Raw genomic sequence first — 57,671 nt, 5'->3', positions numbered from 1 at the left:
AACTCTCTCGATATCAATCGATGAAACAGCTCTGGCTTTTCCATCGAACGGTTGTAATTGAAATAGAAGATCTGGTGGCGAAAGCTTGTGGGCTTCCTCATAACTGAGCTATTATTTAAACAGATATTGGAAATATGTCAAACTTAAAGCCTGAAACGGCCATTTCTTTCCCATCAGGTAACAGGAGACCCAAATGAAAGCAGCAGTCATTATGGAACGTGGAGCCACCCCTGTGGTCCAGGACTTCCCCGAACCACAGTCACAAGCCGGAGCGGTGTTGATTGATGTAGACACCACTGGTCTCGGCGGCTGGGATGTTCTAGGCGCCTATCGACTGGGTGTCGAATTTCCCTGTGTAATCCGTGGAGAGGGAGTGGGTCGTGCGCCAGATGGGCGCCGGGTTTACTTTGGAGAACGCTCGATCAGCCCCTGGGGCTCTTGGGGAGAAAAGACATTGGTGCCCAGCGAAGAAGTATGGGATGTCCCAGATCACATCGACGATAAAACCGCTATTGCTATGGGGATCGCCGCAACCGGTGCTTTTGTGCCCCTGGAGCAGGCAAATATCCAAGATGGCGAATCCGTGCTGATACTTGGTGCTACAGGCACTCTCGGGCAGATCGCTCTACAGCTGGCCAAATACATGGGCGCGGGTAAGGTCGTCGCCGCTGCACGTAATCTCTCAGCACTAACACGGCTGCAACAACGAGGTATTGCCGACGCCTGTGTTTGTCTTGACGGCTCTGACGATATCGCGGCGTTGAAAGCCGAAGCTGGCGAAGGTTACGATGTGGTGCTGGACCTGGTCTGCGGCCAACCGTTGCTAAATGCCCTGCAAGCCACACGTTGGGGATCACGTATCATCACCATCGGTACTGGCGCCGGACGCGTGATTGAATTGGATATGGCGCATCTTCTATTTCGTACCCTCTCAACCATCGGCACCGGCCAGCGCCCCGCACCAGAACGTGAAGTGATCTGGCATCGGCTGCTGGACATCGCCACCAAAGAAAGTATCGACATCGATTACAAGGATTACGATTTTGACCAGGCCGGTGAAGCCTGGGAAGCACAAAGCTCCGGTCCCCACGCCAAGATCACGGCAAAGTTACCCCGCTAACCTCGCTGATTCGTTTGACTCGGCGACAAACAACGATTTCGTGTCGCGCTAGCTTGTCGCGAAAGCATTCCAATAGAATGACAGAACTGTCATTCTTAATGAGCATCAAGCGATGAATCAGGCACAAAACCAACAAACCCTTACCGATCCCGTCACCATTGCGTCAACTATGCGTCCATTGCTCGCCAAGCACGCGACGCAATGCGAGGCGGAGGCCAAAATCCACCCTGAAGTCTTTGCGGAACTAAAGCGGACTGGCCTATTTAAGATGATGTTCCCAAAGAGGGCTGGAGGTGTCGGTCTGCCACTGATCTCTCACACGAAAACGGTTGCCGAGATGGCAAAGGCCTGCCCAGGAACAGCCTGGGCCTTTGGCTTACTCTCCAGTGTATCGGCGTCAGTCGCTTCCATGCCGGAACAAATTTCCGCATCTGTTTTTTCCCAGGGAGATGAACTACTCTGTAGCGTGGCCGCCCAAACCGGTACTGCTACTCGCACCGAAAAAGGTTATATCGTCAGCGGGAAATGGGGCTATGCATCGGGCTGTCTTCACGCCGACTACGCGCTAAATGGCATCCGAGTAGTTGACACAGACGGCAATACAGAGGACGTTGGTTTTGCGATTATCCCCCTGCGAAAAACGACCGGCGTAACGATCAAAAACACCTGGCAGGTTGCAGGGGTCTGCGGTTCCGGCAGTAACACCGTAATCGTTGATAACCTGGAGCTACCGCAATCAAGAGTTATCCAATTCGGGAAATTGGCGGCTGACCAATCTCCAGCAGCCAACCGTGAAGCGATGGAACCCCGCGACCACTGGCCCATGGAGCCCCTGTTTCCTCTGGTGGTCCTGGCCCCAATGCTCGGCGCCGCAGAAGGCATTCGCGAGTTGATACAAACCACCATGGACAAACGCCCGGTGGTTGCCTGGAACTATCAGTCCCAAGCTGATTCTCAAGTATTTGTTCAGCAGTTTGGAGAGGCCAGCATGGAGATCGATTCTGCCTGGATGCATGTCAAACGCGCAGCCGCGATGCTGGATGACATCGCCCCCGCTAGACTATTAACTGGTTTTGAAAAAGCCCGTATCCAAGCCGACTGCGGCTACGCGATGAAACAACTTCGGAGCGCCGGAGACCGACTGATGAACATCTCCGGTCCAGGTGGCTTCGCCAATGTAAACCCGCTGCAACGTCTATGGCGGGATCTCAATGTTGGCAGTCGTCACAACTACCTCAACAGCCAATTGTCATTGGAACTCTACGGCCGCGCCCTGCTGCAACAGCCATCCAATATGACCCAATTACCCGATATCAGTTACAGGTGAGCCTTGCCATGACCCAGCGCATCAACAGCGAAACGATGGCCACGTCTCTGGTAGAGGAAGGTGAAGATTTCCGTAGCCAGGTCGCAAAAAACAAACGTGAGCGTATGAAAAAACGCCTATTGTTCGCAGCGCTTGATGTCTTTTGGACCAAAGACCTTACCAATCCGCCCGTTATTGACGACGTGGTCCGAGCAGCAGGTGTATCAAGAGGTACCTTTTACAAGTACTTCGACTCCCTTGAAACCGTGCTCTGTGAACTCGGAAAGCTGATGGCCGATGATATGATCGGCACCTATGAACGGGTGTTCTCCCGATTACAAGTCCCGATTGCGCGTGTCGCCGCGGGTCCTTTATTATCGCTTACACACGCGGCGATGCAACCCAGACGAGTTGCGTTCACATCCCGCGTGGACTATGTCGACTATCTCTCTCGAGAAAACCGATTATGGCAGGTGGTAAACGCCAGTCTGGAAAATGCTCGCGATTCCGGATCATTGTATTTCTCCTCCCTGGAAGTGGCCACCGATCTCGTTATCGGCACCACTCTTGAAGGACTGCGGCGTGTTATGCACAGCGACAGATTCGACCAAGGCTATATAGAGGAATTGGTTGCTCGTATCTTGTTGGGGTGTGGAGCATCACTGCCAGACAGTGAAAAAGCCGTAGCCGGCGCCTGGCGGGAACTTGCCCACCATGCAGAAAGCCTCAATTGGTGGCGTCCGAAGTTCCTCTAATTGTCCCTTCGAAATAGAAACGCAGCGCACTTAGACACAGGAAAAACGATGAACAATACAAAATCATTGGAATTTTTTTTACATCGTCAGGTTGAATGTTGGAATAACAGCGACAAGGCAGGGTTCTTGCAATGTTACAAAGACATTGCTCCCAATGGACTCAGTATCGAGTATGTTGGCCAGCCATCGCAGGATCCCTGGTTGATGTTAGAGGGCATGTGGCGAGAACAGCCCAATGTTCGCATTGACGTAGTTGCCTGCGTAGTCTGTGGCAACGAATCCGCCAGCCACCATAACAACGTTCGCAACAACGATAACCCAGGTACGCGGACACTGGAATTCTATACCCTAAAGGATGGAAAGCTGAGCGCTCGCATATTTATCAGCAACAATTAGAGCTCTCGCAAGTCATCAATTAACACAGCACAAGCATGGACTCAAATGATGAAAAAACCGTATCGAATCATGGTCTGGGGACCTGGCAGAATGGGCGGTATCTGTATATGGGAAATCGTACATTCGGCGGCCTTCGAACTGGTGGGTGTCAGGGCCTACAGCGATAGCAAAAACGGAAAAGATGCCGGTGAAATCATCGGCATTGAACCGGTTGGGGTAATTGCCAGCACTGACGTCGACCAACTGCTTGAGATCGATTGTGACTGCGTCGTCTACACCGCCCATGATGAGGGCACCTATCACACCGACGACGAAATTCTAAGAATACTGGCGTCGGGCAAGAACCTTGTTACCCCGCTGCCCTACCAGAACGCTCACCTTTTTCGCGAAGCGGAGTTCGTCAACAAACTGAGAGCGGCCTGCAACAAGGGTGGTTCGGTGTTCTACGCAGGAGGTATTGACCCCGACTTGATTCCAAACCGGATTTTGTTGGGCCTCACCGGTGGCTGTGCTGATGTTAAATCCATCCGTTTGCAGGAAAACTGGGATTGCAGCGAGGCAGACCCTGGTCCCTTGAAATACATTGGGTTTGGCCTTCCTCCTGAAGAAGCTGAAGGCATTAAGGTTTCTCAGACCATGGCCGCCAACTTCACCCGTGCCATCGTTCACACCGCGGAAAAGGTACTTGGCGTTAAGTATGACCGAGTAATAGAAAGCCATGACTATATCCCCGCCCCAGTTGATATCCACGAACCCTTCCTCATCAAGGCCGGCACGGTAGGTCGGATTACCCACCGTATGGAAGGGTTTGTTGACCGCATCGGCGAAACGCCACTGTTTACCATCGAATACCATTGGTTGGTGGGCGACACCATGCTTCCCGAGGGCACTGAACCCGGCCAATACTACGTCGCCACCATCGAAGGGCGTCCGTCGCTCAAAATGACATTGGATTATTCGGTATCCAACAACTCCGATGAGCGCTTCTTTCACCTCGGAGACATGAAGGTGGAACCCAGTTACCTGGCAACCATTGTCCCCTGTATGCAAGCCATCCCCCATGTGGTGGCAGCTGAACCGGGGCTTCTACCCTCCTTCGACCCCAGTCTGCATTGGATGCAAGACTTGCGTGACAGTGTTCCTCAGTAAAAATTCGTGTGACCAAGAATTTTGCGACACTCTCATCTTATCACGCGGCCGAACGGCAACGCCGTTCAGCCCAGGTTCGTTAGTCCCAAATCACATGCACTGAAGACGCGCCTCGTAGCTGAGCACCTTCGATGACTGGAGCCGGCTTGCTGGGGTCCAAACGAATGTTTGGTAGCAGGTCAAAAATGGCGTTGAGTGCGTTTTTCAGCTCCAGTTTAGCAACAAACTGACCAATGCACATGTGCGGTCCGAAGCCAAAGCCGAATGAAGGTTTCGCCTTGCGGTCTACGTCGAACGTTTCTCCATTTTCAAACGCTTCTTCATCGCGGTTGGCCGACGTCACCATACACTGGACGAAAGAGCCTTTGGGAATACTGACGCCTCGAATTTCAACATCTTTGGCGACTTCGCGTACCTTAAAGGTCGCTACGGGCTCGTAGCGTACGGTCTCGTCAATCAGCTTCGGAATCAGTTCTCGATTGTCACGCACCTTCTCTAACAGGCCCGGAGTAGTAAACATGATGGTCAATACTGAGCTCAACGTTCGAGTCGTTGTTTCACCCGCCGCGGGCAGCAGCATCATTGCGAATGTCACGACTTCGTGGTTGTTTAACATGCGTCCTTCATGCTCTGCGCGCAACAAACGTCCGATCAGGTCGTCTCCCTCACTACCAGCGGCACGGCGAGAAACCACCACTTCATTAATCGCTTGATACAGCGCTTTACTTGCTTGTTTCGCCGTCGTTTTGGCGTCATCTACTTTGTCCGGATCAATTTGATTTCCGCCAACCATCGCCAACGACCAAGCCGCGTATTTTCGGTATTTCTCCGCGTCATCCTCGGGAAAACCCATCAGTGCGTACATAATTCGCAGAGGAAAATCCAATCCAAACGTCATCAAATCCGCCTTCTTATCCGCCACCATCGGTAGGATATAGTCGCGACGGATCACTTCGTCAATACGGTCGTGCCACTTGTTAACCGAAGCGGGCATAAACGCTGGGTGTAATAATTGACGGACGCTTTTGTGCTCGTCTCCGTCCATTGCCAAAATAGTCAAACCGTTAAACGCCTCACCGAATCCTTTAGCAATAAAGCCGTTGGTAAAGGTATCGCCATCGCGTAATACGGACATCACATCATTGTATTTGAAGAGTGCAAAGTTGGGGCGTGTCCCTAGAGCCAAACCCGCGTTTGTAGGAACACCAAACTGGGCAATAAAATCTCCCTCATATACGGGTGTGGTTTCACGCATCTCACGACACGCCTCATGGATATCAATATCCGTACCTTTATAAGTCGCAGAAACGGCTGAATAGGCATTTTCCAGCTTCATATCTTCTATTGTTGATTCGGTCATAGCGTCACCTGTTATCGTTGTCGAAACATCTGTATTGGAAACCGATAACCAGTGTAATAAATTCCAATTCCCCGTGCTGGACTACAGTTTTACCGGTTGTCCAACTGGCTATTAACAGTAATCTAACAACACCGCCCTCAGCATTTATAAGAGGAAACGCGAGGTTGACTCTCGGTAAAACGAAGAATATTGGCCTCAATAGGCAAATCACTTAGCCTAGAGACTGCAAGTAGCCGTTCAAAGAACAAAAGTTCCCTAGCGCTTTGCTGATGGGCACGAATGTAGGTAATAGACGAGGTAACCGATGATAGACATTACCGTGATTGAACACGATGGGACAGTGCACATAGTGAAAACGGAGCATGATCAATCTCTGATGCAGGCCATTACCGGTGCTGCCATTCCCGGAATCTCCGCAGATTGTGGCGGAGCAGGCGCCTGCGCTACCTGCCACACCTATGTAGAGGATGCCTGGAAAAACAGATTTCCACCACCGGAGGACATTGAAAAAGATCTGTTGGAGTGTGCAGCTGAAGTCAATACCAACAGCCGCTTGTCGTGCCAATTGGAGCTCAACCAAAATCTGAATGGATTGGTGGTTCGACTGCCGGAAAATCAATTATGATGCTCAACTTAGCATCATAGCCGCCAGCAATCAGACTACCCCCGATAACCTTGAGACTTCGAACAGGCCTTGCTCCTTTCCCGCTAAAGCCGCGCCAATTCGTCTTTCAGGGTTAAGCGGGTTGAGTCCGATCGCCTGTCTAGAACGTTTGTCCGGCGCAATCATAACGACACGACTGCCTTGCTGACGAAGTGACTCAACTTGACGCTTGAGGCCAATATTGGCTATAGGAGCGATAACGAGTACCGCGTCTTCCCCAGCCGCAAGGTCCGCATTGCAGGCAGAACGCATACCGCCGTCCATATAGATCGATGACTGCACAGGCACCACAGGCCATACACCTGGGACAGCACAGCTTGCCATGACAGCGTCAAGCAAGCTAACTCCACTCGATCTGTTAAAACATTTTTCGTTCCCGTTCTTTGCATCAACTGCGACCAACTGCAATTCTTTATCTGGCCAACGTAACGTCGACAGACGCGAAGCAACTATACTCCGACGCTCATCCAGGCCAGGGGTCCTGGCTGCGGCAGCCATGGCTCCAAGTCGACGTCGAAATTCAAGTGGTTGCCGATAAGTGACGATGGCAGGCATCAAGGAAAACAACAACCTCAGATAATTGAGGCTCGGCATTCTTTCAATAGACTGCAAACCGGGTTCAATTTGTTGCTGAAACAATGCCGACATGGACTGATCGCTGCAGATCTGAGCCCCGACGGTTGCCCCGGCAGAAGTACCAATAATGCGTCCCACGTCCTTTACACGCCATCCGCCGTCGCTTAAACCACAAAGTACGCCGGTCATCCAGCTGATACCCGTAACCCCACCGCCCCCAAGCACAAGGCAGGTGGTGTCAACAATTTCTGTTTTCATGATTAGAGGGACCTTGAGTTAATTAACAGCCAACGGACACGAGATACTATCTCGTGTCCATTTTCTACGCAGCCCAGTTTTAAAAATTGTAGCGTGCTTCAACACCCCACATTCTAGGAGGACCGTAGACAAACGCAGTTACCCCAAGGGCTTCACTTGTCATGGAAGGTGAGCTGGCGTATACCTCATCGGTAACGTTATTAACGTAAACCGCCACGTCCATCCTGGTACCCGCTAGCCCGCGCCAGTCAGCGCGCACATTGGTGAGATGGTAGGCACGAATCGGAACTGCTTTTCGGCCCGTGTCGGCAGTTCGGTAGTGATTGACATTGAGTGAGAACTCATCCGCATAGGCCCCGAACGGGACTGTATAATTCATATTCGCCTGAATCATACTATTGGCAAAATGCAAAAACGGTATAGCGCTATGCTTTCTGGATTCAATAAATTCATTAGACTGAGCGTCAAGTTTCTTAATATCTGCATCCTGAACAGTCGCATTGAGGCTCACCGAAAAATTGTCAGTCAGCATGGCCTGAAACTCAATGTCTACCCCGGACACTGCAGTGTCACCGACGTTCAATACTATCGCACCGCCGGTTGGGTCATCCGCACCGTCACAATCCCCATCCGGCCCAATATTTGTACCGACTGCCAAGTTGCAATTTTGCGGTGTTGTCACACCTCCGGCCAGATCAGCCTGAGCATTTGAGTATTCACCCTCGAAATAGGAAATATTGGTCCGTAGCGGCACACTGCCCAGATTCCAATCTGCACGCAAACCAAACTCATAGTCGTCAACGATCTCGGGATCGAATGTTTGATAGCTGGAAAGATCTCCATCAAAGATAGGACCATTTGCTCCACCTGCCCGGTAACCATGACGGGCAACGATATAGGTAAAAAACTCATCAGAGATTTGCCAATTAAGACCCAATGACCAGGTAGTCGCATTGGACTCTTGTTCAACCACCGCCGCATTGACAATTTTACTGCTGTCTCGCTGACGACAGGCGCGTTCACTAACCTCGGCAGGTCGCTCACCGTTAAACGCTGGAGCTGCACCTGAACCAAGACAGAGCTCAAAGCTGTCCTCAGTAGCCCGCACACCAGCCTCTAACGATAGGTTGTCGGTTAAAGCAAGTTCTCCGTGAAAAAACACCGCCTTGGATGTGTCGTTCAGAAAAAAGTGCTGCGCCCCGCCATTGGTATAGAGCTGCCCCAACTCCTCCGTGCCAACACGAGACTGAAAAACCGTTGTGCCATTAACCTGACCGCTACCATCAGGTTCAGACTTTAGATAGAAAGCCCCCACCAACCACTCAAATCGATCTTCAAATGCAGAACCACGCAACTGTATCTCATTACTCAATTGTACAGTTTGATCAATCAACACTGCTTTTACCAGTGTACTCTCGACTCCTGAAACGGTGAGACCAGCACTCTCGAACCCGCCGCGAACCACCGGGCTATCATAGATGCCCAAACCATCGATATTGGGACCGTACGCTAGATCAGTGGTTTGGTAAGCCGCAATATTAAGAAAACTTAAATTATCTGAGAAATCGTATTCTGTTCGGTTAACAATACTAAATCGTTCATTGGTTTCAAACTGGTCGAATGATGGGCTGTTGACAAAGGGGCCTCGCTCCCTTTGCGTCGCAGCGTCCGACTGCACCTGATCGACGATAGCCAGAGCATTTAGTCCTGAGGGCGTAAAAGTTTCCGAGACTGAGATATTGAATCCATCGTTATCGCTCTTGTACTGATCAACAATAAGAGTATTCCTGAAATTCTGAACGTCTGTCAGCAGTGAAATCCTCCAAGAATTGGTGTCAACGCGATCGAGGTCCCCACCTATGCCAACATTTTTGGTATAGCCATCTCGCTGATTAATATCTCCAGCGATCCGCAGGGCGACCTTATCCTCTATAATCGGTAGGTTGAAGGCCCCACGAACACGTTGATGTTGATAATCACCAAGTACCAGATCGATATAACCCTCAAGCTCGTGCACCGGCGCTTGGGGGTTATACAAAATGGCGCCGCCCGTGGTGTTGCGACCAAACAACGTCCCCTGCGGTCCTTTTAAAACTTGAATGTTCGACATGTCAAACTGCGGTACTGCACTGCCCCATGCCGGTTGCGGGACCTCGGCAAAATAGCTAACTACGGCTGGGGATGTTGTTCCAATCAGCCCCTTGGATTGCCCCCGGACGACGTAGAGTGGATTCTGCGCACCACCGCTTCCGCCGAGATATACGCCAGGAACCGCTCTTTGAAGATCAGAGGTGGTGGTGATATTGGCTTCACGCAAGGCATCGGCATCGAAAGCCACCACAGAAACCGGTACAGACTGCAAACTCTCTTCTTTTCTCCTGGCACTGACGACTATTTCTTCAATACTCGATATCAATTCCATGTGTTCATTCTCATTCGCTTGCGAGATTTGAGCAAACGTCATAAAGCTGCTGAACAAGATAGATCGAGGTAAGTAACTGGAAATTCTTGAAGTAAGCATAGGAAAATGTTCTCTCCGTGTATCGTTATAGTTAAAATTTTCGATCAGATTTGGGCTATAGCTCCGTCATCCGAACCAGACGGTAATACTGGACCTATGCTAATCGCTATAAACGCCATCCGAAAACGTATCGGTGTCTCTTTTGGATTGGTATAAAATGTCGCTACGCGTTTGATTTTTAAGGAATTTCTATGACAGCACTTGGGCCGGTCGCATTTCGCTCGACACCTCCCTCAAGTCTCTCAAATGCGACACAAAACTCGTTGTGAGTCTGTCCTACGAAAGGTAGATTTTTGGGTTGATAATAGATTCCCAAAGGGCATAACCATGGATTACGACTACATTATTGTTGGCGCTGGCTCGGCCGGCTGTGTACTGGCAGAAGCTTTGAGTCGCGACGGCAAACACCAGGTTTTGCTGCTTGAAAGCGGACCCAAGGACAATAATTTTCTGATCAACATGCCTCGAGGTATCGGAAAAATACTCAACCCGGAAAGTCCCTATGTGTGGCAATACCAGATTGACAAGGGTATCAAGGAACTGCCCAAGGACAGCGCTCAAAACCATGAAACCTGGCTCAAGGGTCGTGTCCTGGGAGGATCCAGCAGCATTAACGGAATGATCTATGCTCGAGGTTTCGCTAGAGACTACAATCAGTGGCAATCCCTGGGTTGCGAAGGCTGGGGATGGCGTGATCTTCTACCCCACTTTATCACTCACGAACAGCACGAACTGGGCGCCAGTGATGAACGTGGCTCTAGCGGACCGTTACGGGTCACTACGCATCCGAAGAACAGCAGTGGTCCAGCAGTTCGACGGTTGGGTGATGCGCTACTTAAGGCCATGGCGGATGCCGGCATCGCTACCACCGAAGACACCAATGGACTGAAGCAGGACGGCGCGGGCTATCAACCTCGTACCATCGGCGACGGTAAACGTTGCAGCGCTGCGGCGGCCTTTCTCAGACCCGCCATGGAACGTTCTAACTTGACGGTGATGCATCAATGCCAGGCACAGCGCATTGTGTTTGAAAACAACCGTGCCGTGGCACTTGATGTTCAACATCGCCACAGAAACCGGCGTCTGAAGGCTCACCGAGAAATCATTCTTTCCGCCGGTGCCATCGAATCTCCGAAGTTGCTGCTGTTATCCGGCGTCGGGGACAATAAACAGTTGCAGTCGCTGTCTATTCCGAAAATTCATCACGCACCGCAGGTGGGCAACAATCTTCAGGAGCACTACTACATCCAGACCCAATTTCGAGTCCGTGATGGTAGCTTAAATGCCGCGTTTCAAGGTCTGGGGTTGGCTCGAAGCTTATGGCGTTATCTGATCAAACGCCAGGGCCCAATGGGTCATGCGGCACAGGAAATCATCGCCTATACCCGCAGCCGCCCTCACGTCAATCAACCCGATTGTCAGCTGGGAGTAGGTCTGTACTCGCTCAAACCGAACCAGTTCCCTCCCCTGCCCGACAATCAGCCAGGCATTACGATTGGTGGCTACCCGATGCATCCCACCTCACGAGGCACTCTGCGTCTGCAGTCATCCAACCCTGACACCGCCCCCTTAATCAAAGCCAATTTTCTACAGACTCAAGAGGACCAGGAAACGGCGGTGGCCATGTTGCGACAAATCAGAAATATCGCTCAGCAACCCGCACTCGCCACCCATATCAAAGAGGAGCTGAACCCGGGCGCCGCAGCGGGAAGCGATGAAGAGTTACTGGAGTTTTATATGAAGAATGGCATGACCGCCTTCCATGTTGCCGGTACTTGCCGCATGGGCAATGATCCTGACTCTGTGGTGGATATCCGCACTAGAGTGCGAGGAGTTACAGGATTAAGGGTAGTCGACACCTCTATTTTCCCACGCCTGCCCTCTGGTAACACCAATGCTCCTACCATGGCGGTTGCCCGGCACGCCGCCGGAATGATACTCGAAGACGTGATCACCAGCCGCTAGCAAGATCGAGCTCAGTCGGTTTAATCGATACCGACTGAGCGACCTCCCTTAGCCAGCGTGATAGCTTATGTTTTTGATCTGGCAGAAATCAAGCAAGCCATGCTTTCCCAACTCACGACCAAATCCAGAACGCTTATATCCTCCGAATGGTGCCGCTGACAACATGGTCCCGGCACCACCGTTGATGGCCACACCGCCCGTGCGCATCTGCAACGCCATGCGGTAGGCCTGACCGGCATCACCCGAGTAAATCATGCCACCCAACCCATAGTCTGATTCGTTCGCAAGGCCCAGTGCCTCTTCATCACTGTCAAAACCTATAACCACCCCGACTGGTCCAAATATTTCCTCTTGCGCAATAGACGCATTGTGATCCACGTTGTCAAACAGCGTCGGATTGAGATAGTAACCTTGGTTGAGCGCCGCTGGCCGGTCACCACCAAATACCAGGTTTGCGCCGCTATCGATGCCTGCTGAGATATAGCGCTCCACCCGCTCCCGAGCCGCTGCACGAATTAGAGGCCCCATGGTGACATCTGGCTGACGGGGATTCCCGACGTTCACAAGGCTGGCCATTTGCCGCAATAAATCCACATACTGAGCTCGCACATCGTTGTGCACCAGATGCCGCGTGGTTAGAGCGCAACCTTGTCCTGCTTGCAGCGTAAAACTCATCAGTCCCGCCTGCGCCGCTCTTTGCAAGTCTGCATCACTCCTTACGATCAATGCAGACTTGCCACCGAGCTCCATATGCAACCGCTTCAGAGTTGGTGCAGCCTGTTGCATGATGCTTGAACCTACCACATCCGAGCCGGTAAAACTGACCATGTCCACGCGTATATCGGTTGTCAAACGCTCACCCACTGACAGCTCTCCATTGAGTATATTCAACACCCCCGCTGGCAGGTCACACGCCACCGCCGCTTCCCCCAGTACGAACGCCTGCAACGGTGTATAGGGGGAAGGTTTAAGAATAACCACGTTGCCCGTTGTCAACGCATGAAACAGTTTCACGATGTTTAAGAAGTAGGGAAAGTTATAGGCGGTGATGGCCGCAACCACACCGACCGGCTCATAGACCGATTGCGCCCCACCCAACATCGTTGTGCCGTCCATCGCTGGCGACAGCTCCAGCGCTACCGATTCAGGCTTCAGAGACAATGCCTCTTCAAGCAATTTAGCAGCATGTTTCATACTCATATCAAAATGCATTACCGCTGCTGCCATCTGTGTCGCTCCGCACTCAGCAACAATCAGCTCTATAATACGCTCCCTTTGCGACAAGAGGTAAGTGTGAAAGTCGCGCAAGTGGCTAACCCGCCGCTGATTCGACATCTGCGGCCAGGGCCCCTGATCAAAGGCGCTGCGAGCGGCCACAAGCGCATGCTCCACCTCTTCGTCACCCGCCAGTGGTGCCTCGGTGATGATGCTTTCGTCGGCCGGGTTGATGATGGGTTGGCACTGTAAGTGGGCGCTGTCGAGCCACTGACCATTGACAAACAATTGATTTCGGAGTGATCTTTGCATAGGATATCTTCTTCTCACTTGGGTTATTCGGTAATGATCTGATAACCCATTATTGCTGGAACCACTCGAATACAAACAACTTTCGGGTCGCATTTAAGATTCAACTTCAGCAGGCAACACGGAGCCATTTACATGCTCGAACAACCCCCGCCTCCACAGCCTCGAAAAAAGCCCCAGCAAAGTCGCTCTCAACATATGGTTACGGCAATTTTAGACGCCTGCCTAAAGATACTCTCAGAGCACGGCGAACAAGCTTTGACACTACCATTGCTGGAACACGTTTCCGGCGCAGGGAAAGGCTCCATCTATCAATACTTTCCTAGCCTAGAGGCTATCGTTGCCGCTCTCTATGAACGCGAATGTCAAACAGCGATACGTGACACCCTCGCTCAGCTAACGTCAACCTCGAGTCATCCGGAGATGACTCTGGAATCGCTACTGGAAGACATGATCGAGAGTAGCGTTACCACCCATGAGAGACTCCGGCTCCTGCATTCATCATTTCACAATCGCTATGGCTCCCACTACGACATAGGCAAGATCTATGGCGAGAGCTATGGCGTGCTCAATTTTGTCGAAGATTACTTTGTGCCATTGATACGAAAAGAGTACCCTGACGCGTCGTTTGAAGAGGCCAAGGCAGCGGGGTTTTTCTTACTGCAAGGAATAAAGAGTCAATTTTTTACAGCACTGGAGCTGTATCCTGAAAAGATTTGCGATCCAGACTTTCAGGCCTATCTCATTAAAATCGGTGTTTGGATTCTATGTGAAACACTGAAACCCGGAGTTACAACTCAAGATTAGGCACGATCGGTAAAACTCAAACGTTCCGCTGCTCGTTTTCCGCAGCTGTCTTTTTCTTGCTACTCCATCAGTTACTCAGCGATTGCGTCAACGGCATCGGATAGCCGGCGTTCAGGCCCATCCACATATTGGCTTCCTGGATTTTTCGACTTGACGACGGCGCTTAGCGTAGGCCTATCGATGGTAAACGCTTTAAGACACAGCAGAACAAGTCCACCTTTCTACTGCTCACCGATCACTCCAATCTTCGCCGCCTCCTCCTTGTTCTATGATTTTAGTAAAGCCGTTATAACATCAGCCGATGAGGCGTTTGCCAAACCCTCTCCCAAATACCTCACACCCAAAACGAAATGTAACACCGGGGAACCAGTAGCCAGGGTACAAAGAAGCAGCATAGCTTGACTTAATGATTCCACCTCTTTAAGAGGTCTGGACAAGATCCATTTTTATACCGAGCTCTACGTTGTGCACTGTTAAACTAGCCAAGAATCTGCTCCGAGTCTCAAAACAGAACATAATTTACGGTGCTTTTTTTGGATATCCGCGGGAATCAGTGCGAGCGTTTGATACCGGAGGCCAGAAGTGAAAATCCTTCTGCTTCGTGCCGAATTTTCACTTTGTGTCGCTATTTTGTCGCGCCAAAAGCTCCGTGTTCGTTTAGGTCATTCGGTCATTCGGCCATACTTCAACACGACGAACCCAGTCTGATAAATCTGGATTCCCGGTAAAGAGAACATTTCGGTAACTGGGGCCAGCTCTATCATCAAGAAAATTCCGTTTAATTAAATCCCATTATTCTGATGCTCAATCAGACGTATGTTCGCTTGAGCCTGTGCTTAGCCTTGAATGCGGGATGTAATCAAATTAGTTTCCCCACGCATAAATGTCAATCACGTGGGGTTGAGTTTAGGCCTTAAAGAAGGCCACGTTCTGCAAACGACACTGTGTCGTTTGCGCCAATCACAAAGTGGTCCAGCACTCGAATGTCGATCAGCTCCAACGCTTTCTGCAGGCGTTGAGTGATGCGTTCGTCGGCTCTGCTGGGTTCAGCCACCTGGGAGGGGTGGTTGTGAAACAGCAGGATGGCAGCCGCATTGGCTTCCAGCGCCTGCTGTGCCACTACCCTGGGGTAGACCGAAGCGCCGTCGATGGTGCCTTGGAACAATTCCACCGTGTCGATGACGCGGTGTTGAGTGTCCAAGTACAGGCAGCCAAAGATTTCCACTTTGCGGTCCGCCAACAGTAACCGCAAGAAATTGCGGGTCTGTTGCGGACAGGTTAGGGGTTGGCCGGGTCGATGTCTGGCTTTGAGCACGTCGAACGCCAGATCAATGACCGTTTGTTGTTCACTATCGTTCAGCTGGTTCTGGGTGAACTCCGTAAAACGATTGATTTCTGTTGTCGTGGTTGTAGTTGACGAGTTGTCTTCCATGGTGATTCTCCAGGTTGTTGGCGAGGAGAACCGTCCCATTGGGGAGGATTCCCCGCTGGGTGGAAGGTGACGTGCCAAATTGCTGCATGGCACGTTGAGTGTGTGGATTGGGAGGGTCAGGCCGCCGATTCTTGCTCGGCTGGGTAGAACGGGTGGCCGTCTATCCGAATCCATTGAAAGCGCAGTAGGCGGGACTTGAGGCTGACGCCCGTTTGTCCGGCCCGTACGCCTTGTTTGTAGGTGAACCAATCGGTTTCCAAATTGCTGAGGTGAAAACCCACCAACACTTTCATGTCGGCGGCGACAGCGGGTCCGAGTTGGCGCACCAAATCTTTGGCTTCTTCGCCCGACACCACACAGTCAAAGTGGGTGTAGCGGACGTCGTCGGCTTTGCCTCTGAGTGCGGCGATGGAAACCCCGATGAACGATGTGCCACCATCCGGGTTCACTTCGCGTATGCGGTTGAGGTAACCGATGCCTTTGATGTCGAGATCGAAATACTTCGCTGGGTCAGAAGCCTTCGGGGTTTGCGCGGGTGCAGGTTGATTACTGGTCATACGTTGTTCTCCATGAATCAGACGAATACCGGCGACAGCGCTTCCCTGGCGGGAACACACTTCCCGGCAGGGTGAGTTATCTCAGGAGGAGTCCTGAGCGTGGGGTGACGGCAGAGCCGCGGTATCGGTTGCACACCCCGTTGATACCTTCTTTGCCACTGAGACCGCAGTGGCCACGTACAAAGTCGTTTCTTTTGTGTACTTTGACTGTATTTACTCATTATCGTCGGGCTTGTGCCCAGGCGTAATTCGGTCGTCGCACACGTATTGGAGATACTTGAGCATGCCGCGAGCGTTGGCGAAGGCGGCGTGATCGGCGATGGTTTGGTTCGGAAACCAGTCGGCGATGTCGGTGGCCAGTGCGGCGCTGCCCCCACCCACAAACAGGATGCGATCCAGTTCCGCGCCCTGCCCCAATTGGCGGCGGGTTTCCATATAGAGACGTTCGACCAGTTCGTGCTTGGCGGACTTGACCAAGTCTGTCACGTCGTATGCTTTGCCGTGCAATCGGAGTGTGTTGGCTTTGACGGCGTGGTCCAGTCGTTGTTCGCCGATGTTGACGACATCAAAGTGTTCTTCGATGCCGTTGCTGACCCAGGCTTTGACGTCCAGTAAGCCACGGTTGAGAGACCCCGAGGCGCCATGCACCACCGCCTGATTTTGCACCACGACGTAGTCCGTGGTTCGCCCACCGATGTCGACGATGGCAATGGGGGCGCTGAGTTTTTCGGTGTCGAGGCGCACATTCTCTTTGTCGCAGTCAATGACGTGGTCGTACCAGGCCGCCAGCGCTTCGGGAATCACTTCGTGGAAGGCCACCGAGGTTTTTAGGCGAGAGCCGTCGGGGTTGCCCTCTCGCGTCAGGGGTTCCACGGTCTTTTTCAAACTGTCGCACTTTTGGTCAATGAGCGTTTGGCGGCGTTGCCCGTCTTTGCGGTAAAAGCGACCCACCGGTAAGCCGGAGACCAGGTGAACGGAACGGCCCGACAGCCCGGCTTGATGGAGGGCGTGTTGGACAATGACGCGATTGAGCCCGGACGTCGGGTATTCATCGAATTGTGTGGGTTCGCCGTCGACGACACCGACGGAGTACACAGTGCCTTCCGTCTTGTACTCGAAGATGCTTTGAGCGGTTTCCCGTATCCAAGTGACACCCGCCTGCCCGACGCGGGCTCTTGAGGGGATCGAGACCAGACGCCCGTCGGGCAGCGCGACTTTGGTGTCGGCGTAGCCATCATCCATTCCCACTTGGGCCACGGACACGTCCGTCGAAATTTCCTCCATCGGCAGTCGTTGTGGCTCTAGGCTGTTGTCTTGTCTTGCGGTACTCATCATATCGGTTCCGTATTATCGATCGATCAGGTCTGCTGTCCGGTTGCGCGCCCTACCCCATCACTGCCCTCAGTCGAGCGAATGGCTTGGAATCCAAATCTTCCGCCATCGGTTGGGGCACGTCAGTGTTGTCGTCCGCTTCCCACAGAGCGGCCTTTTCTGTGGGGTTTACGCCGGGCGACTCTCGGATCGGTGTGACTCGAGCGTTGTGATTTTTGTCTTTGGTGACGATCGGTGACAACGCTCTGGGTGCCGATCGCTCTGATGTGATGGAGCTCTTAAGCGAATGACACTCAGATCGAAAGCCGAGGATCAATAGCCGCCGCAACCATTCATCGCGTCGTGCCCGGGGCAGGTTTTGCAGGCGATTCAGCACCATGGACTCCAGAGGAACTCGCGCGTCCAGCCGAATCCTCACACCCACATCACGATCCTTGGTCATGCAGAGGTTGCCTCCTGGTTGGAGGAAGAAGCGTCTGTTGACGGTTCAACTTGGCTCAGCGGTCGAATAGCCGGGAGTCGTTGCCCGCTCAAAATATCCGCTGGAATCACGCCCATGCGCTTTTGGGCGACGCTCGCCTGTGCTGTCCCCTGCGCCACGGCCGCTCGATCAATATTGAGGAGGCAGTAGCGCTGAGGCACTGACAGGACCCGTCGCAATAACCGTCCGCTGTTATCCACCTTCGCCTGGAGACTCTCTGGCAAGACCGTCCCTAGGTGCTTGAGGGTCATTTCGCTCCGGATCACGTGATCGTACTCCACCAACCGTCTGAGCCCTTGAAAAGCGTAGGGATTGGCCAAACGCAACGAGAGTGTCTGCGGTTGGCCGGAATCGGCAATGGTGATGTCGAACTCCTCGATCTGTGCCAAGTGCTGATCCAGTGCCTTGATTAAGGTTTGGTATTGGTGTTCGCAATGCCTCAGGCCCCGTTCTATTTTTAAAAGGTACCAATCGGCGTAGGGGTCGTCGTGACGCGCACCGTGCCAGAGGGCTTTGAGCCTTTCTGAAAATGCCGTTAGCCCCATGATGCCGGGTTTGCCGGGCTGGGCCTTTCGACCCTGCAGGAGATTTTGGGCTTGGTAAGTGTGGAGGACCACGCCCACTCGACTGCGCAACGTGGCGGCGGTTTTTGGCGTGCCAGCGGACGGGGCATTCAGGGCGCTGTCGAGATGTTGAGTGTTCATTCGCGTGGTCCGTCTGTCGATTCATCAATGGGGGTATTAACGCGTAATTCGGCGCGATGCACGACGGGGTACCACTCCAACGTGTGTCGTCGTTTGCGCAACCGCCTCACGCCTGGGTGGTGACAGTGGAACCTCGTTCAATGTTCAGCAGTGTAATGAGGGACGAATGGATGGTTTCTCCGTCATGGGGTCCACCCTGCTCAGCGAGCACTCAGGACGTTGAGCCATTGCGAGGGTGATATTGTGATCAACGTGGGTGGAGGCCGCGGTACCAGCGGGTTTTCTGGGTTTGGATCTAGGGATTTTGGGGTTTTGAGATGTCCGCGTTGTCTGTAGCTGTCGAGATGAGGCCAATGTCGTGTGCATTGGCGTTGGCATTCCTATTAGGGTTATCCCATCACCTTGATGGTGATGGTGCCATGACGAATGGATCGCGCTTTGTCGGCGCGACTGCGATGGGTTGTGTTGTGGTTTGGACTGTTTGGGCATCACGCGCGATGCTGTTTGGCTGCCTCATTGTCGTGATAGCCGTAGACTTCCCAGCGTTGCACCAGATTCCAGACAATACGAAGGTCAATCTGGGTGTTTTTGTGTAGATGCAAATAATCGGATGCCAACAACGTGGGTTCATCACGGTCTTTGACGTAGTCTTGCCAGGCGTACCACAACGCGTGGGAAACCGTTTCATCCGGTTCCGGGGGGCGTCCGACGATGCTGGTGACGGTCAGTAATCGGCGCCAGCGGGAATACTCCCGGGAGCTCATGCCAAACAGGGTGTGCATCATTTCCATGGGGGCATCGGCCACGATGAGGTCGCGTTGCAGCTCTTCGGATTCCCGCTGGTGTTTCAGGTGATCCAGCATCGGCCAGAAAACGTCTCGGTTCAGTCCAATGCGCAAGCAGTGGGCGCGCAGTTGATCAACCCGGTAGAGATCCGCCAGGTTCATCTCCTTGAGGGCTTCAAGCTCCTTGGGGCCAAAGTTCATCGCCCGCAGCGCTTGTTGGTCGCCTTCGGCCAAGCACCGCATGGCATAGAGCAGTACGGAGGTAATCAGGTCAGATTCCTTATTGGTCGACATCGGTGTTCTCCTTGTGCCACAGTGGCGTATTGAGCCGCCAGGCTTTGCGTTTGAGGGTGCGGTAATGAGTCATTAGATTCAGGAGTTGTTGCCAGTCCTCATCGCTGATGACGGACCACAATTGCTCCCCCCAGCGTCCGGGATCGGTCAAGCTGACGTGATCCAACAGCAGTTCCACATCTTGTTCGACCAACGCGTGATGGACCACCGATGGCGGGGCCAGTGTGTTCAGCGAAATCTCTTTCGGCGCCGTGGTGAGATCGCAGCAGCTGGCCAGCAACCACCAGAGGCTATTGACCTGTTCAAGGGTCTCGTGGTCTAAGGTGTCGCGAAGGTCTTGTGACGGCACATCCAACAGCAGAAAGCCCAACCCCTGTTCAGGCAAGCGTTGCACACAGTCCGCCAATCCATGGTGTTCCGCCAGCTGTTGCGCGCACGCCCCCATCTTGAGACGCAGGGTGCGGAAGGCGTGGTGGCAGCCAGCGTCCGCTGTCTCTCCTCTGTTTTCGCCATTGTTCTCGTCATTGTTCTCGTCACTGTTTTTACCCCTACCGACTGGGTCAGCGGTGTGATCGTGTTCGCCGGTAGAAGAACGTTCAGTGTTCTGAGCATGTAAGGTGCGCGTGGGTGCCGTGAACGACTTCGCCCCATTCTCCGATGTTGAGCTTGGGTTTAACAGGGGGTGATCCGGTGGGTTCTCTGACCGGTTCGAGTGATCATCGGCATCGGTGCGATTGTCGCCATCGATGGGGTTCATCAGGGACAGAGGGCGGCCCGCCTGACAGGTGTCCAGCTCCAACCGAACCACCTGAAAACTGGTGTTGGCCGCTTCGGCGATTTCGGTTTCCAGGGCGCTGCGTAACGGTTGGATGTCCCACTCGGGTGTGTCGTAGCGCTGGCACAATTGCGCGAACACCGATTCGAACGACGATTGATCGCCCAGTGCTCGGATCAACCACACCTTGAGTGCGGCGCGTTCCAGTGAGCGCACTTTTTCCACTTGTGGTCGCCCTAAACCGTTTTGTAGCGCCTTCGGCATTAAGGGCCATAAGGTGTGGACCGCGTAGCCCATTTTGGAAATCATGCTGTGGCTGAGACTGTAGCCTCGTTCGCGAAACAGCTTCTCCAATTGGCGTTGCGTGAGTTCGTCAACTTGCAGCTCCTTTTCCAGAAGCGCTTTGGCATCAAACACCGCTCGAGCTTTATCGATAAAGGGCAAATTACCACGCAGTTCGTTTTCACGAAGGTGTGCAAACAACATCGACGATTCTTCGGCCCAGGGTTTCACAACACAATTGACCCAACCGTAGTGTTCATCGCCCGTTTCTTCAAACAGTTCTTTGAGCACTTGCAATCGTGTATTGCCACCGGCCTGTAGCACATAATCCTCAGCGCCGGGTTCCTGGGTAATCACCAACGGTTGATCCAAACCGCCGGTTCGAATGGACGCTTTTATTCTCAAATATTCTGGATTGAGTTGCCGTCGGGGATTGCGGTCGTAGGTGCGAATGTCAGTGACCCTTATTCGTTTAAGTTGGTCATCTGCATCGCCCGCTACTGGAACGGTCTCATCGAATTTCTCGCTACGATTCGTTGGCTCAACAAGAGTCGTCATGAACATCTCCATTCAACTGACGACTCAGAGAACCGCAACCAGGCTCAAGAAAAATTTCAGGATGGCGAACCATGGTGGCGCGAGGCACCACTTCCAACCGTCCATTGGACGTCTTGGCAACACGTCGCGTTTCCCGTTCAATTTGAAAGGCGAGGATGGGACTGGCATACCGATGATTACCAGCGATCTGGTAAAGATACGATACCGAGTCGTTGCAAGCGATGGCTACTTCTGCCCGTTCCTTCTTGCTTGCTAGCTTGAGAAAATCCTTCAGCTCCATAAGCTAAACATTAGCACTGAGCAAATTATCAAACAATGGTCTGAGTCGCATTTTTACTTACCACACTGCTAAATTAGCTGCTAGAATGGTTAGCATGATGCGAAAACACGAACAGACCCGTCTGAAGAATCTCGAAATTCTGATCAGTGAAGCCGGATCTGCTGCGCAATTGGCGCGCGCTGTCGGCACCAACAGTTCTTACCTCAGTCAAGTTCGTAATCAATTGCCGACAAAGAATGGAACTCCGCGCGCCATCGGTGATGATTTGGCAACGAAGCTGGAGGAAGGGATGAAAAAGCCCCAAGGATGGATGGACGAAAATCACGACAAGAATGCCCCGAAACGAAAAGGAAACGGCCGAGCAACGCCTGAATTCCAAAGCCTGCTGCCTCTGATTTCCTGGGAGGAAGCGGCCAACTGGCACAAGCTGTCGAAGGGCAAGACGTCGTTGAAGAAAAGCGAGCTTATGTCCTGCCCGGTGAAATGCAGCCAAGAAGCGTTTGTTCTTCACGTTCAAGGGCGCAGCATGGAACCGAGATTTAACGAAGGCGATATTTTGTTCGTGGATCCTGACGTTGCACCGAAGCATGGGCAGTTTGTTGTGGTACAAAAACGTGGGTCGAAGGAGGCCACGTTCCGACAGCTGATTATTGAAGAAGGCCGAGAGTTTTTGACCGCGTTGAATATCGATTGGCCAGATCGAATCACCGCACTCGACAAACGAACCACCATTTGTGGCGTGATTGTCTTTAAAGGCGAAAAGGTTTAGTTGCCTGCCAGTTTTTCTTTTGCATTCAGTTGCTGTACAGAAATGGAGTGTATAGTGAAGGTATTATGAAAAAAGAAAAGCTCTACATGGTCATAAAGGCTTTCTGGAAACTTACGGGTGTTCTTCTGCACTTGCTTGGTGAGGTCTTCTCTATTTTATTTGGTGCACTTTTTTCGTCGCCTGAATCACGAGAAGACAAAAGCGAATCTAGCAACTCGGCGGGCGGTATTTTAAATTACCGCACCGGGAAATTTGACACGGGGAATGATCCAGCTGGATGGTACGAAGAAGATTAACGTTTAAGTCCTCTTCCTACAACTGCCTTTCCAAGACTCCCTCCTTGATTTCCTGCATCCAGAGCAGGCTTTCTAATTGGTATCGTTGCGGATTCAAGTGCATGACCAACTCTAATACCTGCCCACGCCATCATTCCGCTCCACAGCAGCGGTAGCCCCAAATACAAACTGGTCGTAATCATATTCAACAGCATACGCTTGGCATCGTGCTCCCCGGGACTGGCAAAAGTCTCCAAGAAGATTTTCACATCGGGGTACATCGAGAGAATCAAATTTTGATCCACCCACATGGCCAGATACCACAACACACTCCAGAACTTCACCGTAAAAATCGCCATCGCCCCCACTACCATCATGGACAGAGAGTAACGCGACAAGACCACCACCAAGGGCAATAGAGCGTAGATGCCGAGCAGTAGAACGGCTTGCACCATGGGCAAGGCTTGAATCACCGCCGTCATGGTGACGGAAAACAACGCCGAGGCGGTCACGATCCCCCCAGCGGCTAAACCTGTTTTGGCCACCGACCCGACGGCGTTCACCAATCCAGCGCCAGAGGCATTGTTTCGGACTAGCTCATTACTGGACCACACCGGCGGTGCGTTTTTGAGTACGGTTTTGGCAACCGCGTCCCGTTGTTCTTCGCTCGCCAAACCAGGCGCGATACTCACCACCAAACTGGAAAATCCGGCCGAGGTGGCGTCCGCCTCGTTGATCAGCTGTTGTCGCAGCCCGCGCGTGCTGTCCTCCCACCATTGCTTGCAATAGGGCTTCCCCCAAAGGGGCGGTGACGCAGGATCGTACTCCGTATCCCGAGCAGCACTGTAAGGCCAACCGACGACGGCGTGAATCGGACGCAGTCGATCGTAGTAGCCAGCGATATCCCGATAGACGTGAGACCCCAGCCAATCGGGATCGCTTTGACCGAAGGTGGTGAGCAGTGTGTTGACCGCTAACGTATCGGGCCTCTCTCGCTGAAACTGGGAGCGTGCCGGAATGTAGCACTGTGTGAAAAATTCACTGACTTCCTTTCTGAGTCGGGGATCGGCAATGGTGGCCAAATGCGCTTGCTGTTCGTAGGTTCGCATGTCCGCCGTTGTGGGCAGCCCCGCCACCACTGCGTGATTGACGCCCGAACTCACGGCCAGGACACCGTACCACCACACCGGAACGTTCACAGTGGCCGCCACCCCGGTAAACCCCGTCACGCCATAAGTGCTTTGCGGTGTACCCACGGTGGCCGTGGGTGGCGTCGGTTCGGCCAAGGTCGGTGGCGGTGCGTAAGACAACGCGCTGGCATTCAATGGTGTTAGGGCAGACGGCTGACCGGCCAACACCACCACCATCAGCGCCATAAACAAGTCAATTTCCATGCGCCGCAGTGACAGGCTGGTGGCGTGCCCCACCTCGCCGCCTTGCGCCGGTTCTTTCCAGTTGTCGATCAAAATCCCCAGAAACGGCAAGTACACCAGACCGGTATTGACCAGCACGTCCCACAACATCCCATAGAATACCCAGCCAAACAGGGTGGTAAAGAGTTCCAGATAGCTGTCTACCGCCATGGGTCAACACCGAGTCGTTGGTCCAGAAAAAGAAAGAGCCACCGCTGCCCAATCACCAATTCCATCAACAGCAGGGTGACGATGACCATTCGGTATTTGTTTGATAGGCGCTTGTTCAATAGATTCTTGTGTTGAGTGGGCGAGAGTGAACCCTGCCGGCACTGCGATAGGTACACCGATCGCCAAATCAACGCCGTGGCGACCAATAGGGTCCAGCGACACACCACCATGAAAGGCTGCCAATGCAAAACCGTATCGCGGACCTCATTCAGCGAGGTCACGCCGATGCGATGCATCAAGCCGGTACCGACGACCACAGCCAGTAACAGCATCAACAACGTGAGCCACAAGGTGGCAGAACGTGGGACGTTCATTGAGTCACCCACTATTGAACGCGCCCGCCACGCAGTGGTTTGGGGTCCACCGTTGGAGCCTCGGGCAGCGTCATGGAGCTGTCCTGTTGAGCGCGGGCACGTTGCAGCAACAGCGCCGCCGTGTCCGATACCACTTCCTTGCGCACCCGCGATTCAAACAACAGGTTATTGATTTCCTGATCGAGTTCGGCAATGGACGCGTCGGCATGTTCTCGCGCCACTTCCGTTGCGTAGACCTCGGGCACCTGTCGCCCGGAAAGCAATAAGCGTCGAGCCAGTAACGCTTTTTCAACGGTACGTGCGGTGCTGATTTCCGACACCAGTCGACCTACGATCAGACTTTGCTCGGAGGCGGGCAGGGTTTGAATGGCTTCAATCACTTGGCGGGTGATGGCCACGCCGGGAGCAGTGATTTTTTCAAGATTGCCAAGTGTTGGTGGAGTGGCGCCACTCACCAAATTTTGAAGCTCCGTGGTCACGGCCGCCGACTCCTGAAACAGCTTGGGTAAGAGTCCCGTGCCCGGGACGCTGTCTTTGCGGCAGGTATCGCAGGTGGTCACGATGTTCTCCCCCACCACGTCCACGGTCCAATCACGGGCGTCCGCAGGACTGCTCCAAATTTTTGGTAAACGAGCGTTCGAAGACGTTGGCGCGGGACTGTCGTCTGTCAGCGGTCGGTTCATGTGGATGTTGTAGCCCGCCTCCACGATGTCGCCGGTAAAGGCCAACACCGGCTGACCCGAGCCTCCGGCTTGACCACCCACCCAAGGCACACCGTTGTCCCCGTTAGAATCTTCCACCCGTTCTTTCGCCGTGACCGCATCATTGCCGCCAATGCCCATCTGCACCTTCCAATCGTTACCTTTGGACAACGTGATGAGGTCCGCATAGGGATTCTTGCCCTGGGCAATTTCCGCTTCCATCTGCTCACAACTTTTGGTGGCCAGCTCCAGGGTTTCTTCCGCTTTTATTAATGCGTTCTGAAACAAATCGTAGAGACCCGGATTCGCCCGCTGGAGAATCAAGGCCGGTAACGCGGCGATGGCGCTGGTGGCCGCCGCCGTCATGGCGCTCATCATATTGTCGACGCCTCGACCGATGTCGTTGAGCGTGTGCTCGACCGCCGCCACCGGATCGAATTGCCCACAGCTGTACCCCAACCCCAATTGCGCCGATCCCCCGAGGGTGATAGAGGTAACAGTGGGGTTCGGCGGCACGGACACCGGTTCCGCTCCGCCGATTTCGTAGTACCAGAAACTGTCTTCGGTAGGCCCTTGGGCGGCCTGGTTTGGAAAACTGATGCTCAACAAAATGACGACACCGGCCAGCGTGAAGTTGGGAGACGGTTTGCTCATGGGAATCGAATCCAATTGATGTCAAACAAAAAGGTGCCGCGATCACGGCAGCAACTGTAGGGGCGCCACAGATTCCAGGCGTAATCGCCCTCGGGGTCCACTTTGCCACCACCCCAGCCGGACCAACTGGCCAGGTCGTTTTGCCCAAACACCCGACAAGACGACTCCGGTCTGGGCAACAGCATCTGCCACACGCCGGTTCTGGGATTCCCTTCCACCAGAGCGCGCGGCGGCCACACTCGTTGCCGAGAACTGGAGCCACCTCGAATGGGCACGTAAATATGGGGTTGCCGGCGACGTGTGACAATGTCGCCCGCGCGTTGGGCATTGATGGCCGCCGCTTTGGGCTCTTCGGTTTGCGTGGTCCAGCCGGTGCGCGGGTATACGCTGCCCCAAGTCTGCCAGGGCCAGCGACCGATTTCCCGAAGGCCTGGAATGACGCTGGCAGGGTAGAACATCTCTGGCACCTCCATGCGCCAGGACAACGCGTCCAAGCCAGACTGGAAGTAAGGAAAAAAGGGGCGAGTTTGCGAACGGCAAAGATAGCCCGTACCGGTAATGATCGACGACAAGACGCTGACTGGATGACCAATCACATCGGTTTCCCGAAAGATCAAATTGCGGTGATCGCGCTTGCCCTGCCCCCCTTCGGTCCGATTGCCCGCGCTGTTGATGGGCACTGACATCAATCTCCCCAACACGCCGTCCGCCGCACTCCGTTGCGCGAGTCCCAAGCTCGCCCGAATCTCCAACCAGGGGTTGCCACCCAGCTCATTGTAGGCGCTCACCACCGCATCGGGTTGATAGTGCCCCACCTTGATGGACGTTCGGACGCTGCAACCCGACAACGAACACCTCAACCAAAAACACACACCCACCGGCGTCCAGCGCATGCAGCTCAGTGCCGCGCTGGTGGTGTGGCTTACTATTTCCGCGGTTGTGATGCGCCCGCTGTGGCTAATCGACGATGCAGCGATCAACACACAGCCAATAAGAAGCGTAGAGACGTGTTTCATGGTGACGATTGCTCCCACCAGGTGTGATAGCGCTGCAGTGCTTCCTTCAGATCATGAACCCCGTAAATCACGGTCTTTCCGGCAAACACAATTGCCGGGTATCGATCAAGTTGATACTTCAGTGCCAACGCTAGGCCTTTGGCGCAATTTTCCAGTTGTTGGGAATACGCCAAATCCATTTTCTGAAAACGTTTGAGCACCAGCGCTTTGGCCTGCTCGGGTTCATTCGGCAGCTGTTCAGACAGTTGCGTTTGAAATTGCTCAATGCGGTCGATCACGTACACGGTGCACGACAGTGAAGGATGGCAATGCGCAACGATGGCTTGTTGCCAGAGCGGCGCATGGGCCGACTCGACAAACACCTCCACGCTCAAGGGTTCGTGATCATTCGCCGCCTTGCCAAAGACCACTGGCGCGGTCAACATGGCCGCCGTGAACGCCGCCAACAGCCGATATTGCTCCTTGATGGATCCCATGATGGTTCTCCCAGTCCTGGTGTGACGACGAGGCGTTGATGTCTGTGGGGTCATATTCCCTGAGTTTGGGATCTCTCCCAAGGGTTAAACCTGTCAAGCGCCGTTGGGGTTTCCGTTACCGAGCGTCGGCGATACGGCGGGCGATTTCGTACACCGCGTCCAGCTCGGTGCAATTGCGCTCACGCATGATGGCGGCTCGTTCGGCTTTTTCATGTTTTTCGGTCATGGCGAGGGCCAGAGACAACGGGGGCGGCACATTGCGAAACAGGGCTTCCACTTTGTCAGCCAACACCACCCCTTCCACGTATTTGCCCGGTTCCTTGCGCGCCGAGAGCAATAACTGTCGCTGCTCGTCGTTCAAGTCCTTGAAGCGGGCGATTTGCTCCACCTCCTCTTTGGGCATCACCAAACACAGCCACCACTCCATCATGTTGAGCATCTTGCGACTGGCGTCGGGAAAGTCTTCGAGATTTTGGGTGGCGATCCAGAACCAGGCCCCAAGCTTGCGCCACATTTTGGTGATCTTAACCACGTAACGCGCCAGCAGAGGGTTGGTGGTGATAATGTGACCTTCGTCGGTAACCACCAAGGTCGGGCGCTCGTCGTGCTGATGACGTTCTACCAGATCATTGATGTGGCTCATCATGGACAGGTACGCCACCGCCAACTGGTCTTCGTACCCCTCACGAGCCAGGATGCCCATTTCCAGAATGGTGACGTCGGCTTCGGGCCAGCGCTTACCGGGTCGGTTAAAGAAGTGGCCCGCGACACCGGAACAGAACAGGGCCATGCCGTCGCCCAACTCCCGCGCCCTCAGCTGACGGTGTTCTGGCAGCTCGTCGGCGTGCGACAATTGATGGAAGGCCTCGACCACATGTTGGGTTAACACCTGCGACTGCTGCTCGGCCTTTGCCGTTTTGGCGGCCAGGACAATGGCGTGTCGAATCAATAAACGATCGGCGCGAGTCAGGCGGGCGTCCTCTCGCTCGTCGCCACCGGTGATCATGATGCGGGCGGCGATTTCCATTTCCCCGAGGATATCGCGACCGCCGCGCTCCTCAATGGACTCCTGATCGTCATCGTCGATCTCATCAAATCCCTCTGAGCCAAACCCACCCAAGCTCTGTCGTTGAGTGAGCAATCGCAAGGCGTCGGCAAAGGGCGGCAGACTCACGTCCACTTGGGGATTGAGGGTCAGTTGATTCACCGTGACGCCATGATCGGCAAAATGCTGCCCGAGGAGGGAAAACGAAGCTCCGGCCTCAATGATAAAAATACGGGGGCGATGTCGCGCCATCATCTGTTGCAGCAGATAGACCAGCAACGCCGACTTACCGGCGCCAGTGGGCCCCAGAATCAACATGTGGGCGTTTTTCTTGCGATCGTCAGGATGGAGAGGGTCAAACACCAAGGGTTCGGCGCCGCGGTTGTAAAACACCAACCCTGGGTGGCCGGTCCCTCGTGAACGGCCATAGAAAGGCAACAGATTGGCAACGTGCCGAGAAAACACCAAGCGAGAGCGCCGACTGCGCTTGTCCAGATTCACGTCAAAGGCCATGGGCAGATTGCGGATGTAGCTGTCGAGCGCCAACAGCTCCGCCTCTCGAGTGATGGGTTGCAAGCCATTAGGCAACAGGATGGCATTAAGACGATTGACGTTGGCTCGCAGGATTTTGTCGTCCTCCCCTCGCACATAGAACGCCAGGCTGAAGGGGTAGAGTTTGTTGCCGTGTGCCATTTCCCGCTCCACCTGCTCGGCATGCTCCCGCGTGATGTCCGCTTCGGCCGAATCCCCCACCGACGCTCGCTTGATCTGCGCAATGTGATTGCGGGTGGTGTCCTGGGGTTTAAAGGTCAACGTCATGGCCATGATGGTGTGTTCTGGCAACCGGTCGTACAGCGAGAAGATCTGATCGCCGCCAACGCGCTCGGCCGTAAAATGACCCACATCTGGCGCTCGTCGTAAACTTTGCACCGTGACCACCGTGTGGGGCATGCCGTCAAAACGCCAATAGCCGTGCTTGCTGTCGGATTCTGGCTGAGACAGCGTCAATTGCTCCGCGAAGTCGTAGCCAAAGGGCAAGTGTTCGTCTCCGGGGTACGGTGCCAATGTCAGCAGGTTGTTGGGGGCCTCACCATTCTCCGTCGCTTTGGGGTTGAACCAGGGCAGGAGCCACTCGTAGAACGCACGCCCGTCCAAACGAGTAACACCGATCCCGGTGGTGGCCAGCGAGGCTTCCCACTTGATCGCCACATCGTTCAGCGCCTCTTGCACTTCGATGCTCGAGGGCGTTCTGCCCTGATGGCCCAGGCGTTGATAAATCACCGCCCTCACCCGCCGTCGCTGTCCCTGCCAGCGAGAACCGGTCACGGCTTTGTCTTCAAACAACCCGCCAGGACGAGAAATGGCCATAAGATGCTCAGAGAGTGTCTCTTGGTAACGCTGGGTGAAGGTGGTCTCGCGGACGGCAGGCTTGGGGTAGCTGGCCACGGACTCGTCAAAGGCGGTCAAACTGGGCTCGTCTTGCACGTACACCTGCAACACCCAGGGCGAGTCGTCACGCTCGGGCAGCGTTTCATTAATCGCCGTTTGGATGGCGTCGCGCAACTGCCTCATGTAATCCGGCGTTCTCGCCTCACACCCCACCGGGTTGATTTCAAACACCGCCCCGAGGCTCACGCCGTCTTCGAGTAAAAACGCGCGACTGTCCGGGTCGTATTCCACCCAAGGCAGCAAATCGGTAAACGAGGATGGACGCTCGTAGAGTTGGCGAACCGAGGCGGTGGTGAGCGGCGGTACGTCCTCTCGACGGGCGCTCATTGGGACGCCCCTTCAGAGGCAACGGACGCCGGTTCCAGTGGTAAACCAGGAATCTCACCGGGCAGTGCGTACTCCACCCGCTCATAAAACGGAAAGGTGGTGGCATACCCAGGGACCGGCGTTCGCTCCTGGTGGGACAAATGGGGAAACACGTACATCACCAGGGTGGGGTTCGGCAGACGTGGAAAGACCGTGTCGATCTCGTTGGCGGCCTCTCGCACAAACCCGCGATAGTGGGCAATGCCCTCTTTGGGTAAGCGCCGATGACCCTGCAGGGATCGATGATTTTCTTGGAGATCGTTCATGTGCTGTTGATAGATCGCCTGCATGGTCGGCCCGGCTTGCGGCAAGACCGTTTCCTTATTGCTGGCGCAGCCGATCAGCAGCACGTTAATCCAGACCAGCGTGAGCAGCCGCATTGGCGTTGGACGGTAGACTGTTGGCATGGTGTAACCTCCTGCCGTGAGTGTGATAATCAATGGGGAGTTCGACGTCCACGTGGATCGCCAGCTCGAGTCCCGCTGGCACAAACACCGCATCAAAGTTTTGAGATTGGCGTTCGCGCAACCAACGGGCGATGACTTCACTGCCGCCGCTGAGGGTGTTGCCGAGAATGTATTGGCTGCGATCACCCGTGACCGCCTCTGAGGTCGCGCCGGAGTCGTGCACCAAGGTGGTGGTTTCGGCGGCGGCAGCGGCCTGCCCTGCCGCTTCCAAAGCGGTCACGGCGATGCTCTGGGATAAGAACGCGGCGGCATTGGTCTTGCGCTCACCGGTAATGCACGGAATACCGCGCGCGTCAGAGACCCACCCCAGCGATTGATCCCTGTTTCCACTGGAACCAGCCAGCGATTGATCGTCGCTGGACAAGGTCTGCAGGGTGCCGTCTTCAAACACAAAGGTGACCGATTCCAACCGCCCGGTAACGCACGATAAGGTCCAGTCACCAACGGCCGTGCCACTCCAGATCATCCCGGCCACCCCTGGTAAGGTCAGACCATTGGCCGCCAGGTTGTCCTTGCCGGCGATCACCTTGAATGGCATGGGGTCATTGACTTGACCACCGATAGGCACGCGACCAATCAAGGCCGTCATTGCCGTGGAGCCGATCAATGTGGCGTTGCGCGGAATGGTGTACACGGGTTGTGACGCGTTCAACGTCTCCCGACCTTGACGCTCCAGACGCTCCACCACCGGCTGCCCTTGACTCAACGCGGTCTGGGTCGCGCGATTGACGCGTCCCAACAATCCATCATCGTCGCTCGACAAATCACTGGGTCCATCGAGCGGCTGAATCCACGTCAGGGCGTCAGCACCCGATGGGAAACCGCTGATTTTTTCTAGCCCCACACCAACGGGAATGTCGGTGCTAGAGTGCTGAGCCTTTGATGCCTGCTTCAGTGATCGACGCAAGGAGGCCAGCTCATCTCTCAATTCGGCAATGGCCCAGGAGGCCTCGGAATCTTGGTCTGCTTGTTTGTCCTGAAGCGATCTTTGCAACCTCGAAAAGACGTTATTCTCGATGATGCGTTGATCGCCTTGCAGCTGCCGGTTCGTTTGCGCGAGGGAATCGTTATCTCGCCGCAACGCTTTCAGCTCCGACGTCATGGCACTGACGTTCGCGGTTAGGGTGTTGATGGTGTCAGCGGGGGTGTCGGCATCGGGCCGGGGCGCCTGTGGCACCGCGTCCAACATCACCGGTCCTGTTTCCTCATGGGAGCACAGCTTGAGTCCCACCAGACTGACGATCGCCACGACCACCAATCCCAACAGCGGTAACAGACGATTACTGCGAACCATGGACATAACGATTCTCCCAATAAGGCTCACAAGGATTCAATAAAAGAACGATTGGAAATCAGGTAGACCGTGGTCGTGTCCGCCTCACTCCCAGCGGGCAACAGCCGGTTGTGCTGAAAGGTCGCTGTCAGCCAACGACCGCGGATATCCCTGGGATCCAGCACCACCGGCTCTGGACTGTCGTTTTGCAGCTTGACCGCCGTGACCCAGTAACGGCCCGCCTTCCACGCCGCGGCGGGCGTGGCGGTCACCGGTACCCCTCGAATAAGAGGCACGGGTGTATCCTCCACCGAGACCTGCGCGATACCGAGTTCATTGGGTACCAATCGGGAAGGCGCGTATAACTGTTGAGCCGCAAATCGCGTTAACGCAACATAGCCCCAGGCTTCAGTTTCAGCGCGGATTGACGTCGGGTCGTCACCGGTTTCCTGCGCCGTTGAAGGCGGCATCATCACCTGAACATCGGCGAGAGATGACCGCTCGCCGCTGCCCTGGGTTGCAGAAACGTCCAGGACCACCATAGGGCCACCCTCTTCAGGCTTCACCATCAATCGATTCTCGGTAAAAGGTTGAAGGGCCCGCAGGTAAAGTGTCCCGTCGATGCTCTGGGCGCGAAGCGCCGAGGTTAACGGTGCGGGCAACCCGATACTCACGGCGCCCGGAAAATGAATCAGCCGTTCTTCACCAACCTGCAGCGATATCGTGATGGGGGTCTTGCGCCAGACGACGCGTTCAAGCACGCTGGTGCTTTCACCAGAGATGGACTCTGCCCAAGCGCTGTTCAGTGCGCTCAGCAGTAAAACGATAAAAACGGCAAACCGCCGTAACTGACCTATTACTTTCATGGGGCCTTCCTTTCTGTTGATGGGTTATCCGTAGCAGACACCCCATTCTCATTGAGTCGTGCCGGCCCATTGCCCTCATAGCCATCCAGGGCCAACCCCCAGGGGTTGGTTTCCGCATCGATGGCGTGGCGCACCACCCGGAGCGGATAACGAATCGTGGTTTGTTTGACAGTCATGCCCTTAACCGACTCCAACAGATCAAGATCCAGCCACACCACCCAGGTATCAAATGCCAACACATCGACGCGACGCTCCTCAAAGCCATGACCCGGCACCTCGTGCACGCCACGCACCCGAAAAGCCAGCTCTCCGCGTCGGGCTTTCAACTCCATGTCCTCAATCAAATCGTTGCGGTACTTTGGGGTGAGGTAGGGGGACATTTTGAAGATCGCTTTGCCGTAGTCTTCAGCACCGTTGTCGGGCCAGCGGTTGAGCTGCTGAAAGATATAGAAGGCGAAAGCGTAGACGTTGGCCGGCGGAACCTCTTGATTGACCAGCACCGCGCCGGAGCGCAGATCGGGCGGCACATGGACTCGCAGCTGCTTGGGCGACTGACTCCAGCCGAACCACAACGCCACGATGACCAACAACTGGACACCGATGATCGCCCAAAGAGAGCGAAGATGCGCCCGGACGTTATCGATCTCGTAGCGATAGCGCTGCATCGCGAGTCCTCCCAATATCCCACACACCGCTGCGTCTGACCCAAGGGCAACCCATCAAACCCCATTGATGCAAACGAATGCGCAGAAATTGTTGGTAGTAGCCATCGGGACGGTCGCGTTTGATGCGCTGAAACACGGTCGCGGACACGACAACGGTGGCGATAACACCCACGCCCGCGCCCCCGAAACCCATGGTGACCGCCCCGAATACCCAGGCGAGCAATAGACTCAACGGCAACCAAAGCAGTATGGAGAGCCCGACGATGGTACCGAGCTCCGATGATGAACACCCTTTGAAAATGGCGGGTTCGGCGTTAAGCCGGTCCGCCAGTACTTCCTGCTGCTGAGTCATCGCTTCAACACCCCTCTGCCCGACGACTTAGATAACGCCGGCCGCTTCGGTGAGCAGATAACTGGCGAAGATCAAAACGACAGCCCCAACGATGCCGAGCACACCCACTTCGGCCCACTCCGCTTTGCCTTGCCGGGCCTCGTTAAACTTGGCGAAACCAAGATAGGCCACCCAAAGAAAACCCAATACAGCAATGGCCAGCCCCAAGACCAAACCGCCATCACGAATGTAGCCCTGAATCAAACCGATCCAGTCCCCCGCCGCCGGCGCCGTACTCGGCGGCACCGGTGTGGGTAACGCCGACCAAGTCGGCGAATGAAACAGCGTGGCGGCCAAGCCAACCAGAGCGAATCGATTTACAGAGGCTTGCATGGAATTACGATTTACGGGAAGTACAGCATTCATGGCATTGTTCCTTTTTACAACGTTCAACAAAGAGTTGGGAATTACCTCAGATAGAACCCCAGGACCATTAAGACGATACAAGCCCTCAAGACGCTCCACGTGAGTTCGAACACACTGACTTCCCCAGATTGCCAAGCTCGAAAGGTACCCAGCGTCACCCAGATCACCCAGATGAAGGTCAGTGAAATGACCATCGAGGCGATGGCCACCATCAAGGTGGAGGGCGTCACGCCCGCACCAGCTTGAAACATTGAATTTTGCAGTGAGGTCATCGGTAATGACCTATCGGCGATAATCGCCGCGCAGAGGTGCATAGCGGCGTGGCTGAGAACGGGGAGCGTCGATGTGCGACTGAATTCCGGATTCGATTCGCTCTATATCCTGGCGTAGCCAGTCGTAGCGAAACTGGATGCGGGTATCCTGGTGGCGTTGTGCTTCGGCTTTGCTGATCAAGGACTCGAGGGATTGTAATTCGTGGAGAAGAGTTGCTAGTGTTTCTCGTTCAGCATCAGCGTCTGCCCAGATACTGGGAGTAACCCATAGGCTTGAAACCAGACCGGCAATGACAAAGTGTGATTTGCGCATAGCACTGAACCTCCCCTGTAGTGTTAAGGGAGATAGTGCGAGATTTACGAATGAAGAACGATGAGAAATCTATTCAGGCGTTGTGGGTATTACGCAGACGGAAATGCGTGAAAATAACATTATTACAGATTACAACTTATTCCTACTTCGAGATCTTTGATGCCCACATCCCGATCAAGCGTGTACCCCTACGATCCGGCAACTCCAGGTAATCCAGGACTGTCATCCCCCAGAAGAAATTCTGGAAGATGCACTAAAATTGAGAATCCTAATTGGTCTTCTATCGGCCAAAAGCGGACATTATCGATGATAATCAGGCCCCAAGAACAGCAGACACGCACGCAGCTTCTTCTTATAGGGCGCGTTCAGTATCCAATTAATCGATATTCGTAGGGTTTAATGGGGTACACGTAACCACCAAACCTCCATAAACAAAAGTCCCCAACTTGTTCTTTAAACTCATCGAGAGTCAGGTCTTTTTGGGGGCTATAGCGCGGTACGGGCTGACGAGTTCTTAAACCGCTAAACCGAGGGTCATCGGCAGGTTCAACGCCCATTCCGGCATAGCCGGTGGTATCGTAAACCGACTTAGTGAGCGTGCTGTTCATATTTTCGTTGATCCGGTAAATCGTGGGCGTATCTTCGACCATCCGTGTCTTCATATCCACGACATAAACGGTGCAATCAAGCACTGTTTCTACGATTTCATCAGCGATACGTTCTTCTTTTGCATATTGCGCTACGATCATAGTCCTCATCACATGAGGCCAGTTGGGGTTAGCTTGATCCATACCTTCCAGCTTATAGGTATCGTTGCACCGTAAAGATAGAAAATATTCTGGAAAGGGTGTCTGCGGAACGCACTGTTGTTTGTAGGCCTGGCTGAAGGCATGGCCACTAACTAGATCCCATTGCGTGACATAAGTGAAGGGATACACAGTGAGTTTAAGGTCTCGAGAGTCGAGTATGTCTGGAGTTAGGAAATCGAGGTGGACGTAACCCTCTTGATATCGGGTGGAGAGGATTACTTTTGTTTCCAGAGGGGTAAATCGGGCATCCTTGCAGCCACTATAAATCGTGCCATAAAGTTTGGTGTAGTCAAAACTATACTGCTCGCTCAATGCACTAACCAACTCGCTTGTTTCAGAAGATGTGTCAACTCCTTTAATTCGGTCGATAGCGCTAGATAGCAGTTGCCAGACTATTTTATAGTTGGCGTAAATGAGAGTTTCCTCTTTGGTACTATCATCCAACGTCTGACAGTAGGATGCTTGCTCCAGAGCAAAATTGATATTTCCAAGTGCCGTCATCATCAGCTGGATGTCTTCTGTCGAAAAATATGGGCTGCTGCTCTGAAGAAAAGATTCGATTCTGGAAGGGGATAGCATTAAGGCCCACTGATCGCGAGAATACCCTGATAGCACCCCAGCCGATGCTAGATCAACGGCCACAGACGCTTCCTCTAAAAAAGGTTCGATTTTCGCTATTCGTTTTAATTGGGCCTGCAAGGCAAGCTCTCTTTCGGCCTGATATTGAATGCGGTCAGAGACGACAATAAAGGCTGCTGCAAGGAGTCCGTATAAAGACATGACACCCATTAGGCCGATGAGCCATGCACGCCGTGTGCTTTTAGCATTTTCAAGATTCACCCAGACCATATATTGATCATAGATAAAAACACCAATGCCGAGGGCGATGAGTGTGAAGCCACCAATTTGACTTTCAGATGTGTCGTTAATGAATTTAGCCCACTCTAGATCTGTTCCTGTTACACCTGCTGCTAATAGATTGAGAAGGTAGATGATCGGGGTGGGTGAAAGCCATGCGATGCCACCTGAGATCAGGGTAATCGCTACGACGCGAGCGAATGAACGCCGAAAGAATAAAATGTAGATTTTGTGAAGGAATTCTACTGTCTTGTTTAGGTCATGTTTTGGCGCGGATGTTTCTACGGGGCTCACGTGAAAGTCCTTATTTCGACTGCATACATCTCTAGTATATTGTTACATTAATAGTGCTTTTTTAGCGTCATATCTTTATGTGTTCAGCTCATAGAAGAGCCGCTTTAATTTCACATCCGGCCAGAAGCAGACGTTAAGTTTTTCTATGACTCTGATCCCATTGATCACCATACCATCAACCTTTAAATCTAGATCATTCCAAGCACCGCGCCCCCACGGAGTTACATGCGGCTAAACCCGCAATATAAGCCTTCATTCCGGCATAAATTTTCCCCGTAATTTATCCAAGAACGACAGCGCGTGCCCCTTAAGTATGTTTAAACCGTTTCAAATATTGTAATCATCAAAGAATCGACTTATTGATAATGCTGGAACACGAGGGTCTTGTTCTAAGGCATTATTTAAGGCTTCTCTATTGACCCTTAATAGCCTGCGAAGATTCCGAACATCTTCTGGAGCCCCAAGGGAATCCAAGAACCGAGCAACTCCAAATACAGCCAGCCTATCTGTAACCCCAGAGTTAATTAGTCTCAAGTGAATCTGACGATTGACACCATATTGCATATACTGAGGCCAATTCACGACATGATCAGGAACTTCATCTTCATAAAGTTCAATTGCGAAACGTGTAAGCTGAGATAATGTCTGCTGTAACTCAAAACCTATAGCTGTACAGACATATCTAACAACATCATCTACATCCTGCTCAAGATCTTCAGCTATTTCTACATAAAAGCTGCCGGATACCCAACCATTTAATACATCTATTATAAGATCAGCACTATCCTCATAACCAATATGGTTCAACACTGGCTTAATTATATTGTTAAACCAGTTAGGTTCCTGTGGAGCGGTTAGAGATCGCCATATATTCTGATCAAGTATCTGACTTGCTTCAACATAATTAAGAAAGTTAAGCGAAGAACCTGTATTCCTCATTATGGCTCTCATAGTAGAGTCTGTCTCATTAAATATTCGCTCAGTCCTTAAAGAAAAAACCATTTTTAATAGATCAGTTAAACCCTCTTCATCGCAAAACTTAGATGCTAAAGTTTCAGATAACATCTGATCTAAAAATGTATCTAATTCTTCTTCAGGGATGTCTTCTGGTAAAGACTGTAAAAGTGACATATCAATAGATTCAAAGATATAAGAAATATCTTTTGCAACATCGGAATCAAAGAACTCCTGATTCAAGGTCAAATTCATTGCTTCTAGATAGTTTTTGAGAGCTTTAATGAGCGAGAATAAAAAGCCATGAGCTGACTCCAATTGAACATCATTTATAACTTCTAGGGCATAGTCTCTTTCTGACTCATTAGCAAAAATAACTCTGCCACGAGTTTCCTTTCCCGCTCTACCTGCTCTTCCGATAATATTTTTTATGTTCCTCTTTTCAATAAAGCCCTTGATTCTCCCATTAAATCGTTTGACTGTATGTAAAACTATAGTTCTGATTGGGAGATTAACGCCTTCCGCTAAAGTGGAAGTGCATATCAATATATTTAATTTTTGATCATTAATTGACTGCTCCATTTCTCGACGCAATTCTTGAGGAAGATCTCCATGATGATAGCCAATCTTCTTCTGAACCAATCTAGTTAACAAATGCTCTCCGCCTAAAAGCATTGAAATATAGTTAACAAGGTCTACGGGATGATTTTCCACTTGATACTGCTGCGTAATAAATGCATTTTTTTTCAACATATCTAAACATTTATTTGCTAAACCTCTAACACCAGACCCGCCTTTCTCTGTAGTAAATAGAATTACAGAACCTGATATAGAAGCCTTAAAAGCTGAAGCACAAGCCAAAGTTAACAGTGAACTCCAACCTGGCAAGAGATTACTATTTCCTGTACCTTGATTAGTAAACTTAAGTTCGTCTTTTTGAATGAAGTCGCTTAAAAAATAACTATAAGGTTGATCCAAGTGAGGGTTAAAGTCCAAAAACCACTTATCATTAACAGATCTAACAAAAGAATAATCTGTTACTACAGGCTTATAATCTGAGTTAATTAAACTGCCTTCATCTCCACCTAACCAGTCATTAATATCTGAAACATTTGGCAAGATAGCTGATATAAAAACAATCTTATCTACGGGATTCTCTCGTCTTTTAAATTTGGTCAGCAATAGTTCATATTGTAGACCTCGATTACCATCATCAATTAGATGCCCCTCATCACAAATCAAAACATCAAACCGATCAATGAAATCAGGGATAACTTGACAGAGCGCCTCAAACTTTTCAGGCGTAGAAATAACAACATCAGAATTTTCTACAGTCGTAGATTCAGAGCGAGTGGGAATATTACCTCCATAACTAGCTGAAATCTCTACACCAACGTTACTCAGCCTAGAATACATTCCAGCCTTTACCTCTGCTGCTAGCGCCCTGAAAGGCACAAGAAATAAAACTTTATTACCTCTTACTTTAACTTCATTAAAGATGATAATTTCACACAGTGAAGTTTTTCCTGCAGAAGTAGGCATCTGCATGCTATAAGCAGGTTTTTCACCAGTAAGGATTCCAGATTCAACTGCTTTTACCTGTGAGGGCAATAACTCCCAGATAGGATGGCCTCCGTTAGACGATAGCAACTCATTCCATACTGACATATCCTCACAGTCAGAATATCGCTCAAGAAGACTCCAAACATTTACACTTTTAAATCTATCAATACATTCACAGGCAAACTTTGAGCTAACAAAAAGCAATGGATCATGCTGAAGGCCAATTGCAACCTGCTCAGATAATATATCAAGGATATGGTCAAACCTTTGATATTCACCCCTACTCACCGCATCAAAAAATTCAACAGATAACTCGGTTTCCTCATCAGAAATTCGAGATAAAAATGAATATAGGAATTTCTCCAGATCTATTTCAAAAATATCTGGATCAATATCTTTTGCAATTAGAAATGCTGTTGGTGGTTGATCTGCAAGATAATAAAGCGCCGCTGAATACAAAAGGTTACGATTCTTCTCTACTCCACTTATATACTTTGATGCTGCACTCTTTGAGAAAACCAGTAATGTCTTAGCACATGATAGAAGATTAGATTTCTTATCTTCGGATTCTTCCCTCAATGTACTAAATATATGAGAAAAAGTAGCTATATAAAGATCATCCACTCTGTCATTAACAGTATAATCAGCCCAGCTCTGTTGAGGTATATTGAACTCAGCTGCGGCCTCCCAGGATTCAAACTCAGCCATCATGTGTCGCAGAAGTTCACTCATAGATTTGCCTCTGCACATGCACGCTGAAATACCGATTCATAACACTCTTTCAGATCATCAATACCAATAACAATGACCTCAAAGTCATGAGTTCTTTCAGGTAAATTAATATCTTTTGTTATCTCGTTATTCAGAAACGTCCTATCAACAACAGCAACAGCTCGATATATCTTCGAATAACGTGTATTTAATTCATCCGCAAACCGAGAGGCTAAGGATAAATCTTCTTGATTCCCTTCATCAATGGCTTTTTCTTTAAGCCATACAAGTGTTTTGGCAAGCCTGCCAGTTCTATCCGACTCATATCCTGAGATAGCACTTGCAATAGGATCAAATGTACTAGAAGTTGCTTTCTGTTTAGACTCAGCACATATAACAAAATCATCTTCTGAAGGATTATTCAAATCTTCAATATTAAATAAAACAACATCTGAGTGTGGCGCGGCCTTTTTCCTATCCTGCTTGTATCTCCACTTCTTAATTAGTTTCAAATCATCTTCATACTGCCTATCTAAAAAATAAAGAGTAAATATTTCTCCGAAATCACCTGACATTACACTTCCCTTGTCAGGAATCTTGTTAGCGATCAATTCACTATAGGCTAGGCCTGTTTGGTTAGCCCTCTCTTCTAGTTTTTCTTGAGAGATATAACAGCTGGCCAGCCTATCTACAAGATAATCCTCTAGCTGTTGTGCAGAGTTGTCAGATAAAACATGACAAGTAACATCTAAGCTACCTTCAGGACGCTCATTCAGCTCTTCTATAAAATCCATTATTAATTCTTCTTAAAATTCTCAGTCTGCTCAAATATCTCTGTATAAACCTCATCAAACCAACGGAGTGATACCATACATTTCACACTACAAGATACCTATCCACTATCCGCTTTGGGTCGTAAGCAGACATTTGGTGAAAATCAACCTCAACCAAAAACTGCGCCCTGTCCGCGGAGACCGCATTGGTGTAGACCCCTGTACGATCGACCAATTTGTACCCCAACAGCTGACTCGCATACTTCAATAGCCGCCCATTCAACATCAAATGAATCGCAATGAACACGCACCCTGTTCGTTCCACCAATACATGAATATTCCGATTCATCACTTGACGCCACATTGAAAAGGCCAGCTCGGTTTTCCTAAAGTACACCATATACAGAAAATTCTGAATCCGGTCTTTCGGGGAGTGGTCGACAATGGGGATGAAACGTTTCGGGGAGCAACGTAAGACGGCGTTGGTGAGCTGGCTTTGCCACAGTTTCAGGGTTTTGAGGACCACCCCAAAGTCGCAGCTGTCACCCATTGAGGCGCTAGGGGTTAAGGCCATTACTTCGGAGTCCCGAGCACAGATAGCGCACATCAGCTCCAAGATCAACGGGTACTTCTGGTGCTTTTTGGCTCCGTACAGAAAGGCTTCAAGCGTTAAGAGGTATACCGGCAAGGCGGCGATCGTATACAGCACCATGTGCCGTTTAGCGGCCAACCGCTCCCATTCGATCTGCGCGAATTTGAAGTGAGGGGCATACGAAGGCCCCTTCACCGGATGAAAGAGGCTCTGGGGGCCCGGTAGGTAAGACCCGCTGTTGCCGATCATATTTGTTACCATTTCGTCCCTGGATATGGATACAACTGCACCCTATTATAGGCCTCTCATTTCCCTACTAACAATAGGGAATAGTAGCTTTTATCGAGAAACCCAAGTCGTAGCCCTGCTCCCAGCTACGTACCATTAGTGTAGGTTGCTCTACATTCTTCATAGATCACAGCTCTACAAGTACTTCTTGAACGTACTTGCGGTCACTGAAACCGTAAAAGCAAAACCAATGGAAAAAGGCAGAATGACCCAGGAGGGATGAATACTGACAGGCAGCGCCAAGTAGATAACCCAGGCTGAGATAATTAAGGGGAATGCCGCCTTTTTGGCGTAGTGATAAACAAACGAGCTTTCTCTACCACCGCCCCAGCGGCGCAGATCTCGTCTGACGAGGCCATCTACTAAGGCAACGAGCGCAAACAGCCCGAACGCAGGAGAGGCCAGTGTTAGAATAGCCAGTCTGACCGCGAATACCTGCGTAATCTGGACGGCGGCGGCAACATACTCTGACATTGGCCAATATAGATTTCTGAGAACCAGCCGTATCCCTTTCTCCCCAGGTGCCGGTTCCGGCGACAACCACTCAATCAGCTCCAAAATACGCGTGTATTCGAAGAGCAGCACATGGAACCACTTAGACAGTGAATCGGCATAGGTGGTCGGATTATCCGTTAGAAGGCTGTGCTGAACATCGGTTCCCAGGAAACTTAGCTCATTGGCGAGCATCTGCTGGCTGTGGTCGATGCCCTGCGCTTCCCACCAGAAGGTCATCCCAATCCATTCCACGATGATCGAGAACAGCAGCGATACCACCAACCACTTTAGGCACTGGGCGAATCCGGTTAGAAGGTTCGACCAGAAGCCCCGCTGAACAACTCGATTACGCGGATCCTGCGATTCCACTCCAGGTTAAACCTTTAATTCGCTGTCGAACTCTTGCCCAAGGCCTTCAGACCCGGCTGCGTACCACCAGTGCTCATTCGAACGATACCATTGATCATTGGTGACGTAGGTTCGTCGCATCTCTGAGGCGATTTCCTCCAGTGCCAGCGGTAATTCACCTTCGGATCCACTGTTCGGTAGAGGCATTCGAATCTTCCACAGCTGACCGCCTTCGATCAGTGCGAAGGCTTGCCCCTTGGGGAGTGCCACCATGTCAGCCGCTGTTAACATCGGCACTTCGGAAACACTGATGCGGTCTTCGTTCCGGGACTTGAAGTCCACACCTGACCCAGGATCAGAAGAATCATCGACCCCTGACACGCTCATCAGGGAAAACACCTCCACTTTGGGGAGTTGATCGGTGAGCATGGCCGCCGTCTCCAGTTCTTTGACGCGCAGCATCAACAAGGTGTTAAAGTTACCCGCCACCTGCCCGGCCTTCGCCCGATTGCCGATTCGGGCTTCGACATCCGACCAGGTCTGGGTATACGCGGTGACCTGAAAACCCGCACCTCCGGCTTTGTTCAGTAGAGGCACAAACTCATCCCCGATCAACTCGTTAAACTCATCGGCATGAAGCGAGATAGTAGGCGTCTCATAAAGTGATCGGGGCTCTTGCGGACTGTGCCCCTCTCCGCTCACCCCATGCTTGTAGATTTGCCCGGCCACGGAAACAAGATCCGCGAACATGGAGTTGCCCACGGCACCGGCCACTGTGGTATCAGTCAGTGCGTCTAACCCCACATACACAATACCTTTACGTTGAATAACGTCCATCCATTCGAATATCGGGCGCTGGTCGTCGGTATCTTGGTAGTTGGGAGAGATCAACCCGGTAATACTGCCTGTGGTTAGCTTTTCCATCAGAGGCCCAACAGAGCTCACGATCTTATCGAAGTACGTCTTGTCGTATTTGAACGCCGACAGCAAGCCGTCCATCACCGGATCGTAGAGTTCATTCTCCTGTAGCAACCGCATGACCGCGATGGCTTGCATACTTCGCCCTCGCAACGAATTGGGTAAATTGCGCTCTTTGATGTCGTCAGCCCGCGATGCCACGGTCTCGGGCCATTGTTCAATACCCTCTCTCGTCGCGCAGTGTTCAGCGTACTCAACGAACAACGGTTCTATGTCATTGATGTATCGTCGAACCTGCTGGTAATCCGGCCTTCTATTTAAGGCAACCAACGCTCTGGCAATGATGTTGACGAAGCGCCAGGCGAATTCCTTAAAAGCCGCAGAGTTTCCCTCGTTGGGTAACTGGTTGGCGATACGGGTCGCTACCTCGGTAATGCGGGAAAAGTTGCCTATGGCGTTGTAACGCGCTGAGATCTCGGGAAACCCTAAATGAAAGACGTAGAAATCCTGTAACCGATCCGAGGCTTTGGCCTCCAGGTACATGCGCCGCAACAGCTCAGCGTCCCCCTTGGGATCAAAGACAATGACCACATCCCCACGTCGAATATCCTGGGTGATCAATAGCTCCGCTAGGCGGGTCTTACCGACCCGTGTGGTACCCAGTACCAGGGTATGCCCAACCCGCTCGCCCAGGTCCATCCACACGTGTTGCTCTTGGGGTTCTACCGCGTGCAGAGCGGGTTTCCCACCAACCGGCGGCATTGGCGCCAAGGGATTTGCCCAGTGGCGGCGGCGTAACCCTCGAGCGATCCAACTCAATACAGGGATATGCTCCCAGGTCACCTCCTTCTGCCTAGCCCATCGGTATAGACTACCGGGTTCCACATAACGTTGAACCTCGGGTTTCAACGTATCCCTTAGCCGCTGAGTATGGCGCTGGGTCCATCGAAAACCCTGCCCCAGAAAGAGCTTGTGATGACTGACCGGCACTTGGTCCGAGCTCATCCGATACTCTGGCAGCTTTCGCATATGCCGTTGATAGCGAATGACCCGCCAAGCTTGTGCTCCCCGGTAAGCCCCAAACAGAAACAAAGACCCACCGCAGGCAAAGGCGATACCAGGCGGCATCATCAATGCCCAAGGAGCCGTGAAAGCAATAGAGCTCACCGCGAATGAAGCAAATGAAGACCAAAGCTCAATAGGCGGCCTTAACAGCGCCTCTACTGGATGGTCACTCACTGCTCCAATCCTTTTGTCGTAATCAGCACCGGATACTGTGTAAGGCCCAACGATTTGGCCACATCGCTGCCGGAACCCAAGGTGATCCTTAACCCCTGTCCAACCGACGCCATGCGTCGAACGTCCTCCGCATTGTCGGCCTGCACCAACATACCCACGGCGCCAATTTCAATGAGCTTTGCGCGGTGTTGTCGCAGCCACTGTTCCGACAGTGGATCGGAGCCAACTAAGAAGAATGGACGGGGAATGCCCTGTGTTAGACGTTTTTGAACGTCCTTGGGCAATGTTGATTTGCTCAAAGCGCCCGGGCGTAAACCGGGGGAACGAATCGGCAACAGATTCTCGATATGTGCGGGACCGGCAGAACGCAGCGCCTGATCTGGATCGACAGGCCGCTGTGGACGTACATTCTGTGGCTGTTGCAGAACCTCAAGGTATGGCGTTAGCGGTTGGGTATCTCCGCTATCGTGTATCACCGTGAGTTCTGCCTGAAGCCCACAGGAGTACAGCAAGACCAAGACGATCAGTGTCGAGCGATAAGATAACGTCATACGCCGCCCTCAAAACCGATACGCTGGCACAACAGATAATTGCTCATCTCGTCGGCGCAGGACACGGGGACGCTCACTGGGGTCAAAATCCAGTGAGTCGGACAGCTTCTTTAATAACCCACCGTCGATATTCAGCGTCACTCGGCGTTCTTTTAGCCATGCTGGATCCAATTGTCTGTCGGCCGCCCACGAGCGAATGCGGGGTTCTTCCCCGGCGGCAACGTCAAGGAAATAGACATCAATACCACGAATACTGTCTAGGCGGGATCGCAGACGGTCCCAAAGCACGTCGCAGATCGAGCAGTCCGTTTGGGTAAAAAACAGTAGGCGATCTTCGGCCTGCCACTCTTCCTGCGGCTTAGGTGTTGTAGTCTGCTTCAACTGAGCCAATTTATCGGCATTTATGAGTGAGGTACCCGGATACAGCTCTTGCTGAGCGGTGTCATACGCCAGTTGGAACGTTAAGATGCGTTCGGCGTCTTCCCGCATCATCTTGGCCCACATCCGAGCGTAACGTCTCCGTTCCGTCGGTGTTCTGGCGTGGATGCCCAACACCTCAATGGGCGACAAGGTACTGGGACTGACGCTACCACGTATGCCTTGCATCAATGATCGATATCGTTGCCACTCGATGTTGCCCAGGCCCCACATGTCGATACGCTGGCGCTGGACGTCGTGAAGCTCCGTTGAGTGGTGCTCGATAAGTTTTTTCTCGTTCTTTTCAGGGAGGTCGATTCTAGATGCCGAAACCAGCCCTGCACTCACGGTCAGGCACACCGCACACAATCCAATAGCCAACCAACGGTTGTTTTCTGAGACCCTATTGATCGACATTCGATACCTCCTCACTATCGGGAGGCACTCGTAGGTCCCGCTCGATAATGATTGATCCTGATTTGTCGCAAGCACTGGCATTGTCGGTGGGCTTTTGAGGTTCGACGTGTATTGATTGAGAATGCTCAGCTGGATCTTTCTCTTCACTGCCCCCCTCTCCGGTTGTCAGTGCGAACCCACAAATCAGCAAAAAGACGCAAATGACCGTTGCCATGGGTACTTCCCTCTTATTGCTTCTTTATTAAGGGCGAGGCACTGGCCTCTGGGGTCTGCCTCGAACACCGCTCAAACCCCAGCAATCGATGCGCAGGATCATGCACCATGGAAAATGCTGGACCGACAATGAGGGACAATACCTGGCGAAGCGGCAAGGCCTGAAACTGTCGGTGTGCGCTCGGTAGCGGGAGATGGAACAGCTCTATCGCTTCATCGGACAACAGAGAAGTATCGGCTAAGCGGTAGCCCGAACCTTGGAGTAGCCAGTCCAGTGCGTTCCCGATGCTTTTCACAGTCTCGGGAATGGATCGCTCTACCGTGACAGCCAGTAAGTCCACCTGTCCTGTCGATGGCGCAGTGCTCATTAGGGAATATCGACCCACTTGCAAATGTGCACTGGTGTCCGCTCCGGTTTGATTGGCAGCGATTGCCACCGGACTGCCATTCAATGTCATTCCGATAACAAAGGGATAAAGTACCTTCGAAAAAAGCCTGTTCTCCTTGTCCACGATCAGCCCCCTGCAAATTGATGCAAGCCATGGTGCCCGTTATCAACTATTCTTGAATACGCATAATCCCCTCACTGAATGTCTGAATATCAATCACAGGGCTAGATACACAGCGACAATTTCCTTGCGGAAATGACCCAATTCGGCACTGACGATCAATCGTACTTGGTGATCTTTCTCCCGTTCCTTGGCGTTCAACTGCTTTAAGGATGGACCGCCCACTGCCGGTGCTGCCCACCCAGTCAGCGCTTGGTACCTTTGCTGTGCATAGTAATGGCGGAGTCCGTGGAGCTTGGACAAACCCGCTTTTGTCGTCTGACGTTCATACAACCGCAGTTGCTGTATGAAGGTCTTTTCCTCAGGAATCAGCGAGCGTTGTCCCGCCAATCTGTGCGCTCGATCCAGCACGTCACGTTGCGATTGATTGAGAATGGGCACTTGTCTCGCCTTACCCCCCTTGGTCCAGCTGGCCTTGAGGCAAATAAAATCACCTTGATCGGCGTAGCTGGGAATAAACTTGATCGCCTCTTCCCGTCGCAGCCCGAAAGCCTGTTGCAGTTCAAGACTCATTCGCACGTATGGATCGGCGATATTCTGCAAGGCCGCATCCGTCAATTGCTGCGCCTTTGACACCTGACCAACCAATTGTCGATCGGGAATACCGTAGTAGTCGTTTGTTCGTGCCACAACGTTGGCGCGATTCACTTTAGTCGCCCACCATCGCAAGCAGTTCATACGGTTCTTGATGGTTCCAGGAGCCAGCTCTTCTGATATCCAGCGCTGACTTAACGCCTCAACGTGTTTCGGTTTTAAGGATCTCACACCCATGCCTCGGTACCCCATCTCCTGGAGCTGATTGGCCACCAAATACAAGATTTTTGCTCGGTTGGCTTGGGTGCTGTGGCTGCCGTCTCGATTTCGATGGCACAGTTGTTTGAGTTGGTAATTCAGATCGCGCATGGTGTAGTCCTTTCGGTTAGTGTTTGTGACTACCTCTCGGATCGTATCCAAGATGGTACCGCTGACGCGGAAATGTCTGGGGACACCACTCCCCTCGACCTGATACGCCTAGCCGCAGGCACGCAGTTTCTCCTCTGCTGAGGAACCCACTGCGACAGTTTCTCAAGGGCTCGTAGAGCCCCACCAACGGGTGAATCATTCACCTCCTTCAAACATGCGGAACCGTTGGTCTGACGCTGTCAGTCCGCATTGAGTTTAAAAGCCATCCGAAGACGACTGAGTGGGTGTAAACGACACGGTATGCTCCGAGCCGCGGTTTTGCAGACGGTGTGCTGTCCGTTGTTCGGGATGAATCCCGAACGGCAATGGCGGTAAAGATACCTCCCGAATACGGCACCATTGATCCGTATTGCTTTGCTTAGATAACCAAAAGGTTATCGAGTTGAGTTAAGTGACACCGAAAAATTCGTGTCGCCGAGTGTGGGGCGTTGTTCTGCCCCTGATTCGAGAAAACCCGAATCGAGTGAGTGGTTATAAACCTCCTTGACGCGACACCACTGGGATTACGCGTCGTATTTGAAGAATCGTCGCAGGACGATTGAGTTGAATGAACGACACCGGATCACGACGCCATCGATAGAGGTGATCGTGAGACCACCGCTGGCCAAGCGAAAGACTACTTGACCGAGTTGGATACACGACGCAGTGGCCGTGTGAGTTTGGATGGCAGGCCACCTGTTTAAATTGGAATCCGATTACAGAGATTCCGCAGAGAACGGGGCTACCGAGTTGCTGTAATGACCCGCAACCCGAAAGTTGCTTGCGCTATGGAATCATTGGGTCATGCTGCGCAGTTTTCCGTTTCTGCCAGTTACGATGGCAAGGGCGAAGCCCCTCATCCACATTATCGCTGTGGCCGCGTTTGAAGCCGTTTGCGTAGTGATGGGGCTCAGTATAGTTAGACTGAACCCCAAATCCATCCCGAAATCTGCTCTGGAAGCCGCGTAATTTCTGGTGTTGCCGCCCCCGTCACTACACCACATTGTGGTTGTAGTGACGGGGGCGGATGATGGTTGAGCCGGTAGCCAATGTACAAAGTAAGAGCATAAACCCTCGTTCGGCCATGACCCGGGCCGGTGGTTACACTGTCACCGCAAGAGCAATCGTCGTACAGCAGTCCGCTTTGAATCAATTACCACGTGACCCGCAGTCCTTTTATCTGAACACCTTGGCCAATTTTTCTACAATAATTCCTATTTTCGTGCTGTGCTTGAGGCTCTGTTTCAATTGGCGTCGCTAAATACCTCACTTCGATTGATATTTAGACAGAAAGCGATTACGGTACAGGATGCTTTGATTGCCTCAGTACCAAATACTGGTACTGGCAGTAAAGCAGACAGGGGCAGGTAGGCCGGTAGTAACAAGCCGAATGTGGCAAGGATCTTCCGATAGTTGGTACTCCGCCAAACAGCCTGCCCTAAGAGAAATGTGTTCACGGTAAAATCCGTGATGCTTTCCGCGAGCCCCTTCGACAGGCACTCTCACGGTAGCTACAGAAAGGAGAAGGACTACATCATGATCACGTGAACTTGACGTAATCGCCACCCCCCGGTGCGCCAACACCGAGAGATGGCTAACCCCGAAGATAGGATCAGTATCAACGAGGCTGTCATGAATGATAGTTCAAGCCCCCGCTCGGCTTCAATAAAGTTAAACCAGAAACTGAGCATTTCTTTCCACTTCCGCCTTTGGCGCTGGAGTGCGGCTTGGCGTCCCACGATGATCGGTGTGGTCCTTTACTTCAGTCGCGCACCCCCTCCTGATCATTATCTGAACACCTATGCCACGTAATTTTGTTAATAAGGAACATGCCTGCAGCAAAGATGAGAGCGTCGAATAACGTCTTGTTAGCCATCTAGCGACAGGTAATTCAAGGAGCAATTAGATATGCCAATATTTCCCTGCCGCTTATATCAGCCAGTTCACCTGGGCGAGTACTTCACTATTACGCCCATTTCGATCAATGAAGGAATCGTAAACCTCCAAATAGTGCCATCATATGGAGACCGACTGATGAGAGCCGAGCGCTTTTTGCAGATGCTGGACGAAGCATGGGCTCAAGAGGAATTTCAGTCCCAGCAAATATCGACCGGAAGTCATAACGCTAGCCACCTAGACGACGATTCGGATACAGATGTATGAAATTGATCGAGAGGATTCTGACTTAGATTTAGGACCAGCCAGCAAGCATCCTATGTTCGGCGACAATTAGGGTTACCGCCCAAGACAGTTAACACCAGACATCCTATTGGTTGTCAAGGAATATTAAGTTCATGAGAGGCGCTGAGGTCCTTACCCCACTGCCTCTAAACCTCACAGAAAAGCCGCTTCGCGCTAAATACGGAAGTCGGCGGCTCAAGGAGACTTTCTGTAAACTAACCTGTGTGACCACCCGATTTAAATGTGAGGAGCTAATTGCTCCTCAACGTCAATCATCAAACGATTGAGTGCTGGCTTCCAGTTCAAGATCGGCTTCGTCCACTTTTTCGATGCCCCACTCACACTCCACAGTATTTAAGCATGCCCTCAGTATGAGGAACGGGGAAATTAGTCCAGATTTTAGATGAATTTCCCGCCCAGAACACCGACGAACTGATACACCCATGCGTACGACATTCAATTGCATTTCGACCCAAATTAGGAATCGAGTTCTCTACAACGTGAGTTCAAAAACCGATTTATAGAAGTGTCCTTTAGTGTTTTGTGTTATCGTCAACCTATCACTTAGGTGAGATTCTCGGCAAAACCAACAATGGCCAACTCCCTACATTAGGGAAACCAACCTTGAACGAAATCACCGAGATCTTCTTGTCCCAAAGGTCGCAGACGCTATCACTACAGGTGATTTTAGACAGAACACGCCTTTAGAGCATAGCACGTCGGAAGTCACATAGAACCGCTGCTAGGTAGGCATTGAAGAGCCCCGCCTGCACACCATCCAGCGCGCGATGATCCCAACTGAGACTCATTGGCAGCACCAATCGCGGTACTGCAGCATCGCCATCCCACTTAAGTTCAGTGCGTGCACGTGCTACACCCAGAATAGCGACTTCCGGCGCATTGATTATCGGCGTAAAGTAAGTTCCACCAATTCCGCCCAGGGATGAAATGGAAAAACAACCGCCGCTTATGTCCGCAACCGTTAGCTTGCCTTCCCGAGCTTTAACAGCCAGCTGATGGATCTCTTTGGTCAATTCCAGAATGCCCTTTTGATCAACATCGCGAATCACCGGCACTACGAGACCATTGGGCGTATCAGCAGCGAAACCGATATGGTAGTATTTTTTCAATACAATGTCATCACCATCGAGGCTAGCATTGAATTCTGGAAACTTCTTCAACGCCGCCACCGCCGCCTTCACGAGCAGTGCTACCATAGTTACTTTAACCCCAGTGCCTTTCTGCTCCGCATTCAATTGTTTGCGTAATTTTTCCAACTCAGTAATATCAGCATCCTCATGGTTGGTGACATGAGGAATGGTTACCCAATTGCGATGCAAGTTGGCGCCACTGATCTTGCGGATGCGAGACAGCGATTGGCGCTCGACCGGCCCAAACTTAGCGAAATCCACTTTCGGCCATTCCTGTATATTCTGAAATGGTCCCCCGGAATTGGCTACAGTATGCCCAGTGTTGCGCCGCTGTTTCATGATCGACGTTACATAGGCGTGAATATCTTCCTTGGTAACGCGTGCGCAAGATCCGAATTTCACCACATCACTGAGATGCACATCCAGCTCGCGTGCCAATTTTCTCACCGATGGCGAAGAGTAAGCCATGATCTCGCGACAACTGAAGTCAATTTTGGTTTCGGCAAGCGGCACTTGTGTCTGAGGCTGAGTCGAAGAGTTCTTTATTGCGATTTGTTCGACGTCCGCAGCCTCAGTTGTCGATCTCTCCTGTTCCTCGGTCTCCTGAGCGGCAATTTCCGTCCCCTCGTTTTCAGATAATACTCCCATCTCAAGGACTTTGAGCTCCAGAATAACACTACCCTGGCTGACTCTGCCGCCCTCATTCACCAGCAAACGAGTAACCACTCCGCCGGCACTCGAAGGGATTTCAATGGTCGCCTTATCGGTTTCCAGAGTAATCAGTGATTGTTCTATCTCTACGTGATCACCCTCTTTAACAAGTACTTCGAGAACCTCAACATCATTTACATCGCCAATATCGGGAACTAGAACTTCCTGTATTGCCCCCATCTCTAACACTCCCAGGACGCCAGGGCGTCACATCTTATCTCATAACGTTGAATCGCCTGCTGACACAGCTCCCGTTCAATAAGCTCCTGATCCGCAAGCACGGTGAGCGCAGCCAGTACCACGTGGTAACGATTAACCTCGAAGAACTCCCTCAGGGCCGTGCGCGTGTCGCTGCGTCCAAAGCCATCAGTGCCCAGTACCCTATAAGCGGGTTTGATGTAGGAAGCGATCAGTTGTGGTACGGCTCGAACATAGTCGGAGGCCGCAACCACCGGTTCCGATCCCCCCAGGCAGGCCGCCAAATGACTGCTCTTCTGTTCAGCATCAGGGTGCAATCGATTCCAACGCTCATTCGCGCGGGCATCGCGTTCTAACTCCGTGTAGCTAGTGACACTCCAGACTTCTGCTACGATGTGCCAGTCTTCGCTCAACAGTTCAGCCGCGGCTATAACTTCAAGCAAAATGGCGCCGGATCCCAGTAGGCGGACCTTGCCCTTCGCGAATTCTGGACTGACACAGTGGTAGCGATACATGCCCTTGATCACGTCTTCTGCTACATCCTCCGGCAGGGTCGGTTGGGCATAGCTTTCATTCATCACGGTAATGTAGTAAAACTCGTCCTTCTGCTGTTCCAGCATGCGCCGCATTCCGTGATCCATAATTACCGCCAACTCACCGGCAAAAGCCGGGTCGTAAGCACGGCAGTTGGGAACAGTAGAAGCCAACAAGTGACTGTGACCGTCTTGGTGTTGCAGACCTTCGCCGCCGAGTGTGGTCCTGCCAGCAGTCGCCCCCAACAAGAATCCGCGAGCGCGCTGATCAGCTGCCGCCCAAATCAGGTCGCCGATGCGCTGGAAGCCGAACATGGAATAATAAATGTAGAACGGCAGCATACTGATACCGTGCACAGAGTAGCTGGTCGCCGCCGCCGCCCAGGAGCTGATGGCACCGGCCTCACTGATACCCTCCTCCAAAATTTGACCATCGCGTGCCTCACGGTAACTTAGTATGGAACCGATATCCTCAGGTTCATAATGTTGACCGACACTGGAGTAGATACCTATTTGCTTGAACAGGTTCGCCATGCCAAAGGTGCGTGCTTCATCAGCCACAATTGGTACCACCCTGGCTCCTAGTTGCTTGTCCTTCACCAGCGAGGATACCATCCTTACGAAAGCCAGAGTGGTGGACATTACTTTGCCATCAGCCTGCAGTGCAAATGCTCCGTAGCTTGACAATTCAGGAATGGCAACGGTATCCACCTGTGTTGAACGCGAGGGCGTGTAACCGCCAAGCGCCTGACGTTGGTCGTGCAGATAGCGCATGACCTCACTTTCTGCGTCCGGCTTGTAGAACGACAGCGATTCGGCCTGCTCATCACTCAATGGCAGCTGGAAGCGATCTCGGAAAGCCAGCAGGGCGTTACGGTCCAACTTCTTCTGCTGGTGGGTGGTCATCTTTCCTTGCCCCGCCTCACCCATGCCATAACCTTTCTTGGTCTGCGCCAGCACAACCGTGGGCCTGCCTTCATGCCTGAGCGCAGCGTCATAAGCGGCATGTATCTTCACTAAGTCGTGTCCACCGCGTTTAAGCTGGTCTATCTGCTCATCGGTGAGCCCCTCAACCAGTGTTTTGAGCGTTCCGTTCTGGCCGAAGAAATGATCGCGGTTGTAGCGACCGTCCTTGGCAGAAAAGGTTTGCAGTTGGCCGTCCACCGTATCAGCAAAGGCTCTGACCAATGCTCCCTGGTTGTCTCGTGCGAATAGGCCGTCCCAATCCGAACCCCAAACCAGCTTCACCACATTCCAGCCCGCGCCGCTAAACAGCGCTTCCAATTCATCAATTATACGACTGTTGCCCCGCACTGGGCCATCGAGACGCTGCAGGTTGCAGTTCACCACCCACACCAAATTATCCAGTCCCTCGCGAGAGGCCAAGGTCAAAGCAGACATACTTTCCGGCTCGTCCATTTCTCCATCACCGAACACCCCCCACACCTTGCGCTTTGAACCATTCTGCAGCCCCCGATGCTGCAAATAGCGCATAAAGCGCGCCTGATATATGGAACTGATTGGTCCAACTCCCATAGAACCAGTAGGAAATTGCCAAAAGTCACTCATCAACCAGGGATGAGGGTAACTGCATAAGCCCTGAGCCCCCACCCGTGAGGCAGTCACCTCCTGACGATAATGGCGCAGGTCCTGTTCGCTCAAGCGCCCCTCTAGAAATGCTCGAGCATAGACACCGGGGGCCGAATGCGGCTGATAGAAGATCAAATCACCAGTGCAATCCTGATTGCGCGCACGAAAGAAATGATTAAAACCCACTTCAAATAAATCAGCTGCGCTAGCATAACTGGCGATGTGACCACCAAGCTCGCCGTAGGCCTGGTTGGCCCGTACCACCATGGCCAAGGCGTTCCAACGCATAATCGACACCAGTTTTTCTTCAAGTGCCAAATCTCCGGGGAAAGTTGGCTGCCGCTCAACGGTGATGGTATTAACATAGGGGGTACCGTGCACTGGTTGCCAGCCGATGGATGGTTCGCGAGCAATCTTGGTCACCGCATCAAGAATCTCTCGAGCCCGTTCTGGGCCAGCGTTTGCTACCAGCGCCTGAAGCGATTCGCACCACTCCGACATCTCCAGTACATCGTCGTCTTGAGAGGTGTCTGTATTGCAGACACTCGTAGTGTTATTCATCACCTTTTCTCCTGTGGGTAATTGGATGTCGATCTAACCTAGTTAGTGCCCATCCACAAATGGGCACTAGTTAGCCCTCGAGTTCCGGCTTGATGATCACCGGTGTAATACTATCGCGGACAGTGTTCTCACTCGGAATCTCTCTCAACCTGAGTTTTTGGGATTTTCTACCGTTTTGATAGGAGGAGCAAAATAGCAGTCTAAAGGCCCTCCATTTCAATTTTTGCAAAGACTACTCTTCGAATTCCTCTATAGACTCTTGATCAACTCCAGCGGATCCTCTATTGGTTTTAATCAATTTAAGGGCCTCAATAATCCATCTTTCCTGAATAGAAATCGATTCTGTCTCGCTCAGAATGTTAACCTGTTTCGAAATTGCATTGAAACACAAGATTGTCTAATGTTATCAGTTCAACCCATTTCCAATGCAAATACTTCTCCACCACTGCAGAGGGCTCCGTCCCAGCATCAAGTATCGCTACTAGCAGCGTGTTGAAAAAGTCCGTTTTTTGAAAAATGATCCAGAATTGGAGAGTAGGCAATAATTTTGATCCTATAAAAATAGGCATTTTTTAAATCTGACTTTTCCAATTCTGGCTCCAATTGTGAAATATCGACTTTTTCAACAGCCTGCTAGTGTACTGAGCCAGAAGTTCGTTGACAAAATCGAGCAATGCTCTCCAAAATCTCATCCGCTGATTTTGTCCAAACAAAGGGCTTCGGTTCATCGTTATACATTTTCAAATATTCTCTGATGGATTTCTCCAACGCTTGTGTTGAACGGTGAGTTCCACGTCTTATCTGCTTCTGAGTAAGAGTTGCAAACCACCGTTCAACTTGGTTTAGCCAGGACGCCGAAGTCGGCGTAAAGTGCACATGAAACCGAGGATGACGATTAAGCCAATTCTTCACTTTCTCGGTCTTATGAGTACCATAGTTGTCCATTACCAGGTGTAAATCCATCTCCGGTGGTGTGTTCTTGACGATTGTCCTCAGAAAATTCAAAAACTCACTGCTTCTGTGTCTTCGGTGAAGCTCACCAATTACCTTTCCAGTCACAATATCCAGTGCCGCGAACAACGTCGTCGTGCCATGGCGCATATAGTCATGCGTTCTCCGCTCTGGTATTCCAGGCGCTAGAGGCAGAATCGGTTGGGTTCTATCGAGCGCCTGAATCTGACTCTTCTCATCAACGCACAACACCATCGCTTTCATAGGAGGTTCCATATACAAGCCCACTATATCTCGGGTCTTTTCGACAAAAAGTGGATCCGTCGACAACTTAAACGTTTCTTAGCGATGTGGTTGTAGTCCGAACGCCTTCCAAATACGTTGGATCGTCCTTTGTGAGACTCCAGTTTGCGCAGCCATGGTTCGCGTGCTCCAATGCGTTGCGTCTTTCGGTGTACTTTCCAGTGTTTTGGTGATTACCTCTTCTACCTTCTTATCGTCAACACTGCGCGGGGCGCCGGATCGCGGTGAATCCTGCAGTCCTTCGAGACGGTACTGAACAAAGCGAATTCTCCATTTGCAGACCGTCTGATTTGACGTATTGAGCTTCTCTGCAACTTCAGTATTCGTTAGGCCCTTGGCGCACTCTAGAACAATCCTCGAGCGGAATGCCAAAGCTTGTGCAGTTTTCCGTCGGCGAGACCAGGACGCCAACTGTTCTTTTTCCTCTGAATTCAGGACCAATTCTGCCTTCGGCCGACCCGTCATGTCGCTTCCCCCAGTAGTGATATCTTCCTGAGGTAAGTATAGACCATTATTCAATGAACTTCTGGCTCAGCACACTAGCATACCTTTCATTTCAATGGATTGTACTTCTCCATTAACACCCCGATGATTTTCTCCTACAGTTCCTATCAAGGGCCAGTTTTAGAGTCTCGCTCACTATACGCCAGACACCAGATGCACTGCATTCGGCGTAAACCTGCATCCTGGTCCCAGGAAACAAATCAGCCCCCTTGTCCAGATGTCACCGTTAGTCTTACGGCGTATCTACAAAAATCCGTTCGCACTTTGACTTAGACGCTCACGCCCTTCTATCTTAATAAAGATCGGTTGAAGTGGTTTTGAGCTCACCTTCTGCAGCAAACTCCGGTGGATACACTGCCATAGCCCGATAAGCTTCCTACGAGTACGGTAAAAATACCCTAGACTGCCAAAATGCATTTCTTGGCGCATACTCGGCAACATTGTTCAGGTGCTTGCGCGGACAAATTTTGCTCCTTTGGTGATAGAACCCATTGTAATTTTTGATTACCGGATCACTATCCTCACCTCTATTTTTATTGATCAGCCACGATTTTGCACTTCCATAGATCGCCTTGCAAAGAAAACGTGGTGCTGCTTTCACGTCAAGCTTCGACAAAAATAGAACATCGAAGGTACTTCCATAGCGGTCAAGTGTACGGGAATTATATCCGCTGTCCTTTTGACCGTGAAATGATTGGCACACCCCGTCGGCGTTTTTCAAGACAGATGTCACCATTAGTTCATTTTTTACGCTGCTTTCTCACACTCATGGTCCGAGTTATCCGGGTTTAGTTCGACCTCTTTGATGTAATCCCACTTCCTAGCCTCTCCAGAC

The 57,671-nt window shown here is 52.0% G+C and carries 49 protein-coding genes and 1 pseudogene; 10 read left to right on the top strand and 40 right to left on the bottom strand.

All coding sequences use genetic code 11. The features are described 5' to 3' along the window. Positions 1–193 precede the first annotated feature (193 nt). From HBA55_RS31050 to HBA55_RS31030, 5 genes are all read left to right on the top strand, one after another. The gene (locus tag HBA55_RS31050; RefSeq protein ID WP_166999593.1) at positions 194–1,120 is read left to right on the top strand and encodes a quinone oxidoreductase family protein; all 927 of its coding nucleotides are present in this window, start codon (positions 194–196) and stop codon (positions 1,118–1,120) included. A gap of 112 nt (positions 1,121–1,232) precedes the next feature. Continuing rightward, positions 1,233–2,447 carry an acyl-CoA dehydrogenase family protein gene (locus tag HBA55_RS31045; RefSeq protein ID WP_166999591.1) on the top strand — a complete coding sequence of 405 codons (1,215 nt, stop codon included), beginning with the start codon at positions 1,233–1,235 and terminating at the stop codon, positions 2,445–2,447. Between the two features lie 8 nt (positions 2,448–2,455). Then, positions 2,456–3,181 (top strand): TetR/AcrR family transcriptional regulator, encoded by a 726-nt coding sequence (locus tag HBA55_RS31040; RefSeq protein WP_166999589.1) that lies wholly within the window; start codon positions 2,456–2,458, stop codon positions 3,179–3,181. 48 nt (positions 3,182–3,229) lie between these two features. Beyond that, the gene (locus HBA55_RS31035) at positions 3,230–3,577 is read left to right on the top strand and encodes a nuclear transport factor 2 family protein (RefSeq protein ID WP_166999587.1); all 348 of its coding nucleotides are present in this window, start codon (positions 3,230–3,232) and stop codon (positions 3,575–3,577) included. A 45-nt stretch (positions 3,578–3,622) separates the two neighbouring features. After that, positions 3,623–4,726, top strand: coding sequence for an NAD(P)H-dependent amine dehydrogenase family protein (locus HBA55_RS31030; protein WP_206020059.1), 1,104 nt, complete (start codon positions 3,623–3,625; stop codon positions 4,724–4,726). A gap of 79 nt (positions 4,727–4,805) precedes the next feature. Here HBA55_RS31030 and HBA55_RS31025 read toward each other — a convergent pair whose 3' ends face one another. Continuing rightward, a complete protein-coding gene (locus HBA55_RS31025) occupies positions 4,806–6,086 on the bottom strand; it encodes a cytochrome P450 (RefSeq protein ID WP_166999585.1) in 1,281 nt (426 codons plus the stop codon). Positions 6,087–6,390: 304 nt separating this feature from the next. Between HBA55_RS31025 and HBA55_RS31020 the strand changes: the two genes are divergently transcribed. Further along, on the top strand, positions 6,391–6,711 hold the full coding sequence (locus HBA55_RS31020; protein ID WP_166999583.1) for a 2Fe-2S iron-sulfur cluster-binding protein: 321 nt from the start codon (positions 6,391–6,393) through the stop codon (positions 6,709–6,711). 30 nt (positions 6,712–6,741) lie between these two features. Here the strand turns inward: HBA55_RS31020 and HBA55_RS31015 are convergent, their stop codons facing one another. Then, the gene (locus tag HBA55_RS31015) at positions 6,742–7,584 is read right to left on the bottom strand and encodes a patatin-like phospholipase family protein (protein ID WP_166999581.1); all 843 of its coding nucleotides are present in this window, start codon (positions 7,582–7,584) and stop codon (positions 6,742–6,744) included. A gap of 79 nt (positions 7,585–7,663) precedes the next feature. Continuing rightward, entirely contained in the window at positions 7,664–10,006 is a 2,343-nt protein-coding gene (locus HBA55_RS31010) for a TonB-dependent receptor (protein WP_166999579.1), read from the bottom strand. Positions 10,007–10,432: 426 nt separating this feature from the next. On the opposite strand from HBA55_RS31010, the gene HBA55_RS31005 reads away from it, so the two are divergent. Continuing rightward, a complete protein-coding gene (locus tag HBA55_RS31005) occupies positions 10,433–12,070 on the top strand; it encodes a GMC family oxidoreductase (RefSeq protein ID WP_206020058.1) in 1,638 nt (545 codons plus the stop codon). A 48-nt stretch (positions 12,071–12,118) separates the two neighbouring features. On the opposite strand, the gene HBA55_RS31000 is transcribed toward HBA55_RS31005, so the two are convergent. Next, complete coding sequence (locus HBA55_RS31000; RefSeq protein ID WP_166999577.1) at positions 12,119–13,597, bottom strand: aldehyde dehydrogenase family protein; 1,479 nt, start codon at positions 13,595–13,597, stop codon at positions 12,119–12,121. A 132-nt stretch (positions 13,598–13,729) separates the two neighbouring features. Between HBA55_RS31000 and HBA55_RS30995 the strand changes: the two genes are divergently transcribed. Then, entirely contained in the window at positions 13,730–14,401 is a 672-nt protein-coding gene (locus HBA55_RS30995) for a TetR/AcrR family transcriptional regulator (protein WP_166999575.1), read from the top strand. Between the two features lie 913 nt (positions 14,402–15,314). Here HBA55_RS30995 and radC read toward each other — a convergent pair. The 8 genes from radC to HBA55_RS30955 all read right to left on the bottom strand — a co-directional run bounded on the left by radC (position 15,315) and on the right by HBA55_RS30955 (position 21,881). Then, complete coding sequence (radC, locus tag HBA55_RS30990; RefSeq protein ID WP_166999573.1) at positions 15,315–15,833, bottom strand: RadC family protein; 519 nt, start codon at positions 15,831–15,833, stop codon at positions 15,315–15,317. 116 nt (positions 15,834–15,949) lie between these two features. Further along, entirely contained in the window at positions 15,950–16,390 is a 441-nt protein-coding gene (locus HBA55_RS30985) for a DUF3577 domain-containing protein (RefSeq protein WP_166999571.1), read from the bottom strand. Positions 16,391–16,603: 213 nt separating this feature from the next. Then, positions 16,604–17,725 carry a ParM/StbA family protein gene (parM, locus tag HBA55_RS30980; RefSeq protein WP_240946387.1) on the bottom strand — a complete coding sequence of 374 codons (1,122 nt, stop codon included), beginning with the start codon at positions 17,723–17,725 and terminating at the stop codon, positions 16,604–16,606. A 49-nt stretch (positions 17,726–17,774) separates the two neighbouring features. Next, positions 17,775–18,164 carry a hypothetical protein gene (locus tag HBA55_RS30975; protein ID WP_166999569.1) on the bottom strand — a complete coding sequence of 130 codons (390 nt, stop codon included), beginning with the start codon at positions 18,162–18,164 and terminating at the stop codon, positions 17,775–17,777. Next, positions 18,161–18,907, bottom strand: a complete 747-nt coding sequence (locus tag HBA55_RS30970) for a PFL_4669 family integrating conjugative element protein (RefSeq protein WP_166999567.1) — start codon at positions 18,905–18,907, stop codon at positions 18,161–18,163. Before HBA55_RS30970 ends, HBA55_RS30975 begins: the two co-directional genes overlap by 4 nt. A gap of 488 nt (positions 18,908–19,395) precedes the next feature. Beyond that, on the bottom strand, positions 19,396–19,986 hold the full coding sequence (locus HBA55_RS30965) for a DUF2857 domain-containing protein (protein WP_166999565.1): 591 nt from the start codon (positions 19,984–19,986) through the stop codon (positions 19,396–19,398). Then, the gene (locus HBA55_RS30960; RefSeq protein ID WP_166999563.1) at positions 19,973–21,601 is read right to left on the bottom strand and encodes a ParB family protein; all 1,629 of its coding nucleotides are present in this window, start codon (positions 21,599–21,601) and stop codon (positions 19,973–19,975) included. The genes HBA55_RS30965 and HBA55_RS30960 overlap by 14 nt, the downstream gene beginning before the upstream one ends. After that, on the bottom strand, positions 21,585–21,881 hold the full coding sequence (locus HBA55_RS30955) for a hypothetical protein (protein WP_206020056.1): 297 nt from the start codon (positions 21,879–21,881) through the stop codon (positions 21,585–21,587). Before HBA55_RS30955 ends, HBA55_RS30960 begins: the two co-directional genes overlap by 17 nt. 94 nt (positions 21,882–21,975) lie before the next feature. Between HBA55_RS30955 and HBA55_RS30950 the strand changes: the two genes are divergently transcribed. Both HBA55_RS30950 and HBA55_RS30945 read left to right on the top strand, forming a co-directional pair. Continuing rightward, positions 21,976–22,650, top strand: a complete 675-nt coding sequence (locus HBA55_RS30950) for a S24 family peptidase (protein WP_166999561.1) — start codon at positions 21,976–21,978, stop codon at positions 22,648–22,650. Between the two features lie 65 nt (positions 22,651–22,715). After that, positions 22,716–22,946, top strand: a complete 231-nt coding sequence (locus HBA55_RS30945) for a hypothetical protein (protein WP_166999559.1) — start codon at positions 22,716–22,718, stop codon at positions 22,944–22,946. On the opposite strand, the gene HBA55_RS30940 is transcribed toward HBA55_RS30945, so the two are convergent. From HBA55_RS30940 to HBA55_RS30805, 28 genes and pseudogenes are all read right to left on the bottom strand, one after another. Beyond that, entirely contained in the window at positions 22,943–24,508 is a 1,566-nt protein-coding gene (locus HBA55_RS30940; protein WP_166999557.1) for a conjugal transfer protein TraG N-terminal domain-containing protein, read from the bottom strand. The two genes, HBA55_RS30945 and HBA55_RS30940, sit on opposite strands and share 4 nt — an antisense overlap. Then, positions 24,499–24,882, bottom strand: coding sequence for a hypothetical protein (locus tag HBA55_RS30935; RefSeq protein ID WP_166999555.1), 384 nt, complete (start codon positions 24,880–24,882; stop codon positions 24,499–24,501). The genes HBA55_RS30940 and HBA55_RS30935 overlap by 10 nt, the downstream gene beginning before the upstream one ends. An 11-nt stretch (positions 24,883–24,893) precedes the next feature. Next, positions 24,894–26,237: an integrating conjugative element protein gene (locus HBA55_RS30930; RefSeq protein ID WP_166999553.1), complete on the bottom strand. Its 1,344-nt coding sequence runs from the start codon at positions 26,235–26,237 to the stop codon at positions 24,894–24,896. Beyond that, on the bottom strand, positions 26,234–27,253 hold the full coding sequence (locus tag HBA55_RS30925) for a TIGR03756 family integrating conjugative element protein (RefSeq protein ID WP_166999551.1): 1,020 nt from the start codon (positions 27,251–27,253) through the stop codon (positions 26,234–26,236). Before HBA55_RS30925 ends, HBA55_RS30930 begins: the two co-directional genes overlap by 4 nt. After that, positions 27,250–27,729 carry a TIGR03757 family integrating conjugative element protein gene (locus HBA55_RS30920; RefSeq protein WP_166999549.1) on the bottom strand — a complete coding sequence of 160 codons (480 nt, stop codon included), beginning with the start codon at positions 27,727–27,729 and terminating at the stop codon, positions 27,250–27,252. The genes HBA55_RS30925 and HBA55_RS30920 overlap by 4 nt, the downstream gene beginning before the upstream one ends. 115 nt (positions 27,730–27,844) lie before the next feature. Next, positions 27,845–30,550: a conjugative transfer ATPase gene (locus tag HBA55_RS30915; RefSeq protein ID WP_166999547.1), complete on the bottom strand. Its 2,706-nt coding sequence runs from the start codon at positions 30,548–30,550 to the stop codon at positions 27,845–27,847. Further along, positions 30,547–30,996 carry a TIGR03751 family conjugal transfer lipoprotein gene (locus HBA55_RS30910; RefSeq protein WP_240946386.1) on the bottom strand — a complete coding sequence of 150 codons (450 nt, stop codon included), beginning with the start codon at positions 30,994–30,996 and terminating at the stop codon, positions 30,547–30,549. Before HBA55_RS30910 ends, HBA55_RS30915 begins: the two co-directional genes overlap by 4 nt. After that, complete coding sequence (locus HBA55_RS30905; protein ID WP_166999544.1) at positions 30,941–32,356, bottom strand: TIGR03752 family integrating conjugative element protein; 1,416 nt, start codon at positions 32,354–32,356, stop codon at positions 30,941–30,943. The genes HBA55_RS30910 and HBA55_RS30905 overlap by 56 nt, the downstream gene beginning before the upstream one ends. A 20-nt stretch (positions 32,357–32,376) precedes the next feature. Further along, positions 32,377–33,195 (bottom strand): TIGR03749 family integrating conjugative element protein, encoded by an 819-nt coding sequence (locus HBA55_RS30900; RefSeq protein WP_166999542.1) that lies wholly within the window; start codon positions 33,193–33,195, stop codon positions 32,377–32,379. After that, a complete protein-coding gene (locus tag HBA55_RS30895) occupies positions 33,192–33,860 on the bottom strand; it encodes a PFL_4703 family integrating conjugative element protein (protein ID WP_166999540.1) in 669 nt (222 codons plus the stop codon). The genes HBA55_RS30900 and HBA55_RS30895 overlap by 4 nt, the downstream gene beginning before the upstream one ends. Next, entirely contained in the window at positions 33,832–34,212 is a 381-nt protein-coding gene (locus tag HBA55_RS30890; protein WP_166999538.1) for a TIGR03750 family conjugal transfer protein, read from the bottom strand. Before HBA55_RS30890 ends, HBA55_RS30895 begins: the two co-directional genes overlap by 29 nt. A 27-nt stretch (positions 34,213–34,239) precedes the next feature. Beyond that, positions 34,240–34,617, bottom strand: a complete 378-nt coding sequence (locus HBA55_RS30885) for a TIGR03745 family integrating conjugative element membrane protein (RefSeq protein ID WP_166999536.1) — start codon at positions 34,615–34,617, stop codon at positions 34,240–34,242. Positions 34,618–34,658: 41 nt separating this feature from the next. Next, a complete protein-coding gene (locus HBA55_RS30880) occupies positions 34,659–34,829 on the bottom strand; it encodes a TIGR03758 family integrating conjugative element protein (protein WP_240946390.1) in 171 nt (56 codons plus the stop codon). Between the two features lie 70 nt (positions 34,830–34,899). Then, on the bottom strand, positions 34,900–35,202 hold the full coding sequence (locus HBA55_RS30875; RefSeq protein WP_166999528.1) for an integrative conjugative element protein, RAQPRD family: 303 nt from the start codon (positions 35,200–35,202) through the stop codon (positions 34,900–34,902). 365 nt (positions 35,203–35,567) lie between these two features. Then, positions 35,568–37,163, bottom strand: a complete 1,596-nt coding sequence (locus HBA55_RS30870) for a hypothetical protein (protein WP_166999526.1) — start codon at positions 37,161–37,163, stop codon at positions 35,568–35,570. 327 nt (positions 37,164–37,490) lie between these two features. Then, positions 37,491–40,412 (bottom strand): DEAD/DEAH box helicase, encoded by a 2,922-nt coding sequence (locus tag HBA55_RS30865; RefSeq protein WP_166999524.1) that lies wholly within the window; start codon positions 40,410–40,412, stop codon positions 37,491–37,493. Next, positions 40,409–41,185 (bottom strand): HamA C-terminal domain-containing protein, encoded by a 777-nt coding sequence (locus tag HBA55_RS30860; RefSeq protein WP_166999522.1) that lies wholly within the window; start codon positions 41,183–41,185, stop codon positions 40,409–40,411. Before HBA55_RS30860 ends, HBA55_RS30865 begins: the two co-directional genes overlap by 4 nt. 82 nt (positions 41,186–41,267) lie before the next feature. Next, entirely contained in the window at positions 41,268–42,005 is a 738-nt protein-coding gene (locus HBA55_RS30855) for a site-specific integrase (RefSeq protein WP_166999520.1), read from the bottom strand. Between the two features lie 174 nt (positions 42,006–42,179). Then, positions 42,180–42,908, bottom strand: a complete 729-nt coding sequence (locus HBA55_RS30850) for a TIGR03747 family integrating conjugative element membrane protein (protein WP_166999518.1) — start codon at positions 42,906–42,908, stop codon at positions 42,180–42,182. 6 nt (positions 42,909–42,914) lie between these two features. Next, positions 42,915–45,044 carry a type IV conjugative transfer system coupling protein TraD gene (traD, locus tag HBA55_RS30845; protein ID WP_166999516.1) on the bottom strand — a complete coding sequence of 710 codons (2,130 nt, stop codon included), beginning with the start codon at positions 45,042–45,044 and terminating at the stop codon, positions 42,915–42,917. Then, positions 45,041–45,595, bottom strand: coding sequence for an integrating conjugative element protein (locus HBA55_RS30840; RefSeq protein WP_166999514.1), 555 nt, complete (start codon positions 45,593–45,595; stop codon positions 45,041–45,043). The genes traD and HBA55_RS30840 overlap by 4 nt, the downstream gene beginning before the upstream one ends. Positions 45,596–45,604: 9 nt before the next feature. Beyond that, the gene (locus tag HBA55_RS30835; RefSeq protein WP_166999512.1) at positions 45,605–46,429 is read right to left on the bottom strand and encodes a TIGR03759 family integrating conjugative element protein; all 825 of its coding nucleotides are present in this window, start codon (positions 46,427–46,429) and stop codon (positions 45,605–45,607) included. Positions 46,430–46,656: 227 nt separating this feature from the next. Beyond that, positions 46,657–47,154: a PFGI-1 class ICE element type IV pilus protein PilL2 gene (pilL2, locus tag HBA55_RS30830; RefSeq protein ID WP_338109493.1), complete on the bottom strand. Its 498-nt coding sequence runs from the start codon at positions 47,152–47,154 to the stop codon at positions 46,657–46,659. 93 nt (positions 47,155–47,247) lie between these two features. After that, positions 47,248–48,114, bottom strand: a complete 867-nt coding sequence (locus HBA55_RS30825) for a phage integrase N-terminal domain-containing protein (RefSeq protein WP_166999510.1) — start codon at positions 48,112–48,114, stop codon at positions 47,248–47,250. A 2,924-nt stretch (positions 48,115–51,038) separates the two neighbouring features. Continuing rightward, positions 51,039–52,376, bottom strand: coding sequence for a 2-oxo acid dehydrogenase subunit E2 (locus HBA55_RS30820; protein ID WP_166999508.1), 1,338 nt, complete (start codon positions 52,374–52,376; stop codon positions 51,039–51,041). A 2-nt stretch (positions 52,377–52,378) separates the two neighbouring features. Next, positions 52,379–55,078 carry an alpha-ketoglutarate dehydrogenase gene (mdeB, locus tag HBA55_RS30815; RefSeq protein ID WP_166999506.1) on the bottom strand — a complete coding sequence of 900 codons (2,700 nt, stop codon included), beginning with the start codon at positions 55,076–55,078 and terminating at the stop codon, positions 52,379–52,381. Between the two features lie 633 nt (positions 55,079–55,711). Next, a pseudogene (locus HBA55_RS30810) lies at positions 55,712–56,797 on the bottom strand (IS630 family transposase). A 415-nt stretch (positions 56,798–57,212) separates the two neighbouring features. Further along, entirely contained in the window at positions 57,213–57,557 is a 345-nt protein-coding gene (locus HBA55_RS30805; RefSeq protein WP_166999504.1) for a hypothetical protein, read from the bottom strand. Between the last annotated feature and the right edge of the window lie 114 nt (positions 57,558–57,671).

Source organism: Pseudomaricurvus alkylphenolicus, from assembly GCF_011683955.1.
In the GTDB taxonomy this organism is placed as follows: Bacteria; Pseudomonadota; Gammaproteobacteria; order Pseudomonadales; family Cellvibrionaceae; genus Pseudomaricurvus; species Pseudomaricurvus alkylphenolicus.
The sequence above is the reverse complement of the archived record's forward strand: the minus strand, read 5'-3'. Positions and strand labels throughout refer to the sequence as shown.

Bases quoted from the DNA above. Each gene is read 5' to 3' on its own strand.
- parM (WP_240946387.1), bottom strand. From the start codon at position 17,725: ATGATGAGTACCGCAAGACAAGACAACAGCCTAGAGCCACAACGACTG.
- HBA55_RS30875 (WP_166999528.1), bottom strand. From the start codon at position 35,202: ATGCGCAAATCACACTTTGTCATTGCCGGTCTGGTTTCAAGCCTATGG.
- HBA55_RS30910 (WP_240946386.1), bottom strand. From the start codon at position 30,996: ATGCCAACAGTCTACCGTCCAACGCCAATGCGGCTGCTCACGCTGGTC.
- HBA55_RS30880 (WP_240946390.1), bottom strand. From the start codon at position 34,829: ATGGTGGCCATCGCCTCGATGGTCATTTCACTGACCTTCATCTGGGTG.
- HBA55_RS30895 (WP_166999540.1), bottom strand. From the start codon at position 33,860: ATGCAGCGCTATCGCTACGAGATCGATAACGTCCGGGCGCATCTTCGC.
- HBA55_RS30930 (WP_166999553.1), bottom strand. From the start codon at position 26,237: ATGAGCAAACCGTCTCCCAACTTCACGCTGGCCGGTGTCGTCATTTTG.
- HBA55_RS31025 (WP_166999585.1), bottom strand. From the start codon at position 6,086: ATGACCGAATCAACAATAGAAGATATGAAGCTGGAAAATGCCTATTCA.
- HBA55_RS30955 (WP_206020056.1), bottom strand. From the start codon at position 21,881: ATGGAGCTGAAGGATTTTCTCAAGCTAGCAAGCAAGAAGGAACGGGCA.
- HBA55_RS31020 (WP_166999583.1), top strand. From the start codon at position 6,391: ATGATAGACATTACCGTGATTGAACACGATGGGACAGTGCACATAGTG.
- HBA55_RS30885 (WP_166999536.1), bottom strand. From the start codon at position 34,617: ATGAATGCTGTACTTCCCGTAAATCGTAATTCCATGCAAGCCTCTGTA.
- HBA55_RS30860 (WP_166999522.1), bottom strand. From the start codon at position 41,185: ATGGATTTTATAGAAGAGCTGAATGAGCGTCCTGAAGGTAGCTTAGAT.
- HBA55_RS30950 (WP_166999561.1), top strand. From the start codon at position 21,976: ATGATGCGAAAACACGAACAGACCCGTCTGAAGAATCTCGAAATTCTG.
- HBA55_RS30825 (WP_166999510.1), bottom strand. From the start codon at position 48,114: ATGCGCGATCTGAATTACCAACTCAAACAACTGTGCCATCGAAATCGA.
- HBA55_RS30890 (WP_166999538.1), bottom strand. From the start codon at position 34,212: ATGACTCAGCAGCAGGAAGTACTGGCGGACCGGCTTAACGCCGAACCC.
- HBA55_RS30900 (WP_166999542.1), bottom strand. From the start codon at position 33,195: ATGAAAGTAATAGGTCAGTTACGGCGGTTTGCCGTTTTTATCGTTTTA.
- HBA55_RS31005 (WP_206020058.1), top strand. From the start codon at position 10,433: ATGGATTACGACTACATTATTGTTGGCGCTGGCTCGGCCGGCTGTGTA.
- HBA55_RS31000 (WP_166999577.1), bottom strand. From the start codon at position 13,597: ATGCAAAGATCACTCCGAAATCAATTGTTTGTCAATGGTCAGTGGCTC.
- mdeB (WP_166999506.1), bottom strand. From the start codon at position 55,078: ATGAATAACACTACGAGTGTCTGCAATACAGACACCTCTCAAGACGAC.
- radC (WP_166999573.1), bottom strand. From the start codon at position 15,833: ATGGAAGACAACTCGTCAACTACAACCACGACAACAGAAATCAATCGT.
- HBA55_RS30915 (WP_166999547.1), bottom strand. From the start codon at position 30,550: ATGAGCGCCCGTCGAGAGGACGTACCGCCGCTCACCACCGCCTCGGTT.
- HBA55_RS30985 (WP_166999571.1), bottom strand. From the start codon at position 16,390: ATGACCAGTAATCAACCTGCACCCGCGCAAACCCCGAAGGCTTCTGAC.
- HBA55_RS31015 (WP_166999581.1), bottom strand. From the start codon at position 7,584: ATGAAAACAGAAATTGTTGACACCACCTGCCTTGTGCTTGGGGGCGGT.
- HBA55_RS30820 (WP_166999508.1), bottom strand. From the start codon at position 52,376: ATGGGGGCAATACAGGAAGTTCTAGTTCCCGATATTGGCGATGTAAAT.
- HBA55_RS31040 (WP_166999589.1), top strand. From the start codon at position 2,456: ATGACCCAGCGCATCAACAGCGAAACGATGGCCACGTCTCTGGTAGAG.
- HBA55_RS30960 (WP_166999563.1), bottom strand. From the start codon at position 21,601: ATGACGACTCTTGTTGAGCCAACGAATCGTAGCGAGAAATTCGATGAG.
- HBA55_RS30935 (WP_166999555.1), bottom strand. From the start codon at position 24,882: ATGAACGTCCCACGTTCTGCCACCTTGTGGCTCACGTTGTTGATGCTG.
- HBA55_RS30940 (WP_166999557.1), bottom strand. From the start codon at position 24,508: ATGGCGGTAGACAGCTATCTGGAACTCTTTACCACCCTGTTTGGCTGG.
- HBA55_RS30925 (WP_166999551.1), bottom strand. From the start codon at position 27,253: ATGAAACACGTCTCTACGCTTCTTATTGGCTGTGTGTTGATCGCTGCA.
- HBA55_RS30865 (WP_166999524.1), bottom strand. From the start codon at position 40,412: ATGAGTGAACTTCTGCGACACATGATGGCTGAGTTTGAATCCTGGGAG.
- HBA55_RS31035 (WP_166999587.1), top strand. From the start codon at position 3,230: ATGAACAATACAAAATCATTGGAATTTTTTTTACATCGTCAGGTTGAA.
- HBA55_RS31050 (WP_166999593.1), top strand. From the start codon at position 194: ATGAAAGCAGCAGTCATTATGGAACGTGGAGCCACCCCTGTGGTCCAG.
- HBA55_RS30840 (WP_166999514.1), bottom strand. From the start codon at position 45,595: ATGACGTTATCTTATCGCTCGACACTGATCGTCTTGGTCTTGCTGTAC.
- HBA55_RS30995 (WP_166999575.1), top strand. From the start codon at position 13,730: ATGCTCGAACAACCCCCGCCTCCACAGCCTCGAAAAAAGCCCCAGCAA.
- HBA55_RS31045 (WP_166999591.1), top strand. From the start codon at position 1,233: ATGAATCAGGCACAAAACCAACAAACCCTTACCGATCCCGTCACCATT.
- HBA55_RS30920 (WP_166999549.1), bottom strand. From the start codon at position 27,729: ATGGGATCCATCAAGGAGCAATATCGGCTGTTGGCGGCGTTCACGGCG.
- HBA55_RS31030 (WP_206020059.1), top strand. From the start codon at position 3,623: ATGATGAAAAAACCGTATCGAATCATGGTCTGGGGACCTGGCAGAATG.
- HBA55_RS30975 (WP_166999569.1), bottom strand. From the start codon at position 18,164: ATGACCAAGGATCGTGATGTGGGTGTGAGGATTCGGCTGGACGCGCGA.
- HBA55_RS30835 (WP_166999512.1), bottom strand. From the start codon at position 46,429: ATGTCGATCAATAGGGTCTCAGAAAACAACCGTTGGTTGGCTATTGGA.
- HBA55_RS30965 (WP_166999565.1), bottom strand. From the start codon at position 19,986: ATGTCGACCAATAAGGAATCTGACCTGATTACCTCCGTACTGCTCTAT.
- HBA55_RS30855 (WP_166999520.1), bottom strand. From the start codon at position 42,005: ATGATCGGCAACAGCGGGTCTTACCTACCGGGCCCCCAGAGCCTCTTT.
- HBA55_RS31010 (WP_166999579.1), bottom strand. From the start codon at position 10,006: ATGGAATTGATATCGAGTATTGAAGAAATAGTCGTCAGTGCCAGGAGA.
- HBA55_RS30945 (WP_166999559.1), top strand. From the start codon at position 22,716: ATGAAAAAAGAAAAGCTCTACATGGTCATAAAGGCTTTCTGGAAACTT.
- HBA55_RS30970 (WP_166999567.1), bottom strand. From the start codon at position 18,907: ATGAACACTCAACATCTCGACAGCGCCCTGAATGCCCCGTCCGCTGGC.
- HBA55_RS30905 (WP_166999544.1), bottom strand. From the start codon at position 32,356: ATGTCCATGGTTCGCAGTAATCGTCTGTTACCGCTGTTGGGATTGGTG.